The organism is Bartonella sp. AA74HLJMH (assembly GCF_042197045.1).
Classification (GTDB): Bacteria; Pseudomonadota; Alphaproteobacteria; order Rhizobiales; family Rhizobiaceae; genus Bartonella.
The window spans coordinates 8,691-62,403 of the sequence record NZ_JBHIRJ010000002.1 but is presented as its reverse complement, the minus strand read 5'-3'; the positions used below and the strand labels follow the sequence as shown (position 1 = coordinate 62,403).

Annotated in this window: 44 protein-coding genes, 1 other RNA gene and 1 pseudogene; 29 read left to right on the top strand and 17 right to left on the bottom strand. The window is 39.7% G+C overall.

The features are described from left to right. Window positions 1–193: pseudogene (locus tag ACFINH_RS01705) on the top strand (transcriptional regulator); the annotation flags it as partial. 171 nt (window positions 194–364) lie between these two features. Next, window positions 365–829 (top strand): helix-turn-helix domain-containing protein, encoded by a 465-nt coding sequence (locus tag ACFINH_RS01700; protein WP_375631870.1) that lies wholly within the window; start codon window positions 365–367, stop codon window positions 827–829. Between the two features lie 344 nt (window positions 830–1,173). Here ACFINH_RS01700 and ACFINH_RS01695 read toward each other — a convergent pair whose 3' ends face one another. The 7 genes from ACFINH_RS01695 to purE all read right to left on the bottom strand — a co-directional run bounded on the left by ACFINH_RS01695 (window position 1,174) and on the right by purE (window position 10,052). Beyond that, window positions 1,174–1,995 (bottom strand): TIGR00282 family metallophosphoesterase, encoded by an 822-nt coding sequence (locus tag ACFINH_RS01695; protein ID WP_375613599.1) that lies wholly within the window; start codon window positions 1,993–1,995, stop codon window positions 1,174–1,176. 18 nt (window positions 1,996–2,013) lie between these two features. Then, window positions 2,014–2,619, bottom strand: a complete 606-nt coding sequence (locus ACFINH_RS01690) for a 5-formyltetrahydrofolate cyclo-ligase (RefSeq protein WP_375632091.1) — start codon at window positions 2,617–2,619, stop codon at window positions 2,014–2,016. 343 nt (window positions 2,620–2,962) lie between these two features. Continuing rightward, a non-coding RNA gene (gene ssrS, locus ACFINH_RS01685) (6S RNA) lies at window positions 2,963–3,123 on the bottom strand. Window positions 3,124–4,207: 1,084 nt separating this feature from the next. Beyond that, complete coding sequence (locus tag ACFINH_RS01680) at window positions 4,208–4,993, bottom strand: tetratricopeptide repeat protein (protein ID WP_375621482.1); 786 nt, start codon at window positions 4,991–4,993, stop codon at window positions 4,208–4,210. Between the two features lie 157 nt (window positions 4,994–5,150). Continuing rightward, window positions 5,151–5,276 carry a type B 50S ribosomal protein L36 gene (gene ykgO / locus ACFINH_RS01675; protein ID WP_004863016.1) on the bottom strand — a complete coding sequence of 42 codons (126 nt, stop codon included), beginning with the start codon at window positions 5,274–5,276 and terminating at the stop codon, window positions 5,151–5,153. Window positions 5,277–8,407: 3,131 nt separating this feature from the next. Further along, window positions 8,408–9,553, bottom strand: a complete 1,146-nt coding sequence (locus ACFINH_RS01670) for a 5-(carboxyamino)imidazole ribonucleotide synthase (protein WP_375631868.1) — start codon at window positions 9,551–9,553, stop codon at window positions 8,408–8,410. 1 nt (window position 9,554) lies between these two features. Beyond that, window positions 9,555–10,052 carry a 5-(carboxyamino)imidazole ribonucleotide mutase gene (gene purE, locus ACFINH_RS01665; RefSeq protein WP_375610656.1) on the bottom strand — a complete coding sequence of 166 codons (498 nt, stop codon included), beginning with the start codon at window positions 10,050–10,052 and terminating at the stop codon, window positions 9,555–9,557. Between the two features lie 838 nt (window positions 10,053–10,890). Between purE and ACFINH_RS01660 the strand changes: the two genes are divergently transcribed. Both ACFINH_RS01660 and ACFINH_RS01655 read left to right on the top strand, forming a co-directional pair. Beyond that, on the top strand, window positions 10,891–11,043 hold the full coding sequence (locus ACFINH_RS01660; RefSeq protein WP_273790835.1) for a DUF5993 family protein: 153 nt from the start codon (window positions 10,891–10,893) through the stop codon (window positions 11,041–11,043). A 10-nt stretch (window positions 11,044–11,053) separates the two neighbouring features. Then, on the top strand, window positions 11,054–11,635 hold the full coding sequence (locus ACFINH_RS01655; protein ID WP_375613594.1) for a disulfide bond formation protein B: 582 nt from the start codon (window positions 11,054–11,056) through the stop codon (window positions 11,633–11,635). 753 nt (window positions 11,636–12,388) lie between these two features. Here the strand turns inward: ACFINH_RS01655 and ACFINH_RS01650 are convergent. Both ACFINH_RS01650 and ACFINH_RS01645 read right to left on the bottom strand, forming a co-directional pair. Next, on the bottom strand, window positions 12,389–12,631 hold the full coding sequence (locus ACFINH_RS01650) for a hypothetical protein (protein ID WP_375631866.1): 243 nt from the start codon (window positions 12,629–12,631) through the stop codon (window positions 12,389–12,391). A gap of 1,049 nt (window positions 12,632–13,680) precedes the next feature. Continuing rightward, window positions 13,681–14,046, bottom strand: coding sequence for a helix-turn-helix domain-containing protein (locus ACFINH_RS01645; protein ID WP_375613591.1), 366 nt, complete (start codon window positions 14,044–14,046; stop codon window positions 13,681–13,683). 1,586 nt (window positions 14,047–15,632) lie between these two features. Here ACFINH_RS01645 and infA point away from each other — a divergent pair. From infA to ACFINH_RS01625, 4 genes are all read left to right on the top strand, one after another. After that, on the top strand, window positions 15,633–15,851 hold the full coding sequence (gene infA / locus ACFINH_RS01640; RefSeq protein WP_004857577.1) for a translation initiation factor IF-1: 219 nt from the start codon (window positions 15,633–15,635) through the stop codon (window positions 15,849–15,851). 231 nt (window positions 15,852–16,082) lie between these two features. Further along, window positions 16,083–16,796: a Maf family nucleotide pyrophosphatase gene (locus tag ACFINH_RS01635; protein WP_375611669.1), complete on the top strand. Its 714-nt coding sequence runs from the start codon at window positions 16,083–16,085 to the stop codon at window positions 16,794–16,796. Window positions 16,797–16,817: 21 nt separating this feature from the next. Next, window positions 16,818–17,102, top strand: a complete 285-nt coding sequence (gene yacG / locus ACFINH_RS01630; RefSeq protein WP_375611670.1) for a DNA gyrase inhibitor YacG — start codon at window positions 16,818–16,820, stop codon at window positions 17,100–17,102. A 16-nt stretch (window positions 17,103–17,118) separates the two neighbouring features. Beyond that, a complete protein-coding gene (locus ACFINH_RS01625) occupies window positions 17,119–17,349 on the top strand; it encodes a hypothetical protein (protein WP_375631863.1) in 231 nt (76 codons plus the stop codon). On the opposite strand, the gene ACFINH_RS01620 is transcribed toward ACFINH_RS01625, so the two are convergent. After that, window positions 17,333–18,364, bottom strand: coding sequence for a DUF3472 domain-containing protein (locus tag ACFINH_RS01620; protein ID WP_375621471.1), 1,032 nt, complete (start codon window positions 18,362–18,364; stop codon window positions 17,333–17,335). The two genes, ACFINH_RS01625 and ACFINH_RS01620, sit on opposite strands and share 17 nt — an antisense overlap. Window positions 18,365–18,821: 457 nt before the next feature. On the opposite strand from ACFINH_RS01620, the gene clpB reads away from it, so the two are divergent. After that, entirely contained in the window at window positions 18,822–21,401 is a 2,580-nt protein-coding gene (gene clpB / locus ACFINH_RS01615; protein WP_375621470.1) for an ATP-dependent chaperone ClpB, read from the top strand. 386 nt (window positions 21,402–21,787) lie between these two features. Here clpB and ACFINH_RS01610 read toward each other — a convergent pair whose 3' ends face one another. Further along, complete coding sequence (locus tag ACFINH_RS01610) at window positions 21,788–22,159, bottom strand: helix-turn-helix domain-containing protein (protein ID WP_375610687.1); 372 nt, start codon at window positions 22,157–22,159, stop codon at window positions 21,788–21,790. 394 nt (window positions 22,160–22,553) lie between these two features. Further along, a complete protein-coding gene (locus tag ACFINH_RS01605) occupies window positions 22,554–22,925 on the bottom strand; it encodes a helix-turn-helix domain-containing protein (protein ID WP_375631861.1) in 372 nt (123 codons plus the stop codon). Between the two features lie 537 nt (window positions 22,926–23,462). Here ACFINH_RS01605 and ACFINH_RS01600 point away from each other — a divergent pair. The 4 genes from ACFINH_RS01600 (at window position 23,463) to ACFINH_RS01585 (ending at window position 28,181) form a co-directional block, all read left to right on the top strand. Further along, complete coding sequence (locus ACFINH_RS01600) at window positions 23,463–23,588, top strand: hypothetical protein (protein WP_375631859.1); 126 nt, start codon at window positions 23,463–23,465, stop codon at window positions 23,586–23,588. A gap of 533 nt (window positions 23,589–24,121) precedes the next feature. Further along, window positions 24,122–25,357: an MFS transporter gene (locus ACFINH_RS01595; RefSeq protein ID WP_375632090.1), complete on the top strand. Its 1,236-nt coding sequence runs from the start codon at window positions 24,122–24,124 to the stop codon at window positions 25,355–25,357. A gap of 644 nt (window positions 25,358–26,001) precedes the next feature. Continuing rightward, on the top strand, window positions 26,002–26,397 hold the full coding sequence (locus ACFINH_RS01590) for a hypothetical protein (RefSeq protein WP_375631857.1): 396 nt from the start codon (window positions 26,002–26,004) through the stop codon (window positions 26,395–26,397). Between the two features lie 1,661 nt (window positions 26,398–28,058). After that, entirely contained in the window at window positions 28,059–28,181 is a 123-nt protein-coding gene (locus ACFINH_RS01585; RefSeq protein ID WP_375631854.1) for a hypothetical protein, read from the top strand. Here the strand turns inward: ACFINH_RS01585 and ACFINH_RS01580 are convergent. Both ACFINH_RS01580 and ACFINH_RS01575 read right to left on the bottom strand, forming a co-directional pair. After that, window positions 28,178–28,546: a helix-turn-helix domain-containing protein gene (locus ACFINH_RS01580; RefSeq protein WP_375631852.1), complete on the bottom strand. Its 369-nt coding sequence runs from the start codon at window positions 28,544–28,546 to the stop codon at window positions 28,178–28,180. The genes ACFINH_RS01585 and ACFINH_RS01580 overlap by 4 nt on opposite strands. Window positions 28,547–30,243: 1,697 nt before the next feature. Continuing rightward, the gene (locus ACFINH_RS01575; protein WP_375631850.1) at window positions 30,244–30,612 is read right to left on the bottom strand and encodes a helix-turn-helix domain-containing protein; all 369 of its coding nucleotides are present in this window, start codon (window positions 30,610–30,612) and stop codon (window positions 30,244–30,246) included. 793 nt (window positions 30,613–31,405) lie between these two features. Here ACFINH_RS01575 and ACFINH_RS01570 point away from each other — a divergent pair. From ACFINH_RS01570 to ACFINH_RS01505, 14 genes are all read left to right on the top strand, one after another. Continuing rightward, window positions 31,406–31,729 (top strand): hypothetical protein, encoded by a 324-nt coding sequence (locus ACFINH_RS01570; RefSeq protein WP_375632089.1) that lies wholly within the window; start codon window positions 31,406–31,408, stop codon window positions 31,727–31,729. Window positions 31,730–32,001: 272 nt separating this feature from the next. Further along, window positions 32,002–32,217 (top strand): hypothetical protein, encoded by a 216-nt coding sequence (locus tag ACFINH_RS01565; protein WP_375631848.1) that lies wholly within the window; start codon window positions 32,002–32,004, stop codon window positions 32,215–32,217. Window positions 32,218–32,878: 661 nt separating this feature from the next. Next, window positions 32,879–34,240 (top strand): PBSX family phage terminase large subunit, encoded by a 1,362-nt coding sequence (locus tag ACFINH_RS01560; protein ID WP_375631846.1) that lies wholly within the window; start codon window positions 32,879–32,881, stop codon window positions 34,238–34,240. Next, window positions 34,225–36,075, top strand: a complete 1,851-nt coding sequence (locus ACFINH_RS01555; RefSeq protein WP_375631844.1) for a portal protein — start codon at window positions 34,225–34,227, stop codon at window positions 36,073–36,075. Before ACFINH_RS01560 ends, ACFINH_RS01555 begins: the two co-directional genes overlap by 16 nt. Window positions 36,076–36,425: 350 nt before the next feature. After that, on the top strand, window positions 36,426–37,199 hold the full coding sequence (locus tag ACFINH_RS01550; RefSeq protein ID WP_375631842.1) for a hypothetical protein: 774 nt from the start codon (window positions 36,426–36,428) through the stop codon (window positions 37,197–37,199). A 338-nt stretch (window positions 37,200–37,537) separates the two neighbouring features. Further along, a complete protein-coding gene (locus ACFINH_RS01545; RefSeq protein WP_273791303.1) occupies window positions 37,538–38,656 on the top strand; it encodes a N4-gp56 family major capsid protein in 1,119 nt (372 codons plus the stop codon). Window positions 38,657–38,739: 83 nt separating this feature from the next. After that, a complete protein-coding gene (locus tag ACFINH_RS01540; protein ID WP_375631840.1) occupies window positions 38,740–39,435 on the top strand; it encodes a hypothetical protein in 696 nt (231 codons plus the stop codon). 22 nt (window positions 39,436–39,457) lie between these two features. Beyond that, a complete protein-coding gene (locus ACFINH_RS01535; protein WP_375631838.1) occupies window positions 39,458–39,652 on the top strand; it encodes a hypothetical protein in 195 nt (64 codons plus the stop codon). 81 nt (window positions 39,653–39,733) lie between these two features. Then, window positions 39,734–39,901 carry a hypothetical protein gene (locus ACFINH_RS01530; protein WP_375631836.1) on the top strand — a complete coding sequence of 56 codons (168 nt, stop codon included), beginning with the start codon at window positions 39,734–39,736 and terminating at the stop codon, window positions 39,899–39,901. Window positions 39,902–39,980: 79 nt separating this feature from the next. Continuing rightward, a complete protein-coding gene (locus tag ACFINH_RS01525; RefSeq protein ID WP_375631834.1) occupies window positions 39,981–41,444 on the top strand; it encodes a hypothetical protein in 1,464 nt (487 codons plus the stop codon). Window positions 41,445–41,792: 348 nt separating this feature from the next. Then, complete coding sequence (locus ACFINH_RS01520) at window positions 41,793–42,245, top strand: hypothetical protein (protein ID WP_375631832.1); 453 nt, start codon at window positions 41,793–41,795, stop codon at window positions 42,243–42,245. Then, window positions 42,242–43,381, top strand: coding sequence for a tail fiber domain-containing protein (locus ACFINH_RS01515; RefSeq protein ID WP_375631829.1), 1,140 nt, complete (start codon window positions 42,242–42,244; stop codon window positions 43,379–43,381). The genes ACFINH_RS01520 and ACFINH_RS01515 overlap by 4 nt, the downstream gene beginning before the upstream one ends. Continuing rightward, complete coding sequence (locus ACFINH_RS01510; protein ID WP_375631827.1) at window positions 43,378–44,382, top strand: phage tail protein; 1,005 nt, start codon at window positions 43,378–43,380, stop codon at window positions 44,380–44,382. The genes ACFINH_RS01515 and ACFINH_RS01510 overlap by 4 nt, the downstream gene beginning before the upstream one ends. A gap of 1,366 nt (window positions 44,383–45,748) precedes the next feature. Beyond that, entirely contained in the window at window positions 45,749–46,234 is a 486-nt protein-coding gene (locus ACFINH_RS01505; RefSeq protein WP_375631825.1) for a hypothetical protein, read from the top strand. Between the two features lie 1,142 nt (window positions 46,235–47,376). Here ACFINH_RS01505 and ACFINH_RS01500 read toward each other — a convergent pair. Continuing rightward, on the bottom strand, window positions 47,377–47,697 hold the full coding sequence (locus ACFINH_RS01500) for a hypothetical protein (RefSeq protein WP_375631824.1): 321 nt from the start codon (window positions 47,695–47,697) through the stop codon (window positions 47,377–47,379). 762 nt (window positions 47,698–48,459) lie between these two features. Between ACFINH_RS01500 and ACFINH_RS01495 the strand changes: the two genes are divergently transcribed. Both ACFINH_RS01495 and ACFINH_RS01490 read left to right on the top strand, forming a co-directional pair. After that, window positions 48,460–48,903 (top strand): hypothetical protein, encoded by a 444-nt coding sequence (locus ACFINH_RS01495; protein WP_375610680.1) that lies wholly within the window; start codon window positions 48,460–48,462, stop codon window positions 48,901–48,903. A gap of 1,679 nt (window positions 48,904–50,582) precedes the next feature. Continuing rightward, window positions 50,583–51,356, top strand: a complete 774-nt coding sequence (locus tag ACFINH_RS01490; RefSeq protein WP_375611688.1) for a DUF4167 domain-containing protein — start codon at window positions 50,583–50,585, stop codon at window positions 51,354–51,356. Between the two features lie 1,308 nt (window positions 51,357–52,664). On the opposite strand, the gene ACFINH_RS01485 is transcribed toward ACFINH_RS01490, so the two are convergent. Beyond that, window positions 52,665–53,114, bottom strand: a complete 450-nt coding sequence (locus ACFINH_RS01485; RefSeq protein WP_375611689.1) for a hypothetical protein — start codon at window positions 53,112–53,114, stop codon at window positions 52,665–52,667. Between the two features lie 45 nt (window positions 53,115–53,159). After that, a complete protein-coding gene (locus ACFINH_RS01480) occupies window positions 53,160–53,525 on the bottom strand; it encodes a hypothetical protein (protein WP_375632088.1) in 366 nt (121 codons plus the stop codon). Between the last annotated feature and the right edge of the window lie 188 nt (window positions 53,526–53,713).

Below are 53,713 nucleotides of genomic sequence, written 5' to 3'. Positions count from 1 at the left end.
GCGTTTACAAGAAATTGCTGATATTCTCAATGTTCCCATTTCTTTTTTCTACTCCGATCTCTCGACAAAAGAAAATGCCTTGTATTGCTGTGATGAAGGGATCGCAAGTAAAGAAGAGCACATCCTTTTGAAAAGTTTTAGAGAGCTCAAACCTCAAAAACAGAAGGCAATTTTGTGTTTGATTGTCTCATGAGATAAAAACACTGTTTTAATTTTTATTGCTGGTCTCCAGAAATTATTTTATGAACAAGCACCAAGGTTCTCGTCGTATAGTGTGGTTGAATGGTGGAACCCAAAGCCTGAAAATCCAAGATGAAACATTAGCCTGCTTTATAAGTATCGCGAGATTCCGGGAGTTTTTGCTATGTCCAGGTGCTCTCTAGCACTAAAAGCAAAAAAGCTGACTGAACTCAGTGTTTTTGACTCCCGGAATACGCATAAGAGGCGCTCGCAACCGGCAGGGGAGCTTGAAGTGAAAGCTAAAAATCCACACTTTAACGATATTTCGATAGGCAGAAAAATTCGCTTTAAAAGAACAATGATCGGAATGTCGCAAAAGAAATTAGGCAGCCAGTTAGGTGTGACTTTTCAACAAATCCAAAAATATGAAAAAGGCTCTAATCGTATAGGAGCTGGGCGTTTACAAGAAATTGCTGATATTCTCAATGTTCCCATTTCTTTTTTCTACTCCGATCTCTCGACAAAAGAAAATGTCTTGTATTGCTGTGATGAAAGGATTTCAAGTAAAGAAGAGCACATCCTTTTGAAAAGTTTTAGAGAGCTCAAACCTAAAAAGCAAAAAGCAATTTTAAGATTAAATTTTCGTTAGAATCAAAAAAAAGATTAAAGAGGCTCTTGCTAAATAATAAATTATTATATAAAGCTTTTTCTAGAGAAGGGGGTTAACATTTCTCCTCCCCCCCCCCCCGCAGAAATGTCCAAATAAAACCTCCTTCTCATCGTTTTAAAAATCACGAAAAATTTTATCTTTTATCCTTTATTTTTTTTAAAAGAGTGACTTATTTGTGCTAGAAAAGTTGCTGTATTAGGCAAATTGGAGGGTGGGGTGTTTTTAGTAGGGATTTGGGAAGGGCTGGAAAAGTCGTCTTGTCAAATAGAGTTCTCAAAAGAAAATCTTGGAAAGAAACTATCAAAGGGGCGGCTTAAAAGAAGCTACCAAAAATCCGGAACTTCAGGCTTTAAATGAGGACCAATCCGTACTGCCGAGACCTTTTCTGCTAAACCGGTGCGATCTGAAATCTCAACCGCTAAACCACAAAGGGTGGCAGGACCACACGCCGGTTCAAAACGATCTTGCTTCGTCTTATAAAGAAAACGGTGTAAGGGTTCTTCTTTATCCATTCCAAGAGAGGAGTTATAATCTCCACACATGCCTGCATCTGTTAAATAGGCGCTCCCACCTTCTAAGATCTGCGCGTCAGCCGTGGGAATATGCGTATGTGTGCCAACGATAACACTCACACGACCATCAAGAAAATGGCCAAAACATTGCTTCTCGCTTGTCGTTTCTGCGTGAAAGTCAAAAATAATCGTATCGGCTTGCTCCATCAACGAACAGGCAAGCAGAATATTTTCCGCTGTTTCAAATGGATCTTCTACTTTACACGGCATAAAAACGTTGCCCAACAGATTGGCGACAAGAACACGGGCGCCATTTTTTGCCGTAAAAACACCAGAACCTTTTCCAGGAGTTTCTTTCGAAAAATTGGCAGGGCGTAAAAAACGATCACTCTCATGGGCATACTGCAATGCTTCTTTGTGAGAAAAAGCATGATTACCTGTGGTGACAACATCAACACCGGTTATCAAAAGATCTTGATACGTTTCTTGTGTGAGACCAAAACCACCAGAGGCATTTTCACCATTTACCACAACAAAATCAAGCTGCCATTTCTCAATCAGTTGAGGAAGGTGTTCAAAAACAGCTTTACAGCCTGTGCTACCAACAATGTCACCTAAAAATAAAAAACGCATAGGCGCTTTAATCACATTTTAACATTTTAAGAAACCTTTTTCTGTAAAAATTCCTTGTACCTGTAGATCATATTCTGTCGGAGGAATAGAGGAAACCTCCTGACATGAAAATCCTATGCCCCATAATGTCATTTGATGCCCTTGTTTTTCAAGAGCTGCAACAGCACGGTCATAGTATCCTCCTCCATAGCCAAGACGGTGACATTGACGATCAAACGCAGAAAGCGGAACAATAATATTATTGGGGGCAACAACGTCATTGTCTGCACCCGGACCAAAGGTGCCAAAACGCATGGGCTCTAAAATTGTGCTGGGCGAAAAGGCACGGAAAATCATGGTGGTGGAATCAAGAACTGCTGGTAAGGCTAAATGCCCACCGCGTAACGCTACAGCATCCAGTAAAGGACGCGGGTCAATTTCCGATTTAATGGGCCAATAGCCTGCTAAAATGAGGCGTGAAAAATCGGTTCCCTTCTTTTCAAGGTATTCAATAAAGTGGCAACAAGCACGCTGCGAAAAGAGTGCACGCTCTTCTGTTAAAAGAGCATCACGACGCGATAAACCGTTTTTGCGTTGCTGTGTGCGAAGGGATGAAGCAGATTCATAGAGGGGATTATTTGTCATTGTCTCGTCAATTGTTTTATAAGATGCTGGTATTTTATCCATTGTTGGCGTTTTGTAAATCTCTGTATGGACAAGAGCTGTGCTCATGAAAAAAAAAGCATGAAAAAAAGTGTGTGCTCTTTAGGGGGCATCTTGGTGCGACAAGCCGCTTTTGCGTTGCTGTGTGCGAAGGGATGAAGCAGATTCATAGAGGGGATTATTTTGTAAGTGCTGTCTGTTTTATAAAATAAAGCTTATCGTAATTTTTATTTCTTGAAAAGAGAATATCGTCATTGGTCTTATGTAAAAGGACGCTCTCAATTTTAGCTGGAAAAATTTGATGTAAAAAAGTTATATAAATAAAGGGTGATCCACAACAGCCGATGGAAAAAGCTGATCCCGGGAACCTATACAAATAGGTGGGCGCCATATGAAAAAGCCCACGGGCTTGATCAGGGACAGCTCCCTTGGAGATCATTAAGGTCTCAGGAATACGTTATTTCCTGTCGAGAAGCGCAGAACACCCTCCTTAATATAAAACAATTTCAGAGCTTCTGCTAGAGATAAAATAACTTCGCTCTCTTCTTTTTCATGAAGTATTTCAGGAGAGATTGATGATATTGTCGGTGGTTGCTCGAAATGGCTGTATGATGGATGGCTTATTCAAAGTAAAAAAGCAAAAAATATGAGTGGGGGTGGGTGATTGAGTGACGCAGAACGGTTTATTGGCAATGGCTTGATTGGCTCTTTTGGGACAGTACTTGATTTTTATGTTTCGTGGTAATGCTTGGAGGAGTTTTGAAAGGAATATTTCTTATTCAAGGATGTTGGTTGAATTGGTGTTGCACCTTTGAAGTTTTTGCTTTGTGAAGCCATATTTCAGGGCTGTTTTATCAACTTTGAGGGGTGGAGGAGAGCCGATACGGTATGTGCTTCTATATGGTTGAAGCTCATAAATAAAAAACAGACGGTGATAGTTTATTAGAGGCGCTAAGCGATGTTTTAAGCTTTTTTCAAAAAGTATTTTTTGAGGATCGTGTTTACAATTTTTTTTATCCATGATGGAAGGTGTGAAAAGAAGAAACGGCGTGAAGAGGACTTAGGCGTGAAGCCCGTATGCTTGCTATGAGAAGAAATTCTGTAAGGGGCATATTGGAAGTGTTTGGACGCTGCCTGTAATACAAAAAAAGTTCAAATTCAAAAAAGGCACTGTCAATTGTGTGTGGGGGGTGTGGTTATAAGCAGGGGCAGTTTATTGAGTGGAATGTGAAGCCGGCTTGCGTCTTATCTAGGTTTGAAAGGATGCCGTAAAGTGTCTTGTTCTTGAATGGTTTTAAAGAGCTTGGGGTGATTGTTCGTCTAGCAGAGCTTGCACGCGCTTTTGAATCCTGCGCATTTGTGGAGTGTAATCCAATGCTGTTTCATCAATCTTAAGAGCCAAGTTTTGAACGCTCTGTTGCTTCCATGGTAATGGCTAAGTTTCAAAAAAAGACACTGTCAATTGGGGGGGGTTATAAGCAGGGGCAGTTTATTGAGTGGAATGTGAAGCCGGCTTGCGTCTTATCTAGGTTTGAAAGGATTCCGTAAAGCGTCTTATTCTTGAATGGTTTCAAAGAGCTTGGGGTGATTGTTCGTCTAACAGAGCTTGAACGCGCTTTTGAATCCTGCGCATTTGTGGATAGTAATCCAATGCTGTTTCATAAGCTTTAAGAGCAAGTTTTGGACGCTCCGTTGCTTCCATGACAACGCCAAGTTCAAAAAAAGCACTATAATTGCGCGGCTCAAGTTCAAGAGCATGGTTGAGATCAAGCAGGGCAAGTTTGAAATCGTTCAGCTGAATGTGAATCCAAGCACGCCTTACCCAAGCTTCAGCATGAGTAGGTAAAAGTGCAAGAGCATTATCAATATAATCAAGCGCAAGTCCATAATCGTCGCTGTTGAGTGCATTTTCAGCCCATGACATTAAAAGATCAATCGTCTCACTCCCCGATTGGGACCATAAATGTTGAAGTTGTTGACTGATCTTTTTCGCTTTAGCAACATCAGCACAATATTTCAATTCTTTGAGTAAACGTGAAATTTCTGCTTCTTTGCGCTGCTTAACTCTGTCAACATGGGAAAGCTGCTCTTTGTCAAGATCTTCAAGAATAACCGCCGAGGAATCAGAATCGGAGGGCGTTGAGGAAGGGGGAGGAGAATTGGGAATAAGATCATCTAACGGTAAAAGCGATTGTGGAGAAGGCCGATCTTCAGGAAGAGAAGGAGGATTTTGCCCATAGCTCGAGGGAACAAAACAAAAAACACCAACAAAAAAAAGAAAAAACGCGCGCTGAAAAATACAGAAAAAACGCAGCTGAAAAAATCGAAAGGCTTTTAAAAAAATAAAAGAATCCATAAAAACAAGCCCCCAAAAGATAAATCACCAAATATTATCAAATACTAGACTTGTAATCAACGGACTTGTAACCAAAAAAACGCAAGAAAAAATTTTTAAGCCTACAATCAAAGTAGGCATAAAAACATTGATCCTAAAGAAATTAGTCCTAAAAGAATTAGCCCTGACGTGCTCTAAAACGTGGGTTCGTTTTATTAAGAATATAAACACGACCCTTACGACGCACCAAACGATTGTTACGGTGGCGCTCTTTTAGTGCTTTAAGCGAATTTTTAATTTTCATCATATTCACCGTTTAAATAGTTTACGTAACACAATACTATAATACAATATTAAAACACGAAAATACAATATTACAACCCCAATAGACTGCTTACTCTATGAGCATTGCATTGCGATATCGTACTTGCATGATAACATCACACGATACACTCTTTCACTGTGATCACAAAAAGAAAAGCGCACTCTTAAGGTACGCATTAACCACTTCATTAGCACAACGATAAGTGAAAATTGCAAAAAAGTAGGAGAGATTTAACAAGAAGTCTTATTCTTGTCAAGGGTATATCCCTTACAAATTCCTTAGGGTGTGTTAATGGTTGCCTTGAAGGTAAAAATTTTCTCGTAAAAAAAGGACACAAAAAAGCACAAAGAGTGGAAAAAAGTAAAAGCTTCCTATTTGTGAGAAAATAATCCTGTTTTTTCGTAAAATATCATCGTTTAGTAAGGCTCATGTAAAATTTATAACATGAGGTGTTTTTTGTTCGTGTGTGAGGATATTCTTAAGGCTTATTCTTAAAACCTAAAAAATAAACCGCATGATGATGACGAAGATGATGAATTGATAAGGATAAATTTCTATTGTTCAGAGAAAACATAGTAAAATAAGAGTTTCGCATAGTCTTAAGGTTTTCTCATTGCAAATCTGTGTATCTTTAAGCATAGCATTCGCTGCTTGCATATCACAAGCGGGATTGATCTATGGTAAAGATACTTGAAGATAAGGAATAAAACGGTCTTTTATGAATGCTTTCAAATGCTAAGAGTGTTGTAACATTGGAGACTGGCAAAGCGGTATGATGAGGTTGGCGTTTACGCTTCATAAGTTTAAAGAGGGTGGTGCACTATGAATGTTTAAGTTATTATCGAGAGTTTTTATGCTCTATGACGGGGGCTACTGTTGTGAAGTGGTGGCAATGTGCATTGGCCAAGTGTTTCTTTAAAACAAGTGCGTAAATTGGCAACACAAGTGTCTTCTGTTTGAGGCTTTTTATTTTACGTGAGGGGTGAGAGGATGTTTGGTTTGGGAATGGATAAGCTTAGTGCTGTAATCATATCCTGTAATTATATCTTTGACGTGGAGATCAGGGACGGAGCGCTTGGTACTTTTAATGAGGAATTAAATCTGTGCTGTTAGAGTGAAAGATTATGCATAAATTTCTCTTTTAAGGCAATAGTTTATGATTCTTTGCAACCCAATTATTTCTACGTGGGTGGAGTGCTGGATATTGTCAAACGGATGGGGAATTCAAATTATCCGGTGAGAGAGACAGTATACTGAGAATACACTTTGGCTCTTGAATGTGGATAGTTTGAATTCCTTTTAATATCCATGCTGTAGAAAAATTTGACCTTCCCAAGGGTGGTCTATGATGATGTTTATTGAAAGAGTGAAAGCTTCACATTGTCTGGTGATAGACGTAATAAAAGTATGTCGTAATACCAATTTATATACATGTTGCAAATGCCAAAGAGAGCTGACGTAATGAGCATTGGTATCCCGATCAATAGGGGCAGTGTTTCTCTTCCTCCTGTGAGGTATATTAGACAAAGAATTCCTGTCATTAATAAAAAGATTATCGACAGGATTTTCGTTACGAAAACAATGGGTTTACGAAAGGTTAAAAGAAAGAGGAACAACATATGTCTAAATGGACCCCCTTTACGTTTTTGAGGAGGAACAGACTGTGCCTCATTTAAAGTTGCTTCCTTATTTTCATTGTTTTCATCTTTGAGTTTGTTTGAAGAGATACCCTCCATTATTTTCCCCTTTTGTATGGTATTTTTGCTATAAAAAGATCTAAGTTTGTGCTGAACGTTAATCACATATTAAGATAAGATACAAGCGAAATTATTTTATTATTGTTAGAAGTGAAGTATTTTTTCGCATAATGAGCGTTTTAAAGGCAATGATAGTGTTAAAATAATAGTATTAAAAAGTATAGTTTAGCTTTATCAGGATAATAAAATAAACATTTATATTTATAAATTATTAGGTGCTCTTGAAAGAAGCTTGGATTGAGAAAAATTGTGGGAACTTCATGAAGCGCTGGTCTGTTGGGGGTGACGAATGTCATTGCTGAGCAGGATTAGAGAGTTACAGACAATCTCTTATGGGTGGTTAAGAATATGCGTAAACAAAGTGCGTTTACGATAAGGGGAGTTCATAAAGAATTGTGCGAGATGCAATAAAGAGATGCCATAAAACCAATGCGCATTATACGGTGGTGATGCACCTTATAATTCATTGTTTTAACAGGATTAAAAGGTAGGAAAATGGATGCGCTGAAAAGAGAGGGGGCGTGAGAGAAGAAAAATTGATCTGAAAAGAAGAAACTTAAGCCTTTGGGGAGAAGTTCAGGAAACCTTTTCGAGGAATGTGTTGGGGGGAATTAACGAAAGGAGAAAATCTTCTATCCGTTGAAGGAAAAAGAGAGAGGAGAAAAAGAAGAAAGTTGCTATGCTGGAGGGGGCTATCGTCTGGCTGATATTGGGCCGAATTCTCGAGAGTTGTTTGGGGAGAGTAATACGTTTTACCTCTTTGCAGCGATTTTATGGAAAACAAAACGATGCTTTTGTGAAAATGCTTTTGTGAAAAAATGAACATAAGAAGAGAAGCTAGAGACAATAAAAGCGCAATCATGGGGATTGGTATCTATGGGGTGCAATAGATCAGTCTATTTCTTAAAGATTGGCATTAAAAGAAAAATGAAGGGGCTGCGTATGTTATAGGGGAATATTTATGCTGTGGGAGGTGGAGGGGTAGTGAAATTGGGGGCTGGTGGATTGTTTTTAGCCGTGGGGGGATATTTTTGAGAAAAGGAAGAGGAGAAGAGCTAGGGGGTGGAGTTGAAGGGTTGGGAGCGCTTGTTGTGCTGCTTGGATATCGGTGTGGAGTGAAGCTTTGTTTTTGAGGGCGGATGAGATGTTCGTGTAGGATGAAGCGGTTTGGAAGGGGAAGAGGTGATGTTTTTAAGAGAGAAGGAGCTTGTAGGAGGGCTTCACGCCCTTTCAGGGGAGAATTAAAAGGTTAGGGGCGCTTTTGAAGCCGATGGATATCGGTGTGGGGGGAGAGGTTGTTTTTTCAGTTCATTTGGGGGAAAAGTGTGAAAAAGTATTTGTATATATGTGGGCTTAAGATTTGTTGGCTGGTCCCAGTAATTGGATGATATGCCCCATTTTGCGGTTGGGGTGAACAGTGCTTTTGCCATATAAATGGATCGATGTGCGCTCTTGCTTCAGAAAATATTTTAACGTGCTAAAATTGTTACCAAGAAGATTGGTCATTTGGCAATCGCTATGGCGATAGGGACTGCCTAAGGGAAGTCCGCAAATAGCACGGATATGCTGTTCAAATTGTGAAGTTATGCATGCCTTTTGTGTCCAATGACCAGAATTATGGACACGCGGTGCTAATTCATTCACTAAAAGATGACCATTCGTTAAGACAAAAAGTTCAATACAAAGAACACCAACATAATCGAGGGCATCCATGACTGTTACACTGATTTCTTGAGCTGCTTTTTGCACGTCAAGTGGAATATGTGATGGAACAAAGGACTTATGAAGAATTCCGTTTTTATGTTGGTTTTCAGGGCAATCATAAAAAATATGTTCTCCTTGTTTTGTGCGGGCCGAGAGAACCGAAATTTCCGATAAAAAAGGAACTATTTCTTCCAAAATACAAGGCTGTTCTTGAAAAGTCCTTAAGGCTTCGTCAAGGGTTTGTTCATCTGGGTGATCAAGCTTGATCTGGTTTTTCCCGTCATAACCAAAACGACGCGTCTTTAAAAGACCACGTCCGCCTAAGGTATCAAGAGCGGAAAGAATAGAAGAAGAATTGTCAACAGCGTGCCATAACGCGGTGCCAATCCCTTGATCACGCAAAAATTGCTTCTCAAAAAGTCGATCTTGCGTGATCTCTAATGCTTTGGAAGAAGGATAAACAGGCTTATTCTTTTCTACATATTGAACCGTTTGAAGCGAAAGATTTTCAAATTCATAGCTGACAACATCACACTGAGAAATAAAATGATCTAAAGCTGATATATCGTCATAGGAGGAAACAATATGGTTGTTTGCTGTTTGAGCGGCTGGGCAATCGGCTTCAGGGCAAAAAATAACGGTTCGAAATCCTAATTCTGCGGCCGCTATGGCGAGCATCCGCGCTAATTGTCCGCCCCCGATTAAACCAATGACGCTGCCTGGAGGTAACATGGTGAAGGGAGTGGTGTTGGAGGGGGTGGCGTTGGCTGAGGAGGTGTTGAAAAACGGTGCCATTTTAAACCTCCGTTACAGGCGTTTGGGCGACATTGGCTGTTTGTTGTTGACGCCAATCTTCTAATCGTTGGGCGAGATCATGGTCATAAACGGCCATAACGGCTGCGGCTAAAAGTGCTGCATTAATTGCACCTGCTTTGCCAATTGCTAATGTGCCGACGGGTATCCCTGCTGGCATTTGCACGATTGAAAGCAAAGAATCTTGACCAGAAAGAGAGTGAGAATGCACTGGAACGCCAAAAACAGGAAGAGGAGTAAGGGCTGCTAACATACCTGGAAGATGTGCTGCACCCCCCGCACCGGCAATTAAAACTTTAAACCCTGCTTCTTTTGCTTCTTTTGCAAATTGATAAAGGCGTTCAGGAGTTCGGTGTGCTGAGACAATATGCGAACTATGAGAAATACCAAGATTCGTCAAAATATCTGCACTATGGCACATCGTTTGCCAATCCGATTGGCTCCCCATTAAAATCGCCACATCACATGATTTTTTCATCATTCTCTATCCTTTTCAAAGGTTCAATGCGATTCTTTATCATTATTTTTTTAAAGTTTTATATTCTTTTTGCAAAGCCAATTGATGACAGAGAAACAGTTATTTTTCAAATAAGGTGGAAAGCTAAAAATTTAAAGGGGATCTCGAGAGATGAAAAACTAAAGTATTGAAGGAATGAAGCACTTCTTGTGAGCGGGGAGGGCAATGTCACGGGGTGGCGTGGGACCCATGAGGCTGTTGAGCTTGCGGTATTGTCTTTTATTTAAGATAAGAGGGAAAAGTGTATTGGGGAAAAGCCATTGATTATAAGTTTTTTTTAAAAAATGTCTTATTTTTTATTTGCTAAAATAAACAAGATCACCATATGATATAAAATCTGTTGCAATTTGAAACATTGCTTATGAGAAAAAGAGATTTTTATGTCAAAAATGTGTTGCAAAATGAGGATATTCTTTTGAGAAAAAAAGAGATGTATAGCTCTCGATTTCAAAGCCTATTTATTTTGTTGTTCAAGTGATTCTTTTGTGAGTGGGGGATATAATCTTTATAGGGGATATAATCTTTATAGGGGATATAATCTTTATAATTGTCGATATATCTTTAACAATGGCTGATATAAGGGGAAGCGAATAATCAACGCTTTTGTGCTTTTAACGCTTTTGTTGAGATGTGCTTCTGAGCGATTATATCGTTTTTTCACTTAAATATAATGGCAATATCAATCGCGAGTGACGAATTGTGAATAATAAATCCATGGTCTCTTTTTTGCCCAATTTTGTAATATGGTGAACGCTGAAATAAATAAGAGTTAAACAACGGATGTAAAGGAGATTTAAAAGCTATGTTTCTTCCATTTTTAATCGCTTTAGGTACTGCAGTAACGACTATGTGTGGCAAAAAAAATATAAGTTATGCTTTGTGGGCAATTTTATTCGTTGTCATTCTTCTCACTTTCAATCATCACGCAACTTCTACTTTAAATTTATCTTTTTGAGAGAATAGCCATGGAACATGTTGAACAAAAAAATCCTCACTTCGTCATCTTTATGAATACGCTAGGACTCTTTGGGTTATCTATTGTCTTGGTGGTGGCTTTTTATTATCAATTGGTAAAGTTTGAGTTACCTTGTCCCCTTTGTTTGCTGCAGCGCGTTGGATTGATGCTGGCAGGTTGTGGGTTCTTGCTCAATATTCACCATAAGGTGAAAAATACCCATTATGGTATGGTTATTCTTGGTTGTATGGTAACCAGTGCTGTGGCAGCACGGCAAGTGTTTTTGCATATCACACCCGATGATTTAGGATATGGTTCAACGTTCTTTGGATTGCATTTTTATACTTGGGCTTTCATTATTTCTGTCCTTTGTATCTTTGCTGTCTCATTTGTCATGATTTTAGGCGAGTTGGCACACAAGTTCAAAGAATTTTCTCCTTTTCCAGTCTTGAGTAAAGCGGCAAGTTTTTTATTTGTGTTTTTGATTGCGGCAAATTTGATTTCTACCATACTGGAATGTGGTGGTGGACAGTGTGCCGATGATCCTGTAAGGTATGAATTGTTATCAAATTGGTTCCCTTCACAGTCTTGAAATTTTTTAATAATCCCTCATCATAATTTTTATTGTTAAAGAGGCGGAAATATTTAAGAATCCGCTTCTTTTTTATTTATTGGGAAGACATTTTAGCAAGATTGTTCGATAATCTGATCTTTTATACCAACGCTGGCTTTTATGAGCGCTGGCGATTGATATTTTTTTAGCGAAGACTTGTATTGTGAACCTTTTATGCTGTCTTTTGAGAGAGATGAAGGGATTGATTGGCTTGGAGGCGTTTGTAGAGAAGCCCCGGACTTTTGAGCCGCGTAGGTTAAAAAGCCTCGTTTTTTAAAGGTGCATTAACGATAAAAATTTTTTGTTCTTGATTTTTCTTAACATTGTGTTAAATTGATCTTTGTATTCATTTTGGTGCTTCTAAAGCGTTTTTATTGCTTCTAGAGGGATTAATTTAAAATTTTGAAAGTTATGTGAATAATTTTCTGCAGAGGTTTGTTTATTAGAGGCAAACCTTTTTTTTTATCTAAGTTTTAGATGTTTTCTTTCAGTGTGAAGCCTTTTTTAGAAAAAGGTAAGCGTCTTGATGATGACTCTCTTCTTTATTAATATATTGATTTATAATAATAAAGAACCATTTTTTTACCGTGAAGCGCGTTGCTGAATATAATAAAATTTTTCATCACCAGTTCTCTCATATTAAATCAATTAAAATTACTTGGCTTATACATCATAAGTGGTGGGGCGTGCATGTGGGTCAAAACTGTACAAGAAAGGCATGCCTTTAATGAATTATCTCTTGAACCGAAGGCTGTCTGCAACATTGGGAGCTGGCAGAGTTTTTGTGATGATGCCGGCCTTGTTCTTCCATAAGCGTAAACGTGTTTTTCCATAAGCGTAAAGATAGGGGAGGGCTGAAAGGATTTTATATACTTCATGGGGGCTTACCATTTCTTTACGGGCGGCGTTTTGCAAAATGGGTGTGATGAGCGTTGAGAGATCTTTCTTTAAAACAAGCGCGTGAATATGCAACACAAGTCTATTCCTTTTGGTGCGTTTTGTATTACGAAAAAAATTGATTTATAAGAAGGAGTTATCGTTGTGGATGTTGAACGAGAAAAACGAAAAGCTTCTCTCATTTCAAACTTTCTTATAGTCAATTAATTAAATGTGCTCTTCTACGTTACAAAAAAGCACTGGGTGTAAATAAAAATTCTTTTAAAAGTCGTAAAATGCTTCTTATGCACTCTTTTGATCGCTAGAATTTGTCGAAAAATTTTATGCTGCTCAATACGATAATAGGGCGGTTTATATCTATGATTTAAGTGAAAATAGGGGGAGTTAGATGAAAAGGGAGGCGAGATTTTAATGACAGTTGTTGAAAACGTTATTGTGTAATGCATTTTTTACAGATTTTCTGCTTTCTGTAAATACGTAAAAGCGTAAAAACGGAAATGTGCAAAAAAGGAAGCTGGGACTTTATGCGTGGTGTATGATTTTATCATGGCATGGAATGTGGAGAGAAGATTGGGGGGGATGAAGAGGTGGGTGTGTTGACGAGAGAGGAAAGAGGGGGTGGGGATGAAGAGTTTTATGAAGGGAGGGGAGTTGGGATGAAAAGGCGGGGGTGTTGAGGAGAGAGGGGGTGGGGATGAAGAGTTTTATGAAGGGAGGGGAGTTGGGATGAAGAGGTGGGTGTGTTGACGAGAGAGGAGAGAGGGTGTGGGGAAAGTTGTTTTTGAAGTGGGATTGACCGGTGCTTTGCGTGATCTTACTTTAGGGTGGTGAAGGGGCAAGAATATTTTAAAATAGGAGGTATCTGTCGCGTTTGATGCAACATTATCCTTTGTGGTGTCGTGATCTGAAATCAGCAGGGGAATTGGCTAGAGTAAGAAGCTGTATTGTTGACAAACCTATGTTTACAAAGTGATGCGGGGGGAATTTGAAAGTTTCGTTTGGCTGCTTTCTGTAAATGTGGAGAAGCATCAAAACGTTGATCCGTAAAATAAAAACGTATGTCCGTAAAATAAAAACGTATGTCCGTAAAATGATGCGGAGAATTTATGCTTTGTGTGCGCTTTTGCTTAATCAGAAATCAACCATAAGATTGCTTTTTGTTTTTTCGGCTGGAGCTCTCTAAAATTTTTCAAAAGTGAATGTTCTTTTTCGCTGTATGTTTCTTGATCATAGTGTGCGGCATGTGTTGAAAGATTTTCTTTTGTGGCAATATCTGCATAAAAAAAGCTTATGGGAACTTCCAGTTTTTGGGCGATTTTGAGTAAACACCCTGCGCTTACACGATTGAAGCCTTTTTCATATTTTTGGATTTGTTGGAAACTGACACCTAAATAGTTTCCTAATTCTTTTTGGGAAAGTCCCATGGCAATTCTTCTTTGACGAATTCTTTTGCCTATCAGAATGTCGATAAAATTTTGATTTTTGGTTTGCACTTCAAGCCCCCCTCCGGTTGCGAGCGCCCTCGCATTGGTATTCCGGGAGTCAAAATACTGAGCTCTAGTCAGTTTTTTTGCTTTTAGTGCTTAAAGCACCTGGACATGGCAAAAACTCCCGGAATTCCGGGACACCCACAAGAGTGGGCTCATTTTACGCTAGAGCTTAGGGTTTTTGAATCCCTCTTGATCGCTGCGTAGACGATCAAAATATCTTTTAAGTGATAAAGTAATTTCAGAAGATTGGCAAATGAAAATAGTTTTTATTTATAAACTTTATTTTTTAATGAGAGGCTTTCCGCCTCTCAAACTCTCCGGAACGCTCACCAAAATCATGAGATCAGACCCGCGTTTAATGAGGGGACTAACAATCCTAGGTTCTTAAGGTCAAGGAGACCATTACATGGCGCCTAACGGCGTCCTTGACCCCCAGAACTTAACGGCTTGTTTTGTCCCTCTCACGCGGCTCCGAAATCATGATTAGAAGGGGAGCTTAAAAACGTATATTCGTGAAAAGGAGTAGAGGATTTGTGCATTGTGTATGCTTTTGGCATGGCATGGAATGTGGTGAGATAAATGGGGGAAAGAGTTTTTGTGAATGGAGTGGTAAGCTGGGATGAAGCCTGCGGGAGATTGAATGGAGAAGAGAGTGTGGGGGCGGAATAGGAATGAACAGACTAGAGGGGGTAAGAGGCGGTGGTGCGAAGGGATGCGTGAAGGATGGTGTGAAGGAGATAGCGCTTTGCTTTTATGGTACTTGATGAAGTGGTGTCATTTGAGGGGGGGCTGAAGTCCGTGAATGTGGGGTGATCTGAAGTGTGCTTGGGGGAGATTGGCTAGGTAAGAAGCTGGGGTAATACTATTGTTTATAGAGTGGTGCGGTGTGGAAGTTTCATTTGGCTATGTTCTGTAAATATGTAAAAGCGTGAAAACGGAAATGTGTAAAAAAGGAAAAGGCTTTATGTCGTTAGAGGCGTTGTGGTTAATGATACGCAATGTATAGGGATCGTGTTTTCGAAGGTAGGAAGAACAACATAAATGGAAGGAGTGGCTTAGAGGAAGCGTGTGAAGAGAGAGAAAATGGGGAAGGCTGTATGGGAAATGCGTAGAGTATGAAGTGTGGGGCAGTGAAGCATGTTGTGAATGGTGTGTGAAGAATGGAGAAGGTTTTTGAGAAAAGGAAGGGCTTCTGGCGTGGGGGGAGTGGTGTTTATCTGAAGGGCACATGTTTAAGGTGTGGAAGGTGAGGAAAAGTTGGAGAGAGGATGATTGTTCGTAAGTTGTGGAGGGATTAGTCAGAGGTGTTGGGAAAATGCTTTAGGGGAAAAAATTAGCGTAATTTCTTGTCACACTGAAACCAAAATCATCATAAAAATTGAAGGAAATTAGCGGGTAAAATTGGTGGAAAAAAAGTTTTGATTCTTAAGGTGTGGGATGACGTTTTTTGAGAACATGAGAGAGTAAACTTGAAAAACCTTTCCCTTTTTGTGGAATTTTTATTCACAAACTTAAGAAAATAGGATATGAACGCTGGAAATAACGCGCAGCTTAACAAAATATGTGCACTGTAAAGGAAATGTTTGTTTATGTCAAAAGAAGAAGTTTTAGAATTTTCTGGTATCGTTACTGAACTCTTACCTAACGCGATGTTTCGTGTGAAACTGGAAAATGATCATGAAATTATTGCCCATACCGCTGGTAGAATGCGGAAAAATCGTATACGGGTGTTGGCCGGTGATAAAATCATGGTGGAAATGACACCTTATGATTTGACAAAAGGGCGTATTACATATCGCTATAAGTAGTCTCGTGGGTGGCTTGCACTTTTTTCTAAAAGCTATCATATTATTTCTATTATTTTTTAACAGTTTTTTAGTTTGCTTTTCATGAGTGAAAAAAGGGGAGTGTTTGAAGAGCCTTGAAAAACTGTAAAATCGATGCGGAAAAAGGATAAGGAGATCAATAGCGCTTAAAAGGGAGGCTAAAGGGGCGCTTAAAAAGGGGGCGAGAGGGAAGTCAATTTTGAAGGGGTGGAAATGAGAAATATAAGAGAGTGGGGGGAAAAACGTTTGGCAGATACTCTTACAGAAGAAATTCATTTGGTGCTTGCCTCCGCTTCGCCAAGGCGTTTAGCGCTCTTGGCACAAATAGGGATTGATCCCCAGCAGGTTTATGCAAGCGATATTGATGAAACGCCAAAATTAAAAGAACATCCTGCAAACCTTGCCAAACGTTTGGCAAAAGAAAAAGCACTGAAAGCCCAAAAAATTTTGCGCTGGTACAGTCAGAATGGTCAAGACGAGTTGCAGAATGGTCAAGAAAAATTACCTGGACAGAAAATGATTATCTTGGCGGCTGATACGGTGGTGGCTGTTGGGCGGACCATTTTTCCCAAACCAGAAAGCGAGGATGAGGCTTATGAATGTTTACGATACCTTTCTGGGCGTTCGCATAAGGTCTATGGTGCCATTTGTGCGCTCAATGAACGTGGAAAAATAACCGTAAAATTGGTTGAAAGTCGTGTTCGCTTTAGACGCTTAACCTCTGCCATGATGAAGGCTTACCTTGCTTCAGGAGAATGGCAAGGGAAAGCAGGTGGCTACGCTATCCAAGGAAAAGCAGGGGCTTTTGTTGTCCATATCACGGGTTCTTATTCTAATGTTGTGGGATTGCCTTTGGCTGAAACAGCCGATCTCTTGACCGCTTATCACTATCCACTTTTCACTCACTGGGCTGAACAAACGCATTAGAAAAACTTTAAGGTAAGATCAATGCAAGGTGAAAAGCAACAAAAAGAGAAAAGCAAAAATGAAAAAAAAGCAACAGAAGAAAAGTTAATGAAGAAGCCAATGACAAAGGTGTGCCAAGAACAAAAAGAGCTAAATTTGCAAAAAGAGACCCGTCCTCCGCATCCTTGTCCTATTTGTGGTCAGATGTCACAAAAATCTTCTTATCCTTTTTGTTCCACACGGTGCCGAGCTATTGATCTTAATCGTTGGCTTTCAGGCTCTTATATTTTACCACCCCCACCACAAGTAAGTGATGAAGAAGAATAAAGGATAGAAGAGGGAGGTGAGGATTTTATTAAAGGGTGTTGTGGTTTTGAAAGGGGGTGAGAATGGAGAAAATGCCCTGGAAAGTCTGGTGACGAGGGAAGTTAAAAGGGATGAGAGCAGGGCTCGAAAAAATAACTGGGAAAGGGAGCCGTGGTGGGGAAATGAAAAAAAACTTTCTCACCCCCAGTTGTTTTCAAAGGGGAGTGAGGGGCTTATCAAGAAGAAAAAAGCTAGTTTCTTTTCATAATCTTCCAAGTTTTTCCATCAGACATATACATAATCTTTTGACCTGTGGTTATCTTTTGTGTGCCGTGAGTGGTGTGAAGCGTAGAACTGAAAGCCGCTAGATGATCTATAAAGATTGATTTCCACTTAAATGAATCAGGAGATGGCAAAAAGATATTGGGTGCCCAAGAACGATTTTTTGAACGAATAACGACAAGCTCTTTTTGTTTCAAAACGTTAGAAATTGTTTCTGCAGACAGATCTTTCTCATTGGAAATTTGTATTTCTGGTTTAGTAGTAGGCGAGGCTAAACCTCCAAAGTCGCTTATACTTGTCATGCAAAAGTTGGATGTACATGATGTTTGGATGAAGTCAGAATCTTGACACTTTCCTTGATTAGAAGCTTTCAGACTCCCTTCGTGTAGCTTGTTTTGTTTTATGCCTTGAGGCTCAAAAAAAATCGAACTTTGCGGACTTAAATCATAACAGGAGGAGAGATGTCTCTTCCAACGAGAATGGTCTTCAACAAAACTTGAAGATTTACGGAGTTGTCCAAATGTATTTGGTACTTCTATGGTCCCAATATTCACTTTTTTACCCGTTATAAAATCGACTACTGTCGCTGTAACTAGATTTCCATTTTTTTCAACATATAATCGATATCTGCGTCCCATCTCCCATGGAAACTTGATTTCACATCGTACTCCTGAACCTTCCTGAGTAAAATGCTTACATGTATTACCCTTCCATCCCGTTGCATTCCAGATAGAAAAATGAATGGTACGGCCGCTCCTGTTGAAAAAACCAATTTGTCCACTTTTTCCATTTTGGAATTCAAATTTATTTCCCCAGAAATAGATGGAGTTAGGCCCACCATCGTAATTTACTTGCTGGGTGAAAACAAATAGATCAAATGATGCGTTTTTAAGCCATTCATGCTCTATTGTAATAACTTTGCCGGCAAAAACGGCATAGCTTGGTTTACTTATCAGAAGGAATAAAAGTATTAAAATAACCTTTTTTACAGTATGGTACATACTCAAATCCTCTATCTTAATAAAAATAGTGTAACTTTATAAGTATTAAAGCATATATTCAATGTTTTGTTAAGTAAAATTAGAGAAAATACTTTAATGTTTACTCTAAACTATATGCTGTAAAGACTACTTTGTTTAAAGTGTTTTTGCATGCTCCTTTTCTGCTGTTCAAATTTAAGTTTAATGGTGGAATTTAGGGGTGATGGTTTAAAAAGGGGAGTGATGATGGGGGGTATAAGAAAAGTTGCGGTTTTTATTTAAAATGATAGCGTATTTTTTTTCTCCCTCTTGCTATGAGGCTTGTAGAAACCCATATTCTTTTTAGCACTATGGTTCTTCTTCTTGCTGCTTTTTTCGCGGTGTTTTTTAGAGGCTGGAAAATCCTTTCTGGATGTTTCTTTTGTGGAATATTGGAGAGGTTAAAGTGTGGTGATGGCTTGAGATTTAAGGAAAAAAAATGAACTTGGAAAAATATAGCGAACGCGTGCAGGGTTTTTTACAATCAGCACAAAATAGCGCTCTTGCTTCTGATCATCAGCAGTTTATGCCGGAGCATTTCCTGAAAGTGTTGTTAGACGATTCTCAAGGATTGGCTGCATCGCTTATCCAAAACGCTGGTGGTGATCTTACTCTTATTCAAAAGGCGCTAAAAGAAGCACTTGATGCTTTGCCTAAAGTGCAGGGGGGAAATGGACAGCTCTATCTTTCGCAGCCATTGGCAAAAGTTTTCGCGCTGGCTGAGGATATTGCGAAAAAAGCCGGTGATCAGTTTGTGACCGTGGAGCGCATGTTGCAAGCGCTGATCATGGAAAAGACCGCAAAAACAGCCGATATTTTAACAAGTGGAGGATTGACCCCGCAAGCGCTTAATCGGGCAATTAATGCGCTGCGGAAAGGAAAAACAGCCTCAAGCCCCCATGCCGAAGGACAATATGATGCCTTGCAAAAATATGCCCGGGATCTCACAAAAGATGCCCGTGAAGGAAAACTCGACCCTGTGATTGGGCGGGAAGAGGAAATCCGCCGCACTATTCAGGTGCTTTCACGGCGGACCAAAAATAATCCCGTGTTGATTGGTGAGCCTGGGGTGGGGAAAACAGCTATTGTGGAAGGGTTGGCATTGCGCATTGTTAATGGCGATGTACCTGAAACTTTGCGGGATAAACAGCTTCATGCGTTGGATATGGGAGCGCTTATCGCTGGTGCAAAATATCGTGGGGAATTCGAAGAGCGCCTTAAAGCGGTGCTGGCAGAGGTGCAAGCTGAAAATGGTCAGATCATTTTGTTTATCGATGAATTGCATAATCTTGTTGGCGCTGGAAAATCTGATGGTCCTATGGATGCTTCTAACTTGTTAAAACCTGCTCTTGCGCGCGGAGAACTCCATTGTGTGGGCGCTACTACGCTCGATGAATATCGAAAATATGTTGAAAAAGATGCTGCTCTTGCACGCCGCTTCCAACCTGTCTTTGTACCTGAACCCTCTTTGGAAGATACTATTTCTATCTTGCGCGGTATTAAAGAAAAATATGAACAACATCACAAAGTGCGCTTGGCTGATAGTGCTTTGATTGCGGCGGCGCGTTTGTCTAACCGCTATATTACGGATCGCTTCTTGCCGGATAAAGCTATTGACCTTATCGATGAAGCGGCGGCACGGTTGCGCATGCAGGTCGATTCAAAGCCGGAAGAACTCGATGCTGTTGATCGGCGTATTTTACAGTTGAAGATCGAACGGGAAGCTTTGAAAACAGATGTCGAGCCAACAGCAAAAGAACGTTTGGAAAATGTGCAGGAGGAACTCAAAACATTGGAACAACAGTCCGCTGAGATGACAAGTGCTTGGCAGGCTGAGAAACAAAAATTAGGGCATGCTGCTGATTTGAAAAAACAACTCGAAGAAGCACGTAATGCTTTGGCTATTGCACAACGTGATGGACAATTCCAACGCGCTGGAGAGCTCGCTTATAGCGTTATCCCTGAACTCGAAAAACAATTGAGTATTGCGGAAAATGATGACCAACAAAATCATCTCGTTGAAGAGACGGTTACTGCTGAACATGTGGCGCGGATTGTTTCACGCTGGACCGGTATTCCTGTTGATCGAATGCTGGAGGCAGAACGGGAGGCGCTGTTGCGGATGGAAGATGAAATTAGCAAACGTGTGATTGGTCAGGGAGAGGCTGTTCAAGCTGTTTCTCGTGCTGTACGCCGCGCGCGTGCAGGGTTGCAAGATCCCAATCGTCCCCTTGGCTCTTTCATGTTTTTGGGTCCTACTGGTGTGGGGAAAACCGAATTAACCAAAGCTCTTGCCGCTTTTCTTTTCCAAGACTCCAATGCCATGTTGCGCATCGATATGTCGGAATATATGGAAAAGCATGCTGGGGCGCGGCTGATTGGGGCACCTCCTGGATATGTTGGATATGAAGAGGGTGGGGTGCTGACCGAGGCTGTACGTAGAAGACCTTACCAGGTCATTCTGTTTGACGAAATTGAAAAAGCACATCCGGATATCTTTAATCTCTTGTTGCAAGTGTTGGATGAGGGACGCTTGACTGATAGTCAAGGACGTACCGTTGATTTTCGCAATACCTTGCTGATTATGACTTCTAATCTTGGTGCTGAGTTTTTAACTGCTTTGCCTGAAGGGCAAACAACCGATCAGGCAAAAAATGATGTTATGAATGTCGTTAAAGCGGCTTTCCGTCCTGAATTTTTAAACCGTATTGATGAGATTATTCTCTTTCAAAGGCTGCAACGTCACGATATGGAAGCTATCGTCGATATTCAGATAGAGCATTTGCAAAATTTGCTCAATGAACGCAAAATAACTTTGCAAATCGAGCCAGAGGTGAGAAAATTTCTTGCCGATAAAGGCTATGATCCGCTCTATGGTGCGCGTCCGCTTAAACGGATTATTCAAAAAGAAATTCAAGATCCACTGGCGGAAAACATCTTATTTGGAAAAATTCACGATGAGACAACGGTGAAAATTACAAAACAAGGAGATCGGTTGGAATTTTTGCCTGAAGATTAAGTGTGTAAAAATTCATGGTATAAAGGGCGGTGATAATCCTATTATGTGATAAACACCGCTCTTTGAAGCGTGCTGATTTAGAAAAATTCACGATGAGACAGCGGTATTTTATTGCAAAGCAAAGGGAGTGGCTGGTGTTTTTGCATGTTAAATCAGCGTTTTCGAATATCGTAGGATTCTTTTACTTCTGTTTGTCGTGAAAACTATTTTCTTGCAATGTTATAAGTGAAGTCACAAGCGGGATTGCTTTATTGCTTTGTGCGTAAAAACGTTAAAGAGAAATGCCGTTTATCCGCCGTAAAATATTGCTCTTTGAAGGGGGGTGCTGGTTTGAATTCGACTTAAGGGGGATATGAATGGAATAATGTTGATTAGTGCGCTGTTGCTTAATCAGAAATTAACCACAAGATTGCTTTTTGTTTTTTCGCTTCGAGCTCTCTAAAGTTTCTCAACAGAGTGTGTTCTTTTTCGCTATAGGTTTCTTGATTGTGGTGTAAGAGGGTTTCTTTTGTTGAAAGATCTTCTTTTGTGGCAATGTCTGCATAAAAAAAGTTCATAGGAACTTCTAGTTTTTGAGCGATTTCTAGTAAACATTTGGCACTTACACGGTTTAAGCCTTTTTCGTATTTTTGGATTTGTTGGAAACTGACACCTAAATGGCTTCCTAATTCTTTTTGGGAAAGTCCTATTGAAATGCGTCTGTGACGGATTCTTTTGCCTATCAAAATGTCGATAAAATGTGGATTTTTAGTTGGCACTTCAAGCCCCCCTCCGGTTGCGAGCGCCCTCGCATTGGTATTCCGGGAGCCTGAAAGCACTGACCTCGAATCAGCATTTTGCTTTTAGTGCTCATCGCACCTGGACATAGCAAAATCTCCCGGAATCCCGGGACACCCACAAAAGTGGGTTCATTCTTATGTATCGAGGTTTCGGGCTTTCAGTTCCCTATTGATCGTTGCGTAGACGATCAAAATTACACTTTAAGTGATAAAGTAATTTCAGAAGATTGGCAAGAAAAATCAAGAATTTTCTATTCTATTATGCCGTAAAACACCGCTCTTTGAAGGGGTGTGGGGAGCTGATCTGAATTTGACTTAAGGATGTTTCGTTGTTTGATATATTAGCAAATAACGTTGATCGTTGCTCTTTTTCCTAATCAGAAATCAACCACAAGATTGCTTTTTGTTTTTTCGGCTGGAGGTCTCTAAAGTTTTTCAAAAGAGTGTGTTCTTTTTCGCTATAGGTTTCTTGATCACGGAGTGGGGTATTTTCTTTTGTTGAGATATCTTCTTTTGTGGCAATGTCTGCATAAAAAAAGTTCATAGGAACTTCTAGTTTTTGAGCGATTTCTAGTAAACATTTGGCACTTACACGGTTTAAGCCTTTTTCGTATTTTTGGATTTGTTGGAAACTGACACCTAAATGGCTTCCTAATTCTTTTTGGGAAAGCCCCATGGAAATGCGTCTGTGACGGATTCTTTTGCCTATCAAAATGTCGATAAAATGTGGATTTTTAGTTGGCACTTCAAGTCCCCCTCCGGTTGCGAGCGCCCTCGCATTGGTATTCCGGGAGGTTGAAAATACTGAACCTAAATCAGCTTTTTGCTTTTAGTGCTGAGAAGCACTTGGACATAGCAAAAACTCCCGGAATCCCGGGATACCCGCAAAGCGGGATAAATTTATGTTTAGGTTTCGGGTCTTCAACTCCCTATTGATCGGTGCGTGGACGATCAAAATCACACTTTAAGTGATAAAGTAATTTCAGAAGATTAGCAAGAAAAATCAAGAATTTTCTATTCTATTATGCCGTAAACACTGCTCTTTTAGGGGGAGTGAAGAGCTAGAATATTTGAGGGCAGGGCTTGATTTGTTGAGCTTGATGAAGTGTTGTCGTTTGAGGGGGGCGTCTGAAGACTGTAAGGGGTACTAGGCAAAAAGCTGGATTCGTTTATAGACTATTGTTTATAGAGCTGTGCGGGGTGGTGAACTTTTCGTTGGCTTTGTTCTGTAAAGATGTAAAAACGTAAAAATGTGAATCTGTAAAAGTGAAACGAAGGACTTATGGATTTATATATTGTGCGTGTTTTTGGTCACTTTGGGCTTTTGGGGGCGTGGAATGTGGTGCGAGGATTGGAGGGAAGTGTTTTCATAAATGGAGGGGGAAGCTGGAGGGAAGAGGGGTGTTAAGTTGTTAAGTGTGTGATGGGAGAAAAAAGGGGGAATGGAGGATGAAGAGAGTGCGCATGGATAGGAGGAGAGTGTGGATAAGAGGTGGTGGTGCGAAGGGATGAAGGATGGTGGTTTAAGGAGAGGGCTTGATTTGTTGAGCCTGACGAAGTGCTGTCGTTTGAGGAGTGGTTGGGTGTAAGCTTTATTTTGTGGGGAAAGCTGCTTTTTGTTGTGGGATTGTAGACTAGTGCTGGTTGGGAATTTTCATTCTTTGAAACGTGGGGCGGAGGTCAATGTACTAATATAGCAGATTTTGATCTCATAATTTTTACATTCTTTCTTTTTTTTTAAAGCAAATAAGAAAGAAAAATTAATATATTACTTGATATTGGTCTAAATGCTTATATCAAGAAGAGTATTTCTTTAAAAATTTTCACTTAACTTATTAAGCGATTTATTAGAATAAAAGACTCTTCTGAAGTTCATATCACCAATTGTATCGAAGGAAGTGTAACTTTAAGTGTAGAAAAGTTTAATATCGGATGGTTGATATGAATTTGTTTTTAAAAAAGAGTCCATTAGCTCTTTTTTGCTCTCTCTTTATTTCCAAAGTTGGTGATTATGCTTATGAAGTTGTTTTTATTTTACTGGTCTTAGAATTAACAGATAACACCTTTTTTACAGGTCTTGTGTATTTTTTTCGATTTATCCCTTTTCTCTTTTTTGGCCCTATAGGAGGTTGGTTAGCGGATAATTTTTCTTTGAAGAAAAATATGATCTTAAGTGAAGTTGTGAGATTATTAGCTTCATTGTTTGTTTTTATAACTTATATAACAGGTACGGCACATATCATTGTTCTTATTTTTGCAGCAATATGTACAACGATAGGAAGAAGTATTTTCCAACCAAGTTTTCAAGCTGCTATTCCCAGAATGTTTTCAATAAAAGATCTTACAAAGGCCAATAGCATTGCTCAAATTATCATGGAAACGGCAGCCGTCATTGGCCCTTTGGTTTGTTCCATACTGCTTTTTTTAGCAAATAAATCGGCAGTACTCATTTTTGATTTTTTTACCTATTTTATATCTATTATCGTGTTATTTAATCTCATGAATTTAAATTCAAGCGAGAATAAATCATTCAATTTTATAAAAATTTATCGAGAAACAGCTTCATATCTTAAATATATTTCTACAGAAAATAATAATTTATTTATTACGCTCGTTGGCTCGTCGTTTGCTATTCTCTTTACGGGTGCTATTTTAAGATTTTTAATTCCAGCTTTTGTTCTTTTTGTGGGGGGAGAGGAGAGCCTTGTGAGTTATATTTTTTCTCTCATGGCTGTTGGAACTATTGTTGGTGGTTTGTTATATAGTAAAATTATATTAAATATTACATCGTTGAAGCTCATGATATTTTGGCTTCTTTATGGGGTTATTCTGTTTGTTATGCCCTTAGCTGCAGAAATTTATTTAAAATTCCTTCTCGTGTTAGCATTTGTTCTAGGATTTATTGGTGCCTTTGTGGATATTGGTTTAGTCTCAGCTATTCAATTATATTCTCGTCGTGAAGATTTTGGTAAGAGTTTTGGAACCTTTTCAACTTTAGCAAACTCTGCGGAAGCAATGTCTGGCTTTATTGCTGGACTTTTGGCACTCGTGGGATTGTTAAGCTCTTTTTTAGCTATGTCCGCATTAATTATTTCCACGGGAATTATTGGCGTTGTAAAAATTAAGAAAAATAAAGATGTAACACCCCTTAACACGACAGTCGATGATGACCATTGATATATTTGATATCTCCATGCCTTTTCTTTTTTCTAAAGACGGTTCGCTCATTATCTTATTCATGAGGTAAAAACACTGCTCTTTGAAGGGGGTGATCTGAAACGAATGAGTGGTCAGTGGTGGAAACTTGCTAGGCAAGCATTTGAATTCTTTACAGACCGTTGTTTATAGAGTGGTACGGGGTGGATGAAGCTTTCCTTGGCTTTGTTCTGTAATGATGTAAAAGCGTAAAAATGTGAATCTGTAAAAGTGAAGCGGAGGATTTATGGGTTCATATATTGTGCGTGTTTTTTGTCATGATATGGAGGGGTGAGAAGGATTGGGGGGAAGTGTCTTCGTGAATGGAGGGGAAATGAAGGGTGCTGTGCGTTGGTTTATGTAATGCAACACACCATGAAAGTAAGTATACATATACTATATGCTTTACATGTGTTTTTTCGTACTTTTAACATATATATTTTGTGTCTTAAACATAAGCTTTGAGTACTATGAGAGATGGTGGTCGTTTTTTTAACAAGCGAGAAAGTGATTAACTAATGCTTGATAGTAAAGCAGTATGTTGTTAAGGCTATTCTTTGAAAGGAGGCTCTTATTTCTGGTGTAGGAGCTTCTCAGAAGAGAATGCAATTAATAGGGGAGTTAAGATGTCAAAATATTTATTTCCGTTACCGCTTGTATTGGTGGCTGGTTGTGCATCTATCAGTAATTATTCATCAAGTTATGTCAGTCCAAATATTACGAAAGATGATGTAAAATTAATTGCTAACGATTTTGTTCGTAATCTTAAAAAACCTTTACCGCCCGCTACAACAACACTTATTGTGAAAAAAAATAAAACAGAAGACAACTTTACTCCTGTATTTATTGATCTCTTGCGACGGAATGGATATAACGTGATCTATACAGATCAACCAAACAAACAGCAAAATGGTGTAATCTTGACTTATCAAATAATGCCAATAAAGACAGGTATCTTGTCTATGGTTTCTTATGATGAGGTTGGAGTAACGCGTTATTATTTCCGTACTTATAATAGATGAAACCCCTTTGCCGGTTTGTCTCAAAGAAGTAGATAATGAAGAAATGTGTTTCAGGGGAAGTGTTGGGATTGAATTAATCAATAAAAATTTGCAGATATGAAAATTGCATATTCAGATGACAATTATTCGTCGTCTCGGTTACAATTTCAGTGTTGTAACGAAGAAAGATGTCGTTTTATCTGTTTGCAATCTTTCATGTTCTGTCTCAGTTATATAGCGCTTTTATCGTTTCTGTCTTATAGAAAATTACTTTCTGTTCTACGGCTCTATATGCCAAACTAATAGTCAGATCTAAACAATCAAATTCATATGAACTCTTTACAGAAATCTGTTGTTTGAGATTGTTGGAAAGGTGTTTTGTTTTTATCAAATTGTCGCGTGGTGGTTTGGGAGTTTCCTTTGGCTGCGTTTTGTAAATGTGGAGAAGCGTAGAAATGTGAATCTGTAAAATGAAGCGGAGGATTTGTGCTTTGTGAGAGCTTTTATCATGGCATGGAATGTGGTGGGAAGGATTGGGGGAAGTATTTGTGAATGGAGCGGGGAACGCTGGGATGAAGAGTGCTGTTAAGTTGTGAGTGTGTGATGGGAGAGAAAAAGGGGGAATGGAGGATGAAGAGAGTGTGCGCATGGATAGGGGGGAGAGTGTGGGTAAGGCGTTGGTGCAAAGAGATGCGTGAAGGATGGCGGTTTTTAAGGAGATAGGGTTTGATTTGTCAAGCTTGACGAAGTGCTGTCGTTTGAGGAGGGCGTCTGAAGACTGTAAGGGGTACTAGGCAAAAAGCTGGGTTCGTTTATAGACTATTGTTTATAGAGTGGTGCGGGGCGGTGAACCTTTCCTTGGCTTCGTTCTGTAAATGTGGAGAAGCGTAAAAATGTGAATCTGTAAAAGTGAAGTGGGGGATTTGTGCTTTCTGAGAGCTTTTATCATGGCATGGAATGTGGTGGGAAGGATTGGGGGAAGTGTCTTCGTGAATGGAGGAGAAAGTTGAGATGAAGAGTGCTGTTGAAGTGCGTTTTCTGGAGAAGAGTGTGTGGGGAATGGCTGTGAACAGATTGCAGAGTTGATGTGTAAAGAGATGTGAAGAGAAAAATCTCGTGGTGGGCGTTTATATTCTATGGGGAGCTTAACAATTATAGTTGCATCTATATTTGTATGGGGGATATCCGTGAAATGGGTGTGAGAAGCATTGAGAGGTGTTTTTTTAATAAGTGGGTGAATGAGCAATACAATGAAAGCCTATTTAGAGGGGAAATCCTATTTAGAGGAAATCCTATTTAGAGGAAATCCTATTTAGAGGAAATCCTATTTAGAGGGAATTCTATTTAGGCGGAAGCCCATTTAGAGGGATGCCTATTTAGGAGAAATCCTATTTTAGCTCTTGTTGTTTTAGACATTGTGTTTTGTATGAGGGGCATTTTGCAGGAAAGGTGTTTTGAGGGATGTGGCTCCCTTAAAGAAAAACACAAAAGTATCAAAAGAAAAATATAAAAACTTGACAAGGTAAATGTAAAAAGGTATCATAATGATACAATCGGAATTGTGCGTTTAAATCAGATGAGATCTTTTGATAAGATTCTGTGAGAGGGGTGGGGATGTTTTTCCAAGGTTTTGGTGTTTTTATCCTATTTTGAAGTTTGTTATCCTATGATGTCGTAAACCGGTGCCTAAACCGTTTTTTGAGATGTGGTGGTATCAGGCCGGCAAGGCTTTAGGCAGAGGGGAATATTGGCAACGGATGTCGATTGATGCGCTTTTGTCTAATCAGAAATTAACCACTGTCTAATCTGAAATCAACCACAAAACTGCTTTTTGTTTTTTCGCTTCGAGCTCTCTAAAGTTTTTCAAAAGTGCGTGTTCTTTTTCGCTGTATGTGTCTTGATCGTGGTGTAAGGCATGTTCTTTTGTGGGAATATCTGCTGTTAAAAGGTCCGCATAAAAAAAGTTCATAGGAACTGCTAGTTTTTTAGCAATTTCGAGCAAACACCCCGCGCTTACACGATTTAAACCTTTTTCATATTTCTGGATTTGTTGAAAACTGACACCTAAATGGCTTCCTAATTCCTTTTGAGAAAGTCCCATTGAAATGCGTCTGTGACGGATTCTTTTACTTATTGAAATGTCATTAAAATGTGAATTTTTAGTTTGCACTTCAAGCTCCCCTCCGGTTGCGAGCGCCCTCGCATGAGTATTCCGGGAGTTTGAAAGCACTGAGCTCAGCCAGCCTTTTGCTTTTAGTGCTGACAAGCACTTGGACATAGCAAAAGCTCCCGGAATTCCGGGATACCCGCAAAGCGGGATAAATTTATGTACTGAGCGTTCGGGCTTTCAAATCCCTATTTGACCGTTGCGTGGACGATCAAAAACACAGATCAATTCATAAGGCAATTTCAGAAGATTGGCAAGAAAAATCAAAATAATTTCAAAGACTATAAGATTGGGTACTTTTTAAAAAAGTGCGAAATCTGGATTTTTAGTTTGCACTTCAAGCTCCCCTCCAGTTGCGAGCGCCCTCGCATGAGTATTCCGGGAGGTTGAAAGCACTGAACTCAAATCAGCTTTTTGCTTTTAGTGCTGACAAGCACTTGGACATAGCAAAAACTCCCGGAACTCCGGGATGCCCACAAAGTGGGGTAAATTAACGTTTGAGTTTTCGGGCTTCAACTCCCTATTGATCGCTGCGTAGACGATCAAGGCACCTTTTGAGTGATAAAGTAATTTCAAGGGATTGGCAAGAACAATTAAAAGATTTGGAAAATGAGAGCATTTTTTTGTATCTTAAAAATTATCTCATTATCTTCTTATGCCTTATGCTGTAAAATATTGTCATTTGAGGTAGGGTGAGATGGGGCATTAGAGGCAAGGATATGCCGTCGAGGGACCTTCAAGCATATCAATTTATACGGTGCTTTTTGTGAGAGTGTCTGGATATTGGAGGGTAGGGGTTATCTGTTCGTGTCTGGTGAAACAGTATTCTTTGAGGGGTGGTGAGAGGTGGTTGCCCAAATGCAATGTGCTCGATAAAAAGTGGGATTGTTAACAGACTCTTGTTTATTGAGTGGTGGGTTAGTTTGGAAATTTCGTTTGGCTGCTTTCTGTAAAGATAGAAGAGCGTAAAAACGTGAATCTGTAAAAGTGAAGTGAAGAATTTATGCATTGTATGCTTTTGTCTTGACATGGAATGGGGGGAAAGGACTGGGGAACAAGTCTGCAAATGAAGTCGAAAGCTAGGATGCAGAATGTGAAAATTGGCACTGTGGGAGAAGCTTTTTGGTGTGTGTGTGAAGCTTTGTCTTTTGGGTGGGGTCTTTGCTTCGAAGCGGAATTGATCGGTATTTGTGGGAGCTTTCGCTCTTTGTGTTGGAGAGGGATGGGTGTAAGAATATTCAGAAAAGGCTTGCTTGTTGAATCCATTTTTTGAGGGGTATGGTGTGCTGATCTGTCTGAGTGGTTGGTAGGAGGAAACTGCTACAAGATGTTGGATTCTTGACAACGCAGTGTAAGATGCTGGGGGAAAAGTTTCATTTGGTTGCTTTCTGTAAAGATGGAAAAGCATAAAACGTGAATCCGTAAAAGTGAAGTGAAGGATTTATGCGTTGTATGCTTTTGTCTTGACATGGAATGTGGTCGGAGAACTAGGGGACGCATTTGTGAATGGAGAGGGGAAAGCTGGGATGAAGAGGGGTATAAATCGCGTTGACTGGAGAAAAGTGTGTGAGGGAATATTTTAGGGCAGGGCTTATCTGTCTTGTCTGATAAAATTGCCTTCTTTGAAGTGTCGTGATCTGAAGCTTATATTTTAAGGATGTTGATATATTGGCGAGGGATGTTGATGGGTGTGCTTTTGTCTAATCAGAAATTAACCACAAAATTGCTTTTTGTTTTTTCGGCTGGAGCTCTCTAAAGTTTTTTAAAAGGGCGTATTCTTTTTCGCTGTATGTGTCTTGATCGTGGTGTAAGGCATGTTCTTTTGTGGGAATATCTGCTGTTAAAAGGTCCGCATAAAAAAAGTTCATAGGAACTGCTAGTTTTTTAGCAATTTCGAGCAAACACCCCGCGCTTACACGATTTAAACCTTTTTCGTATTTCTGGATTTGTTGGAAACTGACACCTAAATGGCTTCCTAATTCCTTTTGAGAAAGTCCCATTGAAATTCTTCTATGACGGATCTTTTTACCTATTGAAATGTCGTTGAAATGTGAATTTTTAGTTCGCACTTCAAGCTCCCCTCCGGTTGCGAGCGCCCTCGCATGAGTATTCCGGGAGTAGTAAAGTACTGAGCTCTAGTCAGCATTTTTGCTTTTAGTGCTTATCACACCTGGACATAGCAAAAACTCCCGGAATCCCGGGACACCCACAAAGTGGGTTCATTCTTACGCTAGAGCTTAGGGCTTTACTATCCCTTATTGATCGTTGCGTGGACGATCAAAATATCCTTTGAGTGATAAAGTAATTTCAAGGGATTGGCAAGAAAAATTAAAATGTTTGCTATACGGTTATAGTGTAAAATAGGGATGTTTGGGGGCGGTAATCTGATGTTAGTAGGGGAATTTATTGGGTAAAAGGTTGGATGATAGTTTAAAACCGGTGCGGGGTGGAAGCTTTATTCAGCAGAGGAAAATTTGCTTTTTGAAGTCGAATTGTAGATCAGAGCTTATCTGGCGTGTTTGATGAAACACCATTCTTTGAAGTGTGGGATAGCCATATGAAATAATCAGCAGGGAAATCTGATAGACGAGAAATCAGCTTGTTGACAGACCCGTGTTTACAGAACGGTGCGGGGTAGTAATTTGAGCGTTTCGTTTGGCTTTTTTCTGTAATGATGTAAAAGCGTAAAAATGTGAATCTGTAAAATTATGCGGAGGATTTGGGCTTTATGTGGGCTCTTATCTTTTTGGGTGTGTCCCATTTTTTTTAATTGTTGAATGCTTGTCAAATTTTGTTGCTGATTTTTATGTCATTTTTTGTGTTTGAGGTTTTGGTTTCTCTTTAGTTGGAAGGAACATGATGATGGTAGATGAACATTGTCTTCCCTTACGTCGAAGAGGGCGGAAAAAAGGGGCTTTAAATAAAACAACAAAGCGATTTAATGAAGCTCTTTTGACAGCGGCGGAGCAGGCTGGATATCACTATGGTGAAGATGGGCTGGTGTCTTATCTTCAGTATCATGCTCTCAATAATCCCGTACCTTTTTTTTCGCTGCTGGCAAAAGTGTTGCCTCTTCAGGGGGCTGGAGAGGGGGAGGTTAAAACAGTTTCGCGTATCGAGATTGTACCAGTGAATGCAAAAAATAGCGAACCGGAGAAGCATGATCCCTCGGCAACTGAGGCTTGAAGCTACGAGAAAATGTTGGGTTGGGCACATGATGTTTAAGGGATATTGTCTTTGAACGGGGATGCTAGATGTTTGTCTGAAAGCTTATGATTGAAATTGCGGTGAGGGGCGTGTGCTTTAGGCGTGTGAGCTGTGACGTTGTTAAGCTTTGGTGGGGGAAGCATGAGGACGTGGACTGGAGGAGACTTCGGTGCATATGGTGTTTTTTGGGGGTACATGGCGTCTGGGGTGGTTTGTGTGAAGGGGTCGGCAAGATGCTTTTATGGCGATGCATGAGGGGCGCGATACCTGAAAGATGTTGGGGAGTGCTTGATGATATTTGCTGTTTTGGACATTTGGTGAAGATTTGGGCTTTTCTCGTTATTGAAGGTGTGGAGATATCAAAAACAGTTTCGCGTATTGAGATTGTGCCAGTGAATGCAAAAAGTAGCGAACCGGAGAAGCTTGATACCTCGATAACTGAGGCTTGTGATATTGAAAAATGTTAGGCTGAGGTGGGTGATGTGGGGTGATGTCTTGCAAGGGGGCTGCTTTGGTGATTGCCTATCTTGAGGGGATTGAAGCGGAGGCTATCGTGTTTGTGGGCGCTCGTGATATTGGGAAGGGGCTTTGGTGAATGATGCCGTAAGGGCCCGTGTGCTGGAGGGGATTTGGTGCAGGGTATTTGTGTGGTGGATATGGAACAGTGTTTTGATGGGTGAGGGGCATGAAACTTGAGAGAAGTGTTATGCTTGCCTGATGCATGTGTTTTGGTGGGGGTATCTTGGGGGATAAAGTGTGAGGATTGGTGATGCTTGAGAGGCATGATATTGGAGGATGTTGGGCTTTGGATATGCCTGAGAGCCATGTGCTGAGGCTATGATTTGGTTGGGGGGATACCTTGCTTGTGGTTGGGGGATGACAGGCGCGGTGTTTGAGGGGGTGGGGCTTTTGTGCCTTGGGGGCTTGGGGCGCATAGGTGGGGTCAAGGGGATCTCATGCAAAAAAGTGAAATTTATTGAATATTAGGATGAAGAAAAGATAAAGCGCTGCTTTTGAGAAGGGCGTTTTTCGTTCAATTGCTCTTTTCGTTCAATTGCTCTGGGATCATTAAACTTGGGATAAGCAAAAGGGTGCAGCGCAATTATTGCTAAAGTATGAAAATTTATAATGACAACTGTTCAGAAAATTTCTCAAAAAATTGAGCAGAAAACGGCTCAAGTGGCTCTTATTCCAAAGCTTATTCCTGTCTTTACTGGAAATGCCGATGTGCGAGCCGCTTGGGGAGGACGCGGTTCTGGAAAAACACGTTCTTTTGCTTTGATGTCTGCTGTGGTGGGATATCGCCATGGAATGGCTGGAGAACGCGGGATTATTCTTTGTGCACGGCAATTTCAAAATTCTCTTAATGAAAGTTCTTTGGAGGAAATTAAACGCGCTATCGAGTCTTATCCTTTTTTACAAGATTATTATGAAATCGGCGATAAATATATTAAGTCAAAAGATGGACGGATTGTCTATGTGTTTGCTGGGCTTGATCGCAATATCGCAAGTATTAAATCAATGGGTCGCGTTTTCCTTTGTTGGGTCGATGAAGCCGAACCCGTGACAGAAACTGCTTGGCAAACACTTATTCCAACTTTGCGCGAAGAAGGAAAAGATTGGAATGCAGAATTATGGGTCACATGGAACCCATGCCATGAAAATGCAGCCGTGGAAAAACGTTTCCGAAATGTCGATAATCCTCATATCAAAGGGGTGGAAATTAATTGGCGTGATAATCCGCAATTTCCTGAAAAACTCAATCGTGATCGAATGGACGATTTGCAGCAAAGACCAGAGCAGTATAACCATATTTGGGAAGGCGAATATCTCCAAGCTGTCCAAGGGGCTTATTATCAGAAATGTCTTCTCGAAGCCGAAATGGAAGGGCGGATTACCACTGTTCCACGGGATCCTTTGATGCAGGTGAGAATCTTTTGGGATATCGGGGGAACAGGCGCAAAGGCTGATGCTACCGCATTGTGGGTCGCGCAGTTTGTTGGACGGGAAATCCGAGTGCTCGATTATTATGAAGCCCAAGGTCAACCTCTCTCAGAACATGTGGGGTGGGTCTTTCAAAGGGGATATGAAAAGGCTCTTATGGTCTTGCCTCATGATGGCGCAACAAAAGATCGTGTCTATAATGTGAGTTTTGAAAGTGCCCTTCAACAAGCCGGTTTTCAAACCAAAATAATTCCTAACCAAGGAACAGGCGCTGTGAAAATGCGTATCGAAGCCGTACGGCGGTTGTTTCCTGCACTATGGTTTAATCGTGAAACGACATGTGCGGGCAGAAAAGCGCTTGCTTGGTATCATGAAAAGCGCGACGAACAGCGCAATATCGGACTAGGAGCTGAACATGATTGGGCTAGCCATGGCGCCGATGCCTTTGGACTGATGTGTGTGGCTTATGAACAACCAAATGCTAAAGCGCGAAAAAAACCTTATCGCTCGTTTCACCATTCTCAAACTTCATGGATGGCTTTTTAATGAATAGTTCTACAGATTCTTCTTTTAATCAAATCGAAACGCTTGAAAATCAAGCTCTCTTTAAAAAACTCGTGGGTTGGTATCAGGATGATATTGATCATGTCGAAAAATGGCGAAAAAATGCCCAGGAAGATTACGATTTTTATAATGGACGGCAATGGAATGAGCAAGACTTGGCTGTCTTGCACGAACAAAACAGACCCGTGATGACTTTTAACCGTATTGCGCCTTTAATTAATGCCGTGATTGGGGCTGAGCGCAATAATAAAAGGCAAGTGCAATTTATTCCACGACAAGAAGGGGCTGCCTTTGCGAACCAGATTTTGACAGGAGCAGCCGAATGGTTTCGCGATGAAGCCGATGGGGAATACGAAGATTCCGATGCCTTTCAAGATGCAATTATTTGCGGTATGGGCTGGACAGATACACGCCTTGATTATGAACAAGATCCGCAAGGAAAACCAATTATTGCACGCTTAGACCCGATGAAAATGGTGTGGGATGCAAGTGCTGTCAAGTCTAATCTTATTGATGCTCAACGCTTATGGTATATTGATGAAAAACCCCTTGCTGTGGCGCAGGAAATGTTTCCCAATGTTCATTGGAGTGACCTTAATGCTGATTGGGTTAAACATCAGAGTTTTTTACATTCAACCAGCGATGGGATGACACAAAATTATCAGTCCGAGAGGGGGTATCAAGGAGAAGAGGGGAGCGGCTATCAACGTCCTAAAATGGTGACATTGGTAGAATGTCGCTGGTTTGAACGCGAGGTGGTTTATAAAGTTCTCGAGCCTCTAAGTGGAAAGTTTGTCGATTATTCAGAGCAGGATTTCCAAAATTTAAGCAAAACCTTTCCTCATGTCCAGGCAACAAGGTTGAACAGAAAAATTGTCAAACGGGCATTTTTAGGTAGAAAGCTGCTTGAAGCGCCTGATAAGCCTTTGGTTCCACCCAATCAATTGGGATGGGAGTGTATTACCGGTACTTTTGATAAGTTAAGCCGACAGTTTTACGGAATTGTGCGCCCTACAAAAGATCCGCAACGGTGGGCAAACAAATATTTTAGTCAAGTAATGCATTTGCTCAATAGCCAATCAAAAGGCGGCATTATGGCAGAGCGCGATGCTTTTGATGATGATCGACAAGCCGTCGAGAGTTGGGCTAGAGCTGATAGTATTACTTGGTTGAAAAGTGGTGCTGTGTCTGGGGGAAGAATTCAGCCTAAACCCGTGGCACAATTTCCGCAAGGGTTTTTCCAATTGTTTAATGAAGCAAAGAGCGCACTTGAACAGGTGACGGGGTTGTCTTCTGAATTTATTGGGACGCGAGCTGTCAATCAGCCTGGCATTCTTGAGCAACAACGGCGACAATCGTCACTTAATCTTTTGGCTTCCTTTTTTGATGGGTTGCGTCGATATCGGCAACGACAGGGAAAAATTATTCTCTATCTTATTCAAAATTATCTGTCCGATGGGCGGTTGGTGCGTATTGCCGGTGATGAAAATGCCCAATATGTGCCGCTGACACGCGAAATGGTGACAAGTTTGGAATATGATATTGTCGTGGATGATGCACCAACAAGTCTTAATGAAAAAGAGCGTACTTTTGCACTGATCATGCAACTGCTTCCTTTGATGCAAAATTTTGCAACGCCTGAGATTATGCTTGATCTCTTACGCTATTCACCTTTACCAGCCTCACTCATTCATAAAATTGCGATAAAGGCGCAAAATTCTCTTCAAGAAGAGCAAAATGCCTCAGCGCAGATGGGGAATAATGTGGGGGCAGACCAGATAATGCAGATGTTGCAGACAGTAAAGGCTCAACAATAGGATGCTTTATGATGCGCTCTCTTGGATGAATTTCATCTATCAGAAGTTGCTTATCTAAACAATGTCCATAGTTACCCATGTTGCTTATGTCGTGCAATGTCGCCTCTCTTTATCTCAGAAGAGCTGTTGTGTTGAGTCGTAGTGTTGGTGTTGGGAAACATCTTTAATAGAGTCTTGCTGTCACGGCGGGGATATGGTGGGAGGTGTTTTGCTGTCATGGTGGGGGAGCCATGTGAGGAGAATGCTGGAGCCTAAGTGATGATGGGTAAGCATTAAGCGGTAAATGCTTATGGGGCTGTTTTATCTGAAAAATTTGATTTTATTGTTTAAAAAAAGAGAAGGCTAATGTCATGGATCAAGAACACTTAACGCCGGCAGAACAAAACCAATTGAAACAAGATTTTCTGGTCTCAACACAAGAGAGAGAAAATGGTGAAATTGGAAGAGAAGAAAAAACTCTTGAAGATAATTTTCAAGGGCAAATGCATCAACAACAGGACTCTTCGCAAAAGGCTGGAAAAGAGGTTCAAGGGGGAGAAGATGCTCCACCAGATCCACAAAAAGACTTTATGGGCTATATGCAATGGTTGGGAAAAACACTCCAAAAAAAAGGGCTTTTACATGAAAAACAACAGCCTTCTCTTGGTTTGGAAGCAGAACAGTTACATGCGTTTTTTCAGCAGTCTGTTGCTAGTGTTAAACAAAAGCATCATGATTTTGATCAAGCAGCTGATTTTATTTATGAAACGAGGGCTAAACAGTTGGCAGCTTGTGCTTCGCTCTATCCTGAGATGGCCGATCCCAAAAATATTGATGCGTTGATTGGTGATGAGTTGAAGCAGATCTTGCGCGATTGTGCGCAAAAAAATCAAAATCCGGCTGAAGTGATTTACTCTATTGCACAAAAAATTGGCTACACAAATGTTCCCAATAACATGGGTGAAAATTTACAGGAAAGACACAATTCTGCACGTACTCTTGCTGCTTATAACGGTTTAACGCCAAATGGGCCGATTTCTTTGGATATGCTTGATAAAATGTCAGAAGCAGAGTTTAGCGCTTGGGTTGCTGAACCTAAAAATAAAGCTGCTTTTAATCGTTTAATGGGGGGAAGAGAATTTTAAAAACAAGAATGAGAGGGGGGCGGGAAAGTTAAGAGGCTTTTGGCGCAGGAGAATGCGGGGGAGTGTTTTTTGCGGGAAAGTTAAGAGGCTTTTAGCGCAGGAGAATGTGGGGGAGTGTTTTTTGCGGGAATGTTAAGAGGCTTTTGGCGCAGGAGAATGCTAGGGGATTTCTTAAACACGGATGTGGAGAGGAGAGCTCTTATAAGGGGGAGGCAGACGCTAACAGAAATTAGATAAAACTCACAAACAACCTATTCACCATTTGAAATGAAATGTGGTGTTTTAACAACCGGCGCTTTGCCGGGTTTTTTATGTCAATAAAACTTTTAGAGGACAAAATGACTGTAACTTATATCGGACTTAATGACCCAATGGCAGTGCGCACATGGTCTAAATTACTAAACCAAGAAGTCTCAAAAGCACTTCCAATTGCACCGTTGATTGGAAATGATTCAAACAGTATCGTACAATTAAAAGATGAAACCACGAAAGCAAGTGGGGATGCTATTAGCTTTAATTTGCGTGTGCAGTTGCTAGGCGATGGGGTGAGCGAAGGGCAGACATTGGAAGGCAATGAAGAAGCTTTACAGTTTCTCAATGATCGCTTGGCAATTAATGAACTCGTTCATGCTGTGCGTGTCAAAAATGAGGGAACGATTGATCAACAACGAATTCTCCATGATTTGCGCACCGAGGCAAAAAATGGTTTGGTTGATTGGTATGCAGATCGTCTGAGTATGATGTTCTTCATTCAAGTTTGCGGGTATACCGCAAAAACAATTAACTTTGAGGGACGCACGATTACCCTTAAACCAGTTCATTATGGGTTTAATGCGCCAACGGCACCAACCAATAAACGTGTGGTACGTCCTAATGATAAAGCAAAAGATGAGGACTTAAAAGAAGACGATGTTTTTGATCTCAGCTTGATTGATAAAGCAGTTGAACGGGCTAAATTGGCAAATCCTAAAATTAGACCTGTGCGGATTGATGGCGAAAATGTCTATGTGCTTTATCTACATCCAACCCAAGTGACACAATTGCGAACCAATACTGATGCGGGGCAATGGCTCGACATTACTAAGGCAATCTATAGTGGAAGTCGTATCAAAAATCCGCTCTATGATGGGTCTTTGGGCATGTATAATGGTGTGGTTTTGCGCGAAGCTGAACATATTACCGAAGGGGTCGAAGCTGGAACCGCTAACAAAGCTGTACCAAATGTGCGGCGGGCTGTTCTGCTTGGTGCGCAGAGTGCTGTGATTGCTTTTGGTAAAGATCGAGGGGCGACACGCTATAAATTGGTGGAGGAACTCTTCGACTATGAAAGAGAATTCGGGGTTGCGGCAAAAACCATTATTGGTATGAAAAAAACTTGCTTTACCTTGCCAGGAAGTACGCAAGGGGCTCAGGATTTTGGCACTATTGTCATTCCAACTTATGGAGCACCCGCTTAAAGCGAACGCTTGCTCTCTTCCCCCAACAAGAGGGATCTGTTGGGGGAAAAATTTAAAATGCTTCCAGAAACAAGGACAGGCCTATGACCACTTTATCCACTGATCCCCAAAATCTAAACCTTACACATTCAGACCATTCTAAAACGCTTGCTTATATGGTCGCGCTTATTCAAGATGAAATTGACGATACAACAGCGGAATATTCCCTGCAAATTCAAGATTCAATTTTTACGGCTTTGCGTTTGTGTGAACGCGAACCCTTTTTCTTTAATGAAAAAAGAGAAAGGACGTTTAAAACACAAAGTGGTAAAACATGGTATGGGCAAGAAGAAGGGGTTTTTATTGAAGCAGAAAAGAGTTTGGAGGGCGTCTTTTTAGTAACAAAGAGTGCAACACCAACAAAGTTGTTCTTTAAGCCCTTGGAAGTGTTGCATCAACAATATGGTATGCATCCTGCGCTAGGAACGCCATTCTTTTATACCTACCTTGATCAAAAAATAGGACTCTTTCCAACACCAGAACATGTGGAAGCTGTACAGCTTTCTTATGCTCCTGTTCATTTTGCTGATGAACAGCTGAAAGAGGATGATAACCCTTGGTTGATTTATGCTTTTGATCTTATTAAAGCACGGGCAAAATATGAACTTTATAAAAATATTCTTAAAGATCCTGAATATGCCGCCGTTTCTTTCAGAGATTTTCAAGAACAGCTTCAAGCTTTGCGCATTGAAACATCGCGCCGAAAAGGTTCTTCAAAGATTCGCCCAATGCGTTTTTAAAAGACTTTTTTCCAAATCGTTTATGGCTGGCGTTGAAGGTTGGTTTGGCACTGGTGGCTGGTTTGTCACTTATGGCTGGATACACGCGTTGGGTGTTGATGGTGAAGGGCTGGTGGATGGCGTTGGGGTGGCCATTATTTATGGTATCGTTTTTTTTGGTGCGTTAAACAACTTTAGGTTGTTTATTTTGTTGAATTTTATGCCTTTAGAGTTTTAAGGGCTTTTGTGGTTTTTTATCCATAAGCCTTGGTGTTTTGAATGGCACTGAGCTTTTCAAAGGTTTTATGGGGGGCTTTTGATGGCTCTTTCCCCCGTCATTGTGGGGGTTGATTTGCGGGCAGTTGATTTTGGTTTGGCGCTGGTGGATGGCGTTGGGGTGGCCATTATTTATGGTATCGTTTTTTTTGGTGCGTTAAACAACTTTAGGTTGTTTATTTTGTTGAATTTTATGCCTTTAGAGTTTTAAGGGCTTTTGTGGTTTTTTATCAATAAGCCTTGGTGTTTTGAATGGCACTGGGCTCTTCAAAGATTTTATGGGGGTCTTGATGGCTTTTTTCCCAATCGCTGATTATCGACCCGATGTGGCGGATATCAATGGAATTTTTACCGATGAACTTGTTAATGTGCTCCCAGCGGATGGCTCCTATATCCCTATGCCAAGTTTTGAACCTTTATCAGAGCCTTGTCCGGAGCCAATTTTAGGCACTCTTGCGGTTAAAACAAAAAATGGAGTTTCTATTATTGTCGGGACAAGAGAAAAAATCTACTTGCTTGATAATACAACAATGAACTGGAAAGATATTAGCCAAAAAGGAAAACCTTATCTGGCTAATGTTGATGCTCCGTGGTCTTTTGCTTTGTTTGGTGATTTGATCATTGCGGTGAATGCCAATGATAAACCACAAGTGATTGATATTAACCATGATAAAACATTTAGAAATTTAGGAGGAAATCCACCACAGGCAGGGATTGTTCGTGTCTGGGGAGATTTCGTTTGTTTGATGAAATTAACCGAGTATCCAAGAAGGGTTCATTGGTCTGGATTAAATGATGCTGAATTTTGGACCGTGGGGAAAAAAAGTTGTGATTATCAAGATTTTCCTGATGGCGGATTCGTCCAAGGGGCAACGGAGACAACAAATCCAATTATCTTTATGCGTTCTGCAATCTATGCCGGTTCTTTTATCCCTGGCTCTAAGATTATTTTTAGTTTCCAAAAAATCCACGATAAACGAGGCGCAAAAAATGCTGAATCAATTGTTTGTAGAGGCGATTTAGCATTCTTTGCCGATGAGGGCGGGTTTTATCAAATAACAAATGAGGGACAGATTATACCCATTGGGTTCGAAAAAGTCGATCGAACGATGACCGCAAAATCAAGGAAGGATAATCTGTACACTCTATCTGCTGCTATCGATGGGGTGTATAATCGTGTTTATTGGATGGTTGATTCTGATGAGAATCTTCATAAACGTATCTTGCTCATTTATGATTGGGGATTGCAAAAATGGACAAAAGCTCTCGTCGATATCAAAATGATATTGCCTATTTTCTTAGCCGGAACAACCCTAGAAGGTCTTGATTTTGTGACTAAGAATATTGATGACTTGTCCTTTTCTCTTGATAGTAAAGCTTGGAAAAATGAATCGCCTATTCTGGGGGCATTTGATCAACAGGGGAGACTGGGTTCGTTTTCTGGGTGTCCTATGGCTTGTGTCGTGACATCACAAGAAATGGGGCAGACAAATGGCAGGATAACACGGGTGAAAAATATTATGCCTCAAGTCAATAGTGGAAAGTTTTATTTGTCTGTGGGAATGCGCTTTCGACAATCTCTTGAAGAGGAAACTGTTTGGTTGCCAGAAAAACAGCCCTCTTATAATACTGGACAAATTCATTGTCGTGCAAGGGCACGGTTTTATCGCTTTAAATTGCGTATTCCTGAAGGGGTGAATTGGACTCATGTCACTGGATTTGATGTGGAATTGACGCGGGCCGGCATGCGATAGGCATGCCCTTTTGTAATACCATGCGATAGGCTCAAACCTCTATTATTAAAGAACAAATGCCCCATAGACTTCCCAAGCCTTTATAAACAAAGGCACAATGCGATAAGCTGTGTCTTTATAATATGAAGAACAAGGTGGTGCGTTATGTTTCATGCTTTTCTGCGATAAAGGAAAATAGGCTGCACCATGGTTTATTTTTATAAAGAAAAAAGTTCCCTCTTTGTTGTGACAAAGGGATGATGGGGCTTTTTTTCTTTTATTGTGCGGGGGGCATGGAATGCGTGAAGTATGCATGGGGATGCGTATTGCTCAAATGAGGGAAATGACAAAGCTAAAAGAGCTAAAATTATGATGCAAGAGAGTCAAGATTTATATTCTGCTCATCTGACAGAGCAGTGGTCATGGGAAAAAATAGCTCCCTATCAAGAGGCTCTCAATGCTGCATTGAAAAAATATGTTCAGCGCTTTCCGGATGATGTTTGTCTGGAAAAAATTGCTGAAGAAATCGCTACAGGACAAGCACAATTGTGGCTGGTCTTAAAAAATAAAATCCAATTTAGTGCTTTTGCAATTACCAAAGTTGAAATAACCCATACGGGGAAAAAATGCGTCGTTCTCTCTGATCTTGCTGGAGAGGGAGGGCTGAAATTGGTCAAGTTGATTGATGAAGTCGAAAAATGGGCGCGAACAATCAATGCTGAAGAAATGCACATGTTTGGAAGAACTGGATGGGCGAAAAAGCTCGCTCATCACGGATATTCTCGTAATCTTATTCAATATAGAAAGGTTCTGAACCCATGAGTAGAAAAACCACACCTCAAGTGCAAACAACAACACAAACAAATGCTCCACCTGCTTGGGCGGCTGATATTCTTAAACAAGCCAGTGCTGATGCACTTGGACTTTATAATAAAGGAATTGGCGGAAACGTTTATCAGGGAGACAGAGTCGCTGGTCTTAGCAATATGACCAAAAATGCGCTGACCGGTTTACAACAAGCAGCAGGGCTCTATAACAATCCAACGGTAACGCAATGGTTGAATGCCCCAACCAACAGCGCTACAAATCTTTCCGGTATGGCTAAGGGAAGCTGGATTGGAAGCAATAGCAAATTTAATACCGCATTGCAAAATGCTCTGAATAAAACGTCCGATGCAATTAATCAATCGATGTCGGGAGCAGGACGTTATGGTTCTGGGGCTCATACTGGTGTGCTGGCCGATGAGTTAGGCGCCTTGGCAACAAATGCTGCAGCACAGCAATATAATCAAGATATTAACAATATGATGAATGCAAACCAGATGATTGATCGCTCTCAGAATGATCAAGTTAATGCGGCAAATAGCTATTATCAAGGACAGAGTAACGTGCAAAGCAATGCTTTGAAAGGGGGCATGATTCAAGATATAAACCGCCAAAATGTCTTAGATGCTGAACGCCAAAAATGGTCAGAAAAAGATAATCAAGATTGGAACCGATTGCAAAGCTTGTTACAGGTAGGGACACAGGCTGCTGGAAATTACGGAACGACTTCAGGAAAATCCACGACAATGCCTTCTGTGACAAAAGATCCATTGCGTGATGCGCAGCAAGTACTTGGATTGGTCGGAGGAATTTTAGGGCTTTGTGATGTGAGAGCAAAAGAAAATATTATCCCTGTGGGGCAGAAAAAGGGATATCCACTTTATACCTTTAATTATAAGGGAAATCCACAACGTTATCAGGGCGTTATGGCGCAAGACGTGTTGCGTGTGAACCCTGAAGCTGTTTATGTCAATGCGAAAACAAAGTTATTGCATGTTGATTATGACAAAATAGGACTGAAAATGGAAAAAATGAAAATGGAGAAAATATCGGCATCTAAAAATAAAATTGCGGCTTTCTTTTCTTCATTTTTTGCTCGTTTTCCCTTTTTGAAAAAAGAGTATCTTCTATGAGTTCGATTTATGATTGGTCAATTGTTGCATCAGAAAATGCTTATGCCGATGAGAGTATAAACTGGGCAGAAGGGCAACCGCCAAGCACAGTCAATGATAGTGCTCGCGCTATGATGCAACGCATCAAAGAATATTTGTTGGATAATGGGGGCGGGATTGAAACACAGTTTACTGTCGATGTGAAAAATGAGAGAACGTCACTTCGTTTGGAAACAAAGTCTTTTTTTGAGACTTATATGGATGGCATTGTTGTGCGCTTTAAAGCACAAGGCGTCAACAGAGGAATAACAAATATTTCTTTAAATCAATTGCTACCACGACCAACTTATATGGCAACACCAGAGGGTATTATGCCTTTAAAGGGCGGAGAAATTCAAAAAGGGGCGCTTTATGAAGTCGTCTATACGCGTGATATTGCCGGAAAAAATGCTGATGGCTGGTTTTTAACCAATCCTACTATAAAACTTCCTGAAATTCCGCCCTTTCCTCCTTTGCCTGAAACTTTTTCTTCTGGATTTATCGGGACTTTTGCTACAGAAAAAATACCCTCTGGATGGTTACTGTGTAATGGTAAAGAATATTCGCGAAGGAACTATGCTAATCTCTTTGCTGTTCTGGGAGAAACATGGGGAAAAGGAGACGGGAGAACAACATTCAATGTTCCCGATTTGCGTGGAATGTTTTTACGGGGGCTCGATAGTGGAAAAGAAATTGATAAAGGACGTCGCTTGGGAAGCCGACAAGAAGAGTCTTTTCAATCCCATACCCATGAGGGAAAAACAGATTCAACAGGTAACCACCAGCATAGTTATCCAATGATTGACGAGGTAGTTTGGGATATGAATCACGGTGAATATTATAGACATCTGGCTCAAGTCTACAATAAAGATCGGTTAACGAAGGCTGCGGGAGAGCATGAACATAAGGTCTTGTTGCAAAAAACAGGGGGTGATGAAACACGCCCCGTCAATATGGCGGTGGTTTATGCTGTCAAAGCCTGAGAATGAAAGCTGTGTGAGAGAAAGATAAAAATGCTAAAATGTTTGTTATGAAAAAAAGTCTTATTGAATATAAAGTCTTATAGAATATATTGTGCAGAAAGTTTTGAGGCGCTTTAGAAAAAACTCAACTCTCTTTATTATTTTATTTTTTGTGCTGCCTTTGTTGGATGTCTAAAGGTAAGTTTGCCTATTGTTCTTTAGAGGATCAAGACAGTGATTATTGAAGGTAGAGGGAGAACAAAAAACTTTCTTTATTCATGGCGTTTTTTCTGAAGAATCAATATTTTAGCTCAAATGCCTCTCTTTTGTGATATCGTGATCCATTATTTCAAGTGCTGGGTTTAAACCGCTGCTGTGCGATGACAAAAAGCCCCTAGATAATTTTATCCTATTATAGCGTAAAATACCGTCATTAAAACACTATTATTAAAGCTGGTGATATCAGTAAGATAGCTTAAAGTATTTAATACATTAGCAACTGTTCTGGTGAGGATTTGCTTGGTTAAGTATTATGCAAGTGAATCATATAAATAATGAGCAGATATGGAGCCCCTTCAGAGGAGTTGGATTGTTTACAAACCGATTGGGGCTAAAATCTTCGTCCTTTGAGGTGGTGGGAAGAGGTCAACGGATATGTTTATTTAAAGCGAGAAAAGGCAAAATGGAGCGCTTTCTTTTTTAAGCGTGTAGGAAAAAAGCCACTCTTTGTTTTCAAAATGGGTGCACTGTTGGCAAGAGCAGCAGGTTGGCGATGCGTTGTAGTACATGGTGAGGCATTGAACCCTCTGAGATGGCATTTTGTGCTTATCAGGCAACTTCTTGAAACGGGATGAGAGTGATACGAGAAAAATCTATAAGACAATAGTTTATCCCGTTGTGTTGTAAAATACCATTGTTTGAGATGCGGTTAAAATTTTATGCATGGGGTGTTTTTCGTCTGTGCGTATTCCTAACGCAGCATTTTTTTGTAGAGTAACTCTGGACAGGGGATACATTACAAGGATGCGTTTGAAGGGGGAAGCCAAGTCAAATCTGTTAGATAAGAAGCCAGATTGTTTACAAACCATTGTTTATTGATTGCCATTATTTAAAGACCGGTGTGGGCTTTGTTCTTTTGGGAAAGGTTGATACAGCATGCAAGGTGACATGCATTTCTCTTTGGTTTTAGGTGGTAAAATCATCATTTTAGGTGGAAAACAGAGTATAATCTAAAAAAATACCTTGTAAAAATTTTCGATGAGGAATTTTTTTTCAAAAGCTTTTCATATGGTTTTCTGAGGTTTTCTGAGAAATGCAAGAGCCGTACAACGAAAAAAGAGATGCAAATGCCTTAATACGCGTTTAGCTTATCAAAAAGGGGGATATAATGGCACTTTTTCCATTTTCTATTGCTGATATTGATGATCCGGAATGTATTCGTGTGGTTCTTTATGCTAGCGGAAGAATGGGACATGCTCCTTTAAACGCATTGTTGAAGAAAGCATATGAAGATATTACAAAAATTGCAAAGCGCATGGATGCTTTAGAAAAAAAATTAAATGCTCTAGATCTTACCAATGTCGAACAGAAAAAAAATGAGAAAGAAGAGAAGCAAGACAGTATTAATAGTGTTGTGAGTGGTGGAATAACGACACCAAACAGTTTTGTGAGCGCACCAGAAATTAAAACAGAATCATCGTCCGCTGGAGACATATTTTTTTCTCCAATATACGAGGCGCCAAAAATAGACTACAGCTCTTTTATTTCAAAATTTACAGCACATAAACCGCTAGAAATACACAGTAGTGTTACTCAAAACATCAGTGTTGAGCATTCTAGAGAGATTTCTTCTTTGTTAGATAAGGAAAAATAGAATAGAGTGATCATAACAATATGTATGGGGTGAAGCTATAGATCAGATAAACCTAATTTATATCTTCGGTGGAGCCTGGAATTGCACTCTGTTTGAGATGTTAAAAAATGGTAAAAATTGATAGAGAAGCGTTGTTGCTGGATAAGTTGATCATGCGTTGTTGGGGAGAGTAGGGCGCATATTGAAATCTAAGGGTAAGTTTTTAAAGCCTACAGAGCAAGGAGCCATGCCCAAATAGAAACGCATGGCAAAAGAAGCTTTAAAAAGATAAAAAATCGTGCAATCATTTTAAAAAGCTTTTGGATAGAGCGTTTGATGATTTTAACTCTATAAAAAATTGCCATTTTTACGCTTTTTTAAAAGAGAAAAAGTGCAGTTCCTCGCAATTTTAATTTGTTAAAAATCCCATAAAAAGAAAATGTTAATTGCCAAAAGGACAAAAGCAGAAAAATGCCTATAAAAAAATCATGCGTATCGTTGTGTCTTTTCTTATAAAGAAGAGAAATGCTGTACTGTTGGAGCAGGCTTGAAGGCTAACGTTTCACTTGTTTTCTTATCAGACAAGATTGTACAAGCGGTTGTTGATTTGTCTTATCCTGTTTATGCTGTAAAGACTGTCCTTTCAGGTGTGATGATATAAGGCAAGTCTCTTTGTAAGAGCTTCCATGATACAAAAAGTGTTTTTTAAAGGGCGTGGCAAATATTTAAGGCAGGCTTATTTGTTGAGCTTTAAGTTTAAATCAATCACATACGAAAAAGCCAAATGGACCCCACTGCAATCTGGGCTGTTGATAAATCAGATTGGGTGAAGAATCTTCATCTTTTGAAGTGGTGAATGTAAGTTAAGAAAAACCAGCTTTTACAAGCGTAAAAGAACGGGTCTTATTATAATTATGGACTTAAATCATGTGTGTTTTTTCATGGATTATATTGAGATAAAGCTACAAAGTATTTTGATTTATTGGATACGTTTTTATTTTAGAAAGTGTATTGTTATAAACAGTTCTCCTCAATACGAATGTATCATTATTTATACTCTTTTTGGATATTTTTATAAATATAATTAAAAAGCTTGCAATACTATACATTTTGTGTATAAGTATTTATTATTGATTTCTTTTGTATTTTATTTAGTTATATCTCTATTCATAAGCCGCGCCTTTAAATGGTGCGGCTTTTTTACTTTCTAATAACAGGGGCGCTATATATTTGTTATTGAGATGGCTTTGGATATTTTTCTCATTATTGTATTTTGTGATTTCATTTTGCAGTGAAATCTTTAAATTCTTGTGTGTTTTATCCCAATAGGGAAGATTCAAATAAAAATGCAGGCGTCTGGGTTTGGTTTCTTTGCTTTGGTTGGGGGGCGTTGAATAGTTAAAGAATCTTGTTACTGTTTGACGGAGAATGATATGAGGTGAAGCATAAAATGGTGGCGCATTTGAAGGGCCATTATCATACATGCCAGCATGATCAAAAATGCAAATGTGTCTTTAACAGTGTTTGTTGATCTCGATTAGAAAGTCCATTCTTTTTTGTTAGGAGTTTTACATCTATAATCTCTTATCTTGTTTTAGCGACTGCTTTTTGAGGGGGCGGTAATAGAAGGCGTATAAGATTTTATATATGAAGTGTTTGTGTGGTGAATAACGGTAAATCCATTGAGCACTCCCATCTTTACGCTTATGTAGAGGCAAGCCGGGTACTATCAGTGTATTTGCTCGCTCCCAATTTTGCTACGGTCTTTGACACTTAAGACGATTCATAAGAGGCATATGCCTTTCTTATACAGTTTTTAATCCACATGCTAGCTCCGCTTGTAACTTGTAAGCGACATGGTTTTGGTTGATTTAACATAAACAGGTTTGGAATGAGAGAATCCTATGGTGTTCGGGTTTCTCATTCAACGTGCAAAACAATAAATACTCTTTGTAAATCAATGTGATGTGTTTTAACAAAGACGAATTGTTTATAGATCCGCATGGATGAAGAATCTTCGTCTTTAAAAGTGGTGAGAGAAAATCATCAGCCCTATTTTTTCATAAAGGGCATGAGAAAAGTGTTTCATAAGAATTATATACGATAAGAATTATACGGTAAAAAAGAGAGTCTTTTGACATAAGAGTCTTGATCGTTTGCGGCTATAACCTGTATTGTGTACACAGATACTTCTATCATTTTTTGCTGTAAAAGCTTCTCTTGGGATATTAAAGGGTATAATCTTTATGGAAAAAAGAATCCGAGCAAGACAAAAGGCTTATTTCAAAAGATTATATCGCAAGATTGCTTTTGTTTGCATAATACTTTTTTGTATAGTGTTTTTGTGTTTTGTTGTTGCAAAGGTGGTTAGTTATTTTTCTTCTCATAAAAAAGTAACACAACAAGCGCCCGTTGAATTGGTTATTCCTGTTTTTGATCTACGCGTATATTGCAAGGAAATTTCTGCCTCCGTTATGCCCGATATGAAAAGAGAGGTTTATCAGCATTGTCTTAATTTGGAAAGTGAGGCCTATTTTGCTATTCGTGAAATGTGGGATAAGCTTTCTGATAGTGCTAAAAAACAATGTTTGACGAGGGTCCGTCCTGGGGATGGAAATTATTTTCTCTTACGAGACTGTTTTCTGAATGAAAGAGAAAATAAAACAGGCAAAAGGCGCAATTACTTTTAAGTTTTTATATGGAAAGTTAAAAGGATGCGAATTTTGATAAAAAGATAAAAGCCTCTTAAATGACTATCTGCCTCATGACCAATAGCAGCTTGATTTATTTATCTTGTTATATCGAACTTCTTATTTAAGGTGTGGCGACATAAGGTATGGATGGCCTCCTTGAAATGTTTAAGGGGGCGTGGTGGAGTTTCAGGAGGATTTGTTGCGCTTTTTTAAGGGAAATAACAAGTGTGGGAAATCCATTTCGTGATGGTTTTGGTGAATGGTATAATGGTAAAACCATCATGAAATGTATAAAATTTATAAAGCAAGTTCATCTTTATGGTTTAAACAAAGAATAAGCCGGTACTATCTCACACTTTGCTCGCTCCCAATGGTGCTCTCGACAACCCTTTAGCCTTAGAGACGGTTCATAAGAGGCACTTTTAGTCTTTTTATCGTTTTTACTCCACGCAGGTTTTCCCACATGTAACATGCAAGAAAAAGAGATTGATTCAACAGCAAACAGATTGAGGATGAAAAATCCTACGGTATTAATTTTCTTATTCAACACAAAAAATATGAATTATCATTACAAATCAATTTAGTGTATGAATTTTATAAGTATTTTCATTGTTAACAGACCAGTGTGATTTGAGAACCTTCATTCTTTGAGGGTGTAAGTCAATAGACATGACAAAAATGAGTAAAAAAACATTCCTTTTATAAACATTTACGGCTTCTTCATGCGTAAAGCGCTGTGCTGGGTTTAAAAATGTGCTTGTTTTATAATTCTAGTTTTCTTTATCAGAAAAGATAAGTAAGGAAATACGTTAGGCCATTCTTATTGATAGGCTTTGAGGAGGGTATTTTTTTGAGAAGAAGCTGATTTTTAAAAAAGTGTGACATATTGGTCGTTTTTTTCATAATTTGATATTTTTTTGTATTTAAATATTTTGTTTTTAAGCTCAATTTGTTATAAATAAAAACTGTGATTAACTTAAAAACTCTATGGGTTAAAATAAAAATTGATAGTATCATTGACTTTTTTGGGAAAGAAGATTGATCTCTTGGTGATTATAGGGCTTGAATAATACTTCGTGTTAATCTATCTATAAAAGTTAAGAGGTTTTGTGAGGCGATCGTGGATTATCGCTCGCAAGGGGTTGCTTTAGCGATGAAGAGAGGCTATATTTATAAAATAAAGAGGTTCGCGCAGTGACTCGTTGGGATGGAAGTGCTTGTGAGTTAAATGCACGAGGGGGTAGAGAATATCGGCGTTTTTAGGAGCGGTGGTTTTAGAGCAAAAAAGGAAGCTTCTACTATTCTCTGGCAGGAATTTTTTCTTTGTCAGGTGTGTTATATGTGTGTTTTCCTTTTTGTTTTCCACAAGATAATTATTTTTTTTAGTGAAATATGGTTTATTTTAAAAAAAACACTTGGCATTTTACGTGAACATCATTAGGTTTCTGCTGTTTGACAGAGAAAAAGGGAATTTTTGATTTACGATTTCCCTGCTGTTTTGTGATTTTCAAGAAAATATATGCTTTTATCAATATCAGTAGGGTTCGTTTGAGTGAAATAAACGCGGATAGCTTGATAATCGTATGTTAAACATGATCAGCATTATCAAAAGATAATGTAATGAGGAAGCGTCAATTAAGACACACATAAGACAAACACTCCAAAAAGGGATAAAGATGAGGCCACAACAAAATAGACGGGTACGCGGTCGCAATAATAACAATAATGGTAATAACAATAATAATCGTCGCGGTCCTAATCCGTTGTCTCGCAATTATGAAAGTAGCGGTCCGGATGTTAAAATTCGCGGGAATGCTCAGCAAATTGCCGATAAATACATAAGCCTTGCGCGTGATGCACAAGGTGCAGGTGATCGTGTTATGTCGGAAAATTATTTACAACATGCCGAGCACTATTTGCGTATTATTTTAGCAGCAGCTGGGCAAATGTCTCAATCGGTTCGGCGTGATGAAAATCGTGGTGATGAAAACGAAAATCGTGATGAAAACAATGGGCAAGAATGCGGTGAAATAAATCTTGATGGTGAAAAAAAGGATGCTGTCGAGGGTGATACAGATGTATTACAAATGTCGTCGCAAAAAAATGGCAATGGCCAATATGATAAAGCGCAAAATGGGGATGCGCGTGAAAACGCTTTAGAGGCTCTATCGGATGAAAAAACAGATCAAGAGCACTGCCTCTCTGAGAAAAATGTTGAACCTGTCAAAAAAATACGTCGTTCTCCTCGTCGACGTACTGTACGGACTCAAGATGAATCATCTCTTGAGCTTTCACTTACAACAGCAGAAAGCTCTAGCAATGGAGATGCATCAACAGCAACAAAAACAGCAACAAAAGAGGATTCTTCTTTGCCTGGATTAGGTGAGGGGATACAGAGAAAACCACGCCGTCGCCGAGTGGTCAATCTTGAGGCAGAGGAAAATGTTTAAACCTGAAGGGTGCTGTGTAAGCGCGCTTGTGTGGTGATGTTATTGGTATCATGATAATAAATTATAATATACTCAAGAAGCTTCTTGCGCTTTCCTTGAGTTTTCACGGGGCTGTATTGAGACTTAACGAAGGCTGTTGACAGAAAAGATTGCCTCTTTGCTGAGATTTAAGTAAGCGGATACAGAGAAAACCACGCCGTCGCTCAAGTGGTCAATCTTGAAGCAGAGGGAAATGTTTAAACCTGAAAGGTGCTGTATAAGCGCTTGTGGTGATGTTATTGGTATCATGATAGTAAATTGTATATACTCAAGAAGCCTCTTGCGCTTTCTTTAGATTTTCACGGGCAGTATTGAGACTTAACAAAGGGTGTTGACAGAAAAGATTGCCTCTTTGCTGGGATTTAAGTGAGGGAATACAGAGAAAACCGCATCCGTGTATTTTAAGAGGCAGTTCTTTTATGAAAAACGCAATGTCGTTGTTTTATTTAATTCCCACTTATATTTAATATTATTCAATGTATCCATGCCCATTTCGCGTTGGTGTTCATGAATTCTATTATGTGAAATTCATCGGCTATCTTTGCTTAATAAAAGATGTAAGCTGGGCGTTATTGCTTTAATTTTCAATGTTGCAACAGTTCTTCTTTTGATACCGGATCATTCATAAGAGGTATTTTTATTCATCCATTTTCTTGCTGGGATATGTAAAGAAATGATTTTGATTCAGTTTCTTACGAACAGATTTGAAAGGGAGAATCTTATAGTATTTGAGATTCTCGTTTGACATGCAAAATAAATCATCACTATAAATTAATATGTTGAATTTTTGCACTCAAGAAGAGGTATTTCTTGCACGTTTATTAGCTTTTCCCAAGTGATGTCAGTTTTCTTAAAATGGGAATGCGTTGACAGAAAGGTTTCTTCTTTTCCAAGATTTAAGTGAGGGGATACAGTAAAAAACGCGCCGTCGCCCGTGTGGTGAATATTTAAGACTTATCACATTGATTTATAATAATAATTCATTGTTTTGAATGTTAGGTGAGAGCCCCTAAACCCCTAGAATTCTCTCATTTCCAAATTTGTTCCATGTTGGATCAACAAAAACCATTCGCTTGCACGTTGCAAACGGGGAGAGCCCGTGTGGATAAATTTGTATAAGAAGGAATAAAAATGGCTCTTATGAACTCTCTCTAGCGCCAAGGATTGTGGGCAACATCCACGAGTTGGTAAAGCGTGTGATAATGCCGGCTTGCAGAAAATGTTTAAACCTTCAGAATGCTATGTCAGCGCTTATTGATGTTAGTTTTCTTAATGGGGCATTATCTTCGCTCTCTCTTTTGTTGTTTCAACAGAAAGAATGGAGACAAGTGCACCGGTGTGATAATTGTAAATCATAAATTTTGTTTGTCCATCAGGGGTTAAAACTTTCAGTACAATATTGTGTTCTGAGAGGCTTTGCGACAAAATCTGTGTTTTTTCCGGTAGAGAGAGCGTATGATGGATAACGTGTGGGTTTTTGCTGAGAGAGGAAGATAGCTCTGTTTGTTTTGGCGCTGATCCGGTTTTTATCACTTTATAAACAATTAAAAACAGTACGGTTAGAATAAGGAAAAGCGTTATTAAAACGGAAATAATCATTAAACCCATAAGTTTTTTTCTCACTCGTTCTACGGCAGGGTCTAAAGGGAGATCTTGAGGCAGAGAATTTTGCTCTGTGTGATGGTCTTTTGAAGGGTGCATTCGCTTATTATCCATCATGTCTTTCATTGATTATTTTTTTTGAGATCTGATGGGTTTATGCTTTTAAAGTTTTTTGTGCAAGAGGTTTGTGGAAGAAGAATGTAAAAGAGGAAGCGATGTTGGTAAAATATCTTCTTTGTGGACTGTAGACAGCTTGTCCTTTACGTTTTGGCTTTTAAGAAGAAAATTTCCATGGTTTGTTACAGACCAGATCAAGCTTACTTCTTGTTGATGCAAATTTGCATGTACGTTTATACATTGGGCAAAAATTTGTTGTCCATAAAGTGCAAACTTTTTTGTGGACGGGACCATGGCCTGTTCACAAGCTTGAGCCGTGGGATAGATTTTAACCATTGTATTGTTCGAATAGCAACTATTAAAATCATCTGTACATGAAACTAATAAGAGGATAAAAACAAGGGGATTCATCAATTATTTTCCAAATGACAGGTTGACAGAGCGGACTCCAATTTGTCAGCCTAGGGGCTTCTTCACTGTTAAACGCTTTCAAAGTTTTTTAGTTCCCCTTTGAGATGGGTTTTCCCCTTTGAGATGGGTTTTCCCCTTTGAGATGGGTTTTCCCCTTTGAGATGGGTTTTCCCCTTTGAGATGGGTTT

Excerpts from the sequence above, each read along its gene's own strand:
- ACFINH_RS01700 (WP_375631870.1), top strand. The coding sequence starts at position 365 with ATGTCCAGGTGCTCTCTAGCACTAAAAGCAAAAAAGCTGACTGAACTC.
- ACFINH_RS01695 (WP_375613599.1), bottom strand. The coding sequence starts at position 1,995 with ATGCGTTTTTTATTTTTAGGTGACATTGTTGGTAGCACAGGCTGTAAA.
- ACFINH_RS01690 (WP_375632091.1), bottom strand. The coding sequence starts at position 2,619 with ATGACAAATAATCCCCTCTATGAATCTGCTTCATCCCTTCGCACACAG.
- ACFINH_RS01680 (WP_375621482.1), bottom strand. The coding sequence starts at position 4,993 with ATGGATTCTTTTATTTTTTTAAAAGCCTTTCGATTTTTTCAGCTGCGT.
- ykgO (WP_004863016.1), bottom strand. The coding sequence starts at position 5,276 with ATGAAAATTAAAAATTCGCTTAAAGCACTAAAAGAGCGCCACCGTAAC.
- ACFINH_RS01670 (WP_375631868.1), bottom strand. The coding sequence starts at position 9,553 with ATGGCACCGTTTTTCAACACCTCCTCAGCCAACGCCACCCCCTCCAAC.
- purE (WP_375610656.1), bottom strand. The coding sequence starts at position 10,052 with ATGATGAAAAAATCATGTGATGTGGCGATTTTAATGGGGAGCCAATCG.
- ACFINH_RS01660 (WP_273790835.1), top strand. The coding sequence starts at position 10,891 with ATGTTTCTTCCATTTTTAATCGCTTTAGGTACTGCAGTAACGACTATG.
- ACFINH_RS01655 (WP_375613594.1), top strand. The coding sequence starts at position 11,054 with ATGGAACATGTTGAACAAAAAAATCCTCACTTCGTCATCTTTATGAAT.
- infA (WP_004857577.1), top strand. The coding sequence starts at position 15,633 with ATGTCAAAAGAAGAAGTTTTAGAATTTTCTGGTATCGTTACTGAACTC.
- ACFINH_RS01635 (WP_375611669.1), top strand. The coding sequence starts at position 16,083 with ATGAGAAATATAAGAGAGTGGGGGGAAAAACGTTTGGCAGATACTCTT.
- yacG (WP_375611670.1), top strand. The coding sequence starts at position 16,818 with ATGCAAGGTGAAAAGCAACAAAAAGAGAAAAGCAAAAATGAAAAAAAA.
- ACFINH_RS01620 (WP_375621471.1), bottom strand. The coding sequence starts at position 18,364 with ATGTACCATACTGTAAAAAAGGTTATTTTAATACTTTTATTCCTTCTG.
- clpB (WP_375621470.1), top strand. The coding sequence starts at position 18,822 with ATGAACTTGGAAAAATATAGCGAACGCGTGCAGGGTTTTTTACAATCA.
- ACFINH_RS01600 (WP_375631859.1), top strand. The coding sequence starts at position 23,463 with ATGGATTTATATATTGTGCGTGTTTTTGGTCACTTTGGGCTTTTGGGG.
- ACFINH_RS01595 (WP_375632090.1), top strand. The coding sequence starts at position 24,122 with ATGAATTTGTTTTTAAAAAAGAGTCCATTAGCTCTTTTTTGCTCTCTC.
- ACFINH_RS01590 (WP_375631857.1), top strand. The coding sequence starts at position 26,002 with ATGTCAAAATATTTATTTCCGTTACCGCTTGTATTGGTGGCTGGTTGT.
- ACFINH_RS01570 (WP_375632089.1), top strand. The coding sequence starts at position 31,406 with ATGGTAGATGAACATTGTCTTCCCTTACGTCGAAGAGGGCGGAAAAAA.
- ACFINH_RS01565 (WP_375631848.1), top strand. The coding sequence starts at position 32,002 with ATGAGGGGCGCGATACCTGAAAGATGTTGGGGAGTGCTTGATGATATT.
- ACFINH_RS01560 (WP_375631846.1), top strand. The coding sequence starts at position 32,879 with ATGACAACTGTTCAGAAAATTTCTCAAAAAATTGAGCAGAAAACGGCT.
- ACFINH_RS01555 (WP_375631844.1), top strand. The coding sequence starts at position 34,225 with ATGGATGGCTTTTTAATGAATAGTTCTACAGATTCTTCTTTTAATCAA.
- ACFINH_RS01550 (WP_375631842.1), top strand. The coding sequence starts at position 36,426 with ATGGATCAAGAACACTTAACGCCGGCAGAACAAAACCAATTGAAACAA.
- ACFINH_RS01545 (WP_273791303.1), top strand. The coding sequence starts at position 37,538 with ATGACTGTAACTTATATCGGACTTAATGACCCAATGGCAGTGCGCACA.
- ACFINH_RS01540 (WP_375631840.1), top strand. The coding sequence starts at position 38,740 with ATGACCACTTTATCCACTGATCCCCAAAATCTAAACCTTACACATTCA.
- ACFINH_RS01535 (WP_375631838.1), top strand. The coding sequence starts at position 39,458 with ATGGCTGGCGTTGAAGGTTGGTTTGGCACTGGTGGCTGGTTTGTCACT.
- ACFINH_RS01530 (WP_375631836.1), top strand. The coding sequence starts at position 39,734 with ATGGCTCTTTCCCCCGTCATTGTGGGGGTTGATTTGCGGGCAGTTGAT.
- ACFINH_RS01525 (WP_375631834.1), top strand. The coding sequence starts at position 39,981 with ATGGCTTTTTTCCCAATCGCTGATTATCGACCCGATGTGGCGGATATC.
- ACFINH_RS01520 (WP_375631832.1), top strand. The coding sequence starts at position 41,793 with ATGATGCAAGAGAGTCAAGATTTATATTCTGCTCATCTGACAGAGCAG.
- ACFINH_RS01515 (WP_375631829.1), top strand. The coding sequence starts at position 42,242 with ATGAGTAGAAAAACCACACCTCAAGTGCAAACAACAACACAAACAAAT.
- ACFINH_RS01510 (WP_375631827.1), top strand. The coding sequence starts at position 43,378 with ATGAGTTCGATTTATGATTGGTCAATTGTTGCATCAGAAAATGCTTAT.
- ACFINH_RS01505 (WP_375631825.1), top strand. The coding sequence starts at position 45,749 with ATGGCACTTTTTCCATTTTCTATTGCTGATATTGATGATCCGGAATGT.
- ACFINH_RS01500 (WP_375631824.1), bottom strand. The coding sequence starts at position 47,697 with ATGTATGATAATGGCCCTTCAAATGCGCCACCATTTTATGCTTCACCT.
- ACFINH_RS01495 (WP_375610680.1), top strand. The coding sequence starts at position 48,460 with ATGGAAAAAAGAATCCGAGCAAGACAAAAGGCTTATTTCAAAAGATTA.
- ACFINH_RS01490 (WP_375611688.1), top strand. The coding sequence starts at position 50,583 with ATGAGGCCACAACAAAATAGACGGGTACGCGGTCGCAATAATAACAAT.
- ACFINH_RS01485 (WP_375611689.1), bottom strand. The coding sequence starts at position 53,114 with ATGATGGATAATAAGCGAATGCACCCTTCAAAAGACCATCACACAGAG.
- ACFINH_RS01480 (WP_375632088.1), bottom strand. The coding sequence starts at position 53,525 with ATGAATCCCCTTGTTTTTATCCTCTTATTAGTTTCATGTACAGATGAT.